At 65.0% G+C, this 56,277-nt stretch carries 52 protein-coding genes (1 of these 52 only partly in view); 24 read left to right on the top strand and 28 right to left on the bottom strand.

Annotation, left to right across the window (positions count from 1 at the left end; genetic code table 11):
- The 3 genes from I7X43_RS00260 to I7X43_RS00250 all read right to left on the bottom strand — a co-directional run.
- On the bottom strand, positions 1-1,808 hold the 5' portion of the coding sequence (locus I7X43_RS00260; protein ID WP_198098886.1) for a YgiQ family radical SAM protein. It extends 511 nt beyond the left edge of the window; only the first 1,808 of its 2,319 coding nucleotides appear in the window; the start codon lies at positions 1,806-1,808; its stop codon lies beyond the left edge, outside the window.
- 89 nt (positions 1,809-1,897) lie between these two features.
- Positions 1,898-2,686, bottom strand: a complete 789-nt coding sequence (locus I7X43_RS00255; protein WP_198098885.1) for a substrate-binding periplasmic protein — start codon at positions 2,684-2,686, stop codon at positions 1,898-1,900.
- A 77-nt stretch (positions 2,687-2,763) separates the two neighbouring features.
- A complete protein-coding gene (locus tag I7X43_RS00250; RefSeq protein ID WP_198098884.1) occupies positions 2,764-3,126 on the bottom strand; it encodes a PilZ domain-containing protein in 363 nt (120 codons plus the stop codon).
- A 115-nt stretch (positions 3,127-3,241) separates the two neighbouring features.
- On the opposite strand from I7X43_RS00250, the gene I7X43_RS00245 reads away from it, so the two are divergent.
- Positions 3,242-3,733 carry a 3'-5' exonuclease gene (locus tag I7X43_RS00245; protein ID WP_198098883.1) on the top strand — a complete coding sequence of 164 codons (492 nt, stop codon included), beginning with the start codon at positions 3,242-3,244 and terminating at the stop codon, positions 3,731-3,733.
- Here I7X43_RS00245 and I7X43_RS16605 read toward each other — a convergent pair.
- Positions 3,706-3,930, bottom strand: coding sequence for a cysteine-rich CWC family protein (locus I7X43_RS16605; protein WP_198098882.1), 225 nt, complete (start codon positions 3,928-3,930; stop codon positions 3,706-3,708). The two genes, I7X43_RS00245 and I7X43_RS16605, sit on opposite strands and share 28 nt — an antisense overlap.
- Positions 3,911-5,431: a malonate--CoA ligase gene (locus tag I7X43_RS00235; protein WP_198098881.1), complete on the bottom strand. Its 1,521-nt coding sequence runs from the start codon at positions 5,429-5,431 to the stop codon at positions 3,911-3,913. The genes I7X43_RS16605 and I7X43_RS00235 overlap by 20 nt, the downstream gene beginning before the upstream one ends.
- A 68-nt stretch (positions 5,432-5,499) precedes the next feature.
- Here I7X43_RS00235 and uvrA point away from each other — a divergent pair, with 68 nt between their 5' ends.
- Positions 5,500-11,076 carry an excinuclease ABC subunit UvrA gene (gene uvrA, locus I7X43_RS00230; RefSeq protein WP_198098880.1) on the top strand — a complete coding sequence of 1,859 codons (5,577 nt, stop codon included), beginning with the start codon at positions 5,500-5,502 and terminating at the stop codon, positions 11,074-11,076.
- A gap of 4 nt (positions 11,077-11,080) precedes the next feature.
- Here uvrA and I7X43_RS00225 read toward each other — a convergent pair whose 3' ends face one another.
- Complete coding sequence (locus I7X43_RS00225) at positions 11,081-11,287, bottom strand: hypothetical protein (RefSeq protein WP_198098879.1); 207 nt, start codon at positions 11,285-11,287, stop codon at positions 11,081-11,083.
- 89 nt (positions 11,288-11,376) lie between these two features.
- Here I7X43_RS00225 and I7X43_RS00220 point away from each other — a divergent pair, with 89 nt between their 5' ends.
- Positions 11,377-12,150 (top strand): hypothetical protein, encoded by a 774-nt coding sequence (locus tag I7X43_RS00220; protein WP_198098878.1) that lies wholly within the window; start codon positions 11,377-11,379, stop codon positions 12,148-12,150.
- A 7-nt stretch (positions 12,151-12,157) separates the two neighbouring features.
- Here I7X43_RS00220 and I7X43_RS00215 read toward each other — a convergent pair whose 3' ends face one another.
- The 8 genes from I7X43_RS00215 to I7X43_RS00180 all read right to left on the bottom strand — a co-directional run bounded on the left by I7X43_RS00215 (position 12,158) and on the right by I7X43_RS00180 (position 18,270).
- Positions 12,158-13,066 (bottom strand): DUF808 domain-containing protein, encoded by a 909-nt coding sequence (locus I7X43_RS00215; protein ID WP_198098877.1) that lies wholly within the window; start codon positions 13,064-13,066, stop codon positions 12,158-12,160.
- Positions 13,067-13,069: 3 nt separating this feature from the next.
- On the bottom strand, positions 13,070-13,594 hold the full coding sequence (locus I7X43_RS00210) for an SRPBCC family protein (protein WP_198098876.1): 525 nt from the start codon (positions 13,592-13,594) through the stop codon (positions 13,070-13,072).
- A gap of 19 nt (positions 13,595-13,613) precedes the next feature.
- Complete coding sequence (gene glmU, locus I7X43_RS00205; RefSeq protein WP_198098875.1) at positions 13,614-14,996, bottom strand: bifunctional UDP-N-acetylglucosamine diphosphorylase/glucosamine-1-phosphate N-acetyltransferase GlmU; 1,383 nt, start codon at positions 14,994-14,996, stop codon at positions 13,614-13,616.
- Between the two features lie 68 nt (positions 14,997-15,064).
- Positions 15,065-15,655, bottom strand: coding sequence for a DUF4136 domain-containing protein (locus I7X43_RS00200; RefSeq protein ID WP_198098874.1), 591 nt, complete (start codon positions 15,653-15,655; stop codon positions 15,065-15,067).
- Between the two features lie 24 nt (positions 15,656-15,679).
- Positions 15,680-16,588, bottom strand: a complete 909-nt coding sequence (gene ttcA / locus I7X43_RS00195) for a tRNA 2-thiocytidine(32) synthetase TtcA (RefSeq protein ID WP_198098873.1) — start codon at positions 16,586-16,588, stop codon at positions 15,680-15,682.
- A 5-nt stretch (positions 16,589-16,593) separates the two neighbouring features.
- Positions 16,594-16,989, bottom strand: a complete 396-nt coding sequence (locus I7X43_RS00190; RefSeq protein WP_198098872.1) for a dihydroneopterin aldolase — start codon at positions 16,987-16,989, stop codon at positions 16,594-16,596.
- 3 nt (positions 16,990-16,992) lie between these two features.
- Positions 16,993-17,760 (bottom strand): SDR family oxidoreductase, encoded by a 768-nt coding sequence (locus I7X43_RS00185; protein ID WP_198098871.1) that lies wholly within the window; start codon positions 17,758-17,760, stop codon positions 16,993-16,995.
- Positions 17,761-17,808: 48 nt separating this feature from the next.
- The gene (locus I7X43_RS00180; protein WP_198098870.1) at positions 17,809-18,270 is read right to left on the bottom strand and encodes a thioredoxin family protein; all 462 of its coding nucleotides are present in this window, start codon (positions 18,268-18,270) and stop codon (positions 17,809-17,811) included.
- A gap of 54 nt (positions 18,271-18,324) precedes the next feature.
- On the opposite strand from I7X43_RS00180, the gene I7X43_RS00175 reads away from it, so the two are divergent.
- Positions 18,325-18,570, top strand: a complete 246-nt coding sequence (locus I7X43_RS00175; RefSeq protein WP_198098869.1) for a DUF1653 domain-containing protein — start codon at positions 18,325-18,327, stop codon at positions 18,568-18,570.
- Here the strand turns inward: I7X43_RS00175 and msrQ are convergent.
- The 6 genes from msrQ to I7X43_RS00145 form a co-directional block, all read right to left on the bottom strand.
- Positions 18,551-19,159: a protein-methionine-sulfoxide reductase heme-binding subunit MsrQ gene (gene msrQ, locus I7X43_RS00170; protein WP_310737497.1), complete on the bottom strand. Its 609-nt coding sequence runs from the start codon at positions 19,157-19,159 to the stop codon at positions 18,551-18,553. The genes I7X43_RS00175 and msrQ overlap by 20 nt on opposite strands.
- Positions 19,150-20,064, bottom strand: coding sequence for a protein-methionine-sulfoxide reductase catalytic subunit MsrP (msrP, locus tag I7X43_RS00165; protein WP_198098868.1), 915 nt, complete (start codon positions 20,062-20,064; stop codon positions 19,150-19,152). Before msrP ends, msrQ begins: the two co-directional genes overlap by 10 nt.
- Before the next feature lie 36 nt (positions 20,065-20,100).
- Complete coding sequence (locus I7X43_RS00160; RefSeq protein ID WP_246480131.1) at positions 20,101-20,871, bottom strand: substrate-binding periplasmic protein; 771 nt, start codon at positions 20,869-20,871, stop codon at positions 20,101-20,103.
- Positions 20,872-20,876: 5 nt separating this feature from the next.
- On the bottom strand, positions 20,877-22,214 hold the full coding sequence (gene ccsB, locus I7X43_RS00155; protein ID WP_198098866.1) for a c-type cytochrome biogenesis protein CcsB: 1,338 nt from the start codon (positions 22,212-22,214) through the stop codon (positions 20,877-20,879).
- On the bottom strand, positions 22,211-24,232 hold the full coding sequence (locus I7X43_RS00150; RefSeq protein ID WP_246480079.1) for a cytochrome c biogenesis protein ResB: 2,022 nt from the start codon (positions 24,230-24,232) through the stop codon (positions 22,211-22,213). The genes ccsB and I7X43_RS00150 overlap by 4 nt, the downstream gene beginning before the upstream one ends.
- Before the next feature lie 70 nt (positions 24,233-24,302).
- The gene (locus I7X43_RS00145) at positions 24,303-24,920 is read right to left on the bottom strand and encodes a c-type cytochrome (RefSeq protein WP_198098865.1); all 618 of its coding nucleotides are present in this window, start codon (positions 24,918-24,920) and stop codon (positions 24,303-24,305) included.
- 115 nt (positions 24,921-25,035) lie between these two features.
- Here I7X43_RS00145 and yihA point away from each other — a divergent pair, with 115 nt between their 5' ends.
- Positions 25,036-25,791 carry a ribosome biogenesis GTP-binding protein YihA/YsxC gene (yihA, locus tag I7X43_RS00140; protein ID WP_198098864.1) on the top strand — a complete coding sequence of 252 codons (756 nt, stop codon included), beginning with the start codon at positions 25,036-25,038 and terminating at the stop codon, positions 25,789-25,791.
- On the opposite strand, the gene I7X43_RS00135 is transcribed toward yihA, so the two are convergent.
- From I7X43_RS00135 to I7X43_RS00115, 5 genes are all read right to left on the bottom strand, one after another.
- Positions 25,771-28,002 (bottom strand): patatin-like phospholipase family protein, encoded by a 2,232-nt coding sequence (locus tag I7X43_RS00135; RefSeq protein ID WP_310737496.1) that lies wholly within the window; start codon positions 28,000-28,002, stop codon positions 25,771-25,773. The two genes, yihA and I7X43_RS00135, sit on opposite strands and share 21 nt — an antisense overlap.
- The gene (locus I7X43_RS00130) at positions 27,999-29,930 is read right to left on the bottom strand and encodes a DUF1631 family protein (RefSeq protein ID WP_198098863.1); all 1,932 of its coding nucleotides are present in this window, start codon (positions 29,928-29,930) and stop codon (positions 27,999-28,001) included. The genes I7X43_RS00135 and I7X43_RS00130 overlap by 4 nt, the downstream gene beginning before the upstream one ends.
- 81 nt (positions 29,931-30,011) lie before the next feature.
- Positions 30,012-31,649 (bottom strand): chaperonin GroEL, encoded by a 1,638-nt coding sequence (gene groL, locus I7X43_RS00125; RefSeq protein ID WP_198098862.1) that lies wholly within the window; start codon positions 31,647-31,649, stop codon positions 30,012-30,014.
- A 40-nt stretch (positions 31,650-31,689) separates the two neighbouring features.
- A complete protein-coding gene (locus I7X43_RS00120; protein ID WP_198098861.1) occupies positions 31,690-31,980 on the bottom strand; it encodes a co-chaperone GroES in 291 nt (96 codons plus the stop codon).
- A gap of 106 nt (positions 31,981-32,086) precedes the next feature.
- Positions 32,087-32,977 carry a LysR family transcriptional regulator gene (locus tag I7X43_RS00115; RefSeq protein ID WP_198098860.1) on the bottom strand — a complete coding sequence of 297 codons (891 nt, stop codon included), beginning with the start codon at positions 32,975-32,977 and terminating at the stop codon, positions 32,087-32,089.
- Between the two features lie 103 nt (positions 32,978-33,080).
- Here I7X43_RS00115 and hppD point away from each other — a divergent pair, with 103 nt between their 5' ends.
- Positions 33,081-34,118, top strand: a complete 1,038-nt coding sequence (hppD, locus tag I7X43_RS00110; protein ID WP_198098859.1) for a 4-hydroxyphenylpyruvate dioxygenase — start codon at positions 33,081-33,083, stop codon at positions 34,116-34,118.
- 11 nt (positions 34,119-34,129) lie between these two features.
- Positions 34,130-34,669, top strand: a complete 540-nt coding sequence (locus tag I7X43_RS00105; protein WP_198098858.1) for a VOC family protein — start codon at positions 34,130-34,132, stop codon at positions 34,667-34,669.
- Positions 34,670-34,742: 73 nt separating this feature from the next.
- On the opposite strand, the gene ychF is transcribed toward I7X43_RS00105, so the two are convergent.
- On the bottom strand, positions 34,743-35,837 hold the full coding sequence (ychF, locus tag I7X43_RS00100) for a redox-regulated ATPase YchF (RefSeq protein ID WP_198098857.1): 1,095 nt from the start codon (positions 35,835-35,837) through the stop codon (positions 34,743-34,745).
- Positions 35,838-35,971: 134 nt separating this feature from the next.
- Between ychF and I7X43_RS00095 the strand changes: the two genes are divergently transcribed.
- From I7X43_RS00095 to I7X43_RS00075, 5 genes are read left to right on the top strand one after another with little or no spacing between them, the layout of a single operon-like run.
- On the top strand, positions 35,972-37,072 hold the full coding sequence (locus tag I7X43_RS00095; RefSeq protein ID WP_198098856.1) for an FAD-dependent monooxygenase: 1,101 nt from the start codon (positions 35,972-35,974) through the stop codon (positions 37,070-37,072).
- A 10-nt stretch (positions 37,073-37,082) separates the two neighbouring features.
- A complete protein-coding gene (locus tag I7X43_RS00090; RefSeq protein WP_198098855.1) occupies positions 37,083-37,808 on the top strand; it encodes a DsbC family protein in 726 nt (241 codons plus the stop codon).
- Entirely contained in the window at positions 37,805-38,254 is a 450-nt protein-coding gene (locus I7X43_RS00085; protein WP_216860035.1) for a DUF3429 domain-containing protein, read from the top strand. The genes I7X43_RS00090 and I7X43_RS00085 overlap by 4 nt, the downstream gene beginning before the upstream one ends.
- A complete protein-coding gene (locus tag I7X43_RS00080) occupies positions 38,224-39,327 on the top strand; it encodes a DUF3108 domain-containing protein (protein WP_198098854.1) in 1,104 nt (367 codons plus the stop codon). The genes I7X43_RS00085 and I7X43_RS00080 overlap by 31 nt, the downstream gene beginning before the upstream one ends.
- A complete protein-coding gene (locus I7X43_RS00075; protein WP_198098853.1) occupies positions 39,324-40,121 on the top strand; it encodes an enoyl-CoA hydratase-related protein in 798 nt (265 codons plus the stop codon). The genes I7X43_RS00080 and I7X43_RS00075 overlap by 4 nt, the downstream gene beginning before the upstream one ends.
- A 58-nt stretch (positions 40,122-40,179) precedes the next feature.
- On the opposite strand, the gene lysS is transcribed toward I7X43_RS00075, so the two are convergent.
- On the bottom strand, positions 40,180-41,691 hold the full coding sequence (gene lysS, locus I7X43_RS00070; protein ID WP_198098852.1) for a lysine--tRNA ligase: 1,512 nt from the start codon (positions 41,689-41,691) through the stop codon (positions 40,180-40,182).
- Positions 41,692-41,851: 160 nt separating this feature from the next.
- Between lysS and I7X43_RS00065 the strand changes: the two genes are divergently transcribed.
- Genes I7X43_RS00065 through I7X43_RS00030 form a run of 8 tightly spaced genes read left to right on the top strand, consistent with a single transcriptional unit; the run spans position 41,852 to position 50,010 of the window.
- Positions 41,852-43,051: a lipopolysaccharide biosynthesis protein gene (locus I7X43_RS00065; protein ID WP_310737495.1), complete on the top strand. Its 1,200-nt coding sequence runs from the start codon at positions 41,852-41,854 to the stop codon at positions 43,049-43,051.
- Positions 43,052-43,059: 8 nt separating this feature from the next.
- Positions 43,060-43,644: an acyltransferase gene (locus tag I7X43_RS00060; RefSeq protein WP_198099756.1), complete on the top strand. Its 585-nt coding sequence runs from the start codon at positions 43,060-43,062 to the stop codon at positions 43,642-43,644.
- Positions 43,641-44,690, top strand: a complete 1,050-nt coding sequence (locus I7X43_RS00055; RefSeq protein ID WP_246480078.1) for a glycosyltransferase — start codon at positions 43,641-43,643, stop codon at positions 44,688-44,690. The genes I7X43_RS00060 and I7X43_RS00055 overlap by 4 nt, the downstream gene beginning before the upstream one ends.
- Positions 44,687-45,700, top strand: a complete 1,014-nt coding sequence (locus tag I7X43_RS00050) for a glycosyltransferase family 2 protein (RefSeq protein ID WP_198098850.1) — start codon at positions 44,687-44,689, stop codon at positions 45,698-45,700. Before I7X43_RS00055 ends, I7X43_RS00050 begins: the two co-directional genes overlap by 4 nt.
- Positions 45,697-46,374 (top strand): methyltransferase domain-containing protein, encoded by a 678-nt coding sequence (locus I7X43_RS00045; RefSeq protein ID WP_198098849.1) that lies wholly within the window; start codon positions 45,697-45,699, stop codon positions 46,372-46,374. Before I7X43_RS00050 ends, I7X43_RS00045 begins: the two co-directional genes overlap by 4 nt.
- Complete coding sequence (locus I7X43_RS00040) at positions 46,371-47,534, top strand: DegT/DnrJ/EryC1/StrS family aminotransferase (RefSeq protein WP_198098848.1); 1,164 nt, start codon at positions 46,371-46,373, stop codon at positions 47,532-47,534. Before I7X43_RS00045 ends, I7X43_RS00040 begins: the two co-directional genes overlap by 4 nt.
- On the top strand, positions 47,534-48,133 hold the full coding sequence (locus I7X43_RS00035; protein WP_198098847.1) for a sugar transferase: 600 nt from the start codon (positions 47,534-47,536) through the stop codon (positions 48,131-48,133). Before I7X43_RS00040 ends, I7X43_RS00035 begins: the two co-directional genes overlap by 1 nt.
- Positions 48,130-50,010: a polysaccharide biosynthesis protein gene (locus tag I7X43_RS00030; RefSeq protein ID WP_198098846.1), complete on the top strand. Its 1,881-nt coding sequence runs from the start codon at positions 48,130-48,132 to the stop codon at positions 50,008-50,010. Before I7X43_RS00035 ends, I7X43_RS00030 begins: the two co-directional genes overlap by 4 nt.
- A gap of 25 nt (positions 50,011-50,035) precedes the next feature.
- Here I7X43_RS00030 and I7X43_RS00025 read toward each other — a convergent pair whose 3' ends face one another.
- Positions 50,036-50,731: a Crp/Fnr family transcriptional regulator gene (locus tag I7X43_RS00025; protein WP_198098845.1), complete on the bottom strand. Its 696-nt coding sequence runs from the start codon at positions 50,729-50,731 to the stop codon at positions 50,036-50,038.
- A 185-nt stretch (positions 50,732-50,916) separates the two neighbouring features.
- Between I7X43_RS00025 and I7X43_RS00020 the strand changes: the two genes are divergently transcribed.
- The 4 genes from I7X43_RS00020 to I7X43_RS00005 all read left to right on the top strand — a co-directional run.
- Complete coding sequence (locus tag I7X43_RS00020) at positions 50,917-52,254, top strand: FecR family protein (protein WP_198098844.1); 1,338 nt, start codon at positions 50,917-50,919, stop codon at positions 52,252-52,254.
- Positions 52,255-52,275: 21 nt separating this feature from the next.
- Positions 52,276-54,333 (top strand): CHASE2 domain-containing protein, encoded by a 2,058-nt coding sequence (locus tag I7X43_RS00015; RefSeq protein ID WP_198098843.1) that lies wholly within the window; start codon positions 52,276-52,278, stop codon positions 54,331-54,333.
- A gap of 143 nt (positions 54,334-54,476) precedes the next feature.
- Positions 54,477-55,817 (top strand): tetratricopeptide repeat protein, encoded by a 1,341-nt coding sequence (locus I7X43_RS00010; RefSeq protein ID WP_198098842.1) that lies wholly within the window; start codon positions 54,477-54,479, stop codon positions 55,815-55,817.
- Positions 55,818-56,055: 238 nt separating this feature from the next.
- On the top strand, positions 56,056-56,277 hold a 222-nt coding region (locus tag I7X43_RS00005; protein WP_198098841.1), incomplete at its 3' end, for a hypothetical protein.

Raw genomic sequence — 56,277 nt, 5'->3', positions numbered from 1 at the left:
ATCAGGTACTGCTTCTTGCCGGCGGCGGCGCTGGCGGCTTCGAACAGCTGCTTGAAGCGGTCATAGGTGCCGATGCCGGGCTTCATCATCTTGCTCAGCGGCCCGTTTTCGGTGTGCTCAGGGGCGATCTTCAGGTAGCCGCCGACATGGTGGGTCACCAGCTCGGTGATGTATTCGGGCGACTCGACCGCGAGGTCGTAGCGCAGGCCGGAGCCGATCAGAATCTTCTTCACCCCCTTGAGGGCGCGCGCCTTGCGGTAGAGCTGGATCAGCGGCCCGTGGTCGGTGTGCAGGTTGGGGCAGATCCCTGGGTACACGCAGCTGGGCTTGCGGCAGGCCGCCTCGATGTCCTTGCTCTTGCAGCCGATGTGCCACATGTTGGCGGTCGGGCCACCGAGGTCGGACACCACGCCGGTGAAGCCCTGCACCTTGTCGCGGATGTCTTCGATCTCGCGCAGCACCGATTCTTCCGAGCGGCTCTGGATGATGCGGCCCTCATGCTCGGTGATCGAGCAGAAGGTGCAGCCGCCGAAGCAGCCGCGCATGATGTTGACCGAAAAGCGGATCATTTCCCAGGCCGGGATCTTGGTCGCGCCGTCATGCCGGCCCTGCTCGTCCGCGTAGCGCGGGTGCGGGCTGCGCGCATAAGGCAGGTCGAACACATGGTCCATCTCGGCGGTGGACAGCGGGATGGGCGGCGGGTTCAGCCACACATCGCGCACCGAGGGGCCATCGCCATGGCGTTGTACCAACGCACGGGCGTTTCCGGGGTTGGTTTCCAGGTGCAGCACGCGGTTGGCGTGGGCGTACAGCACCGGGTCGGCCTTGACTTGCTCAAAGCTGGGCAACCGGATCACGGAGCGCTCGCGCGGCGGGGTGACGGCGCGGGCATCGGTCTTGGCCACCGTGCGGCGCACGATCTGGATCGGTTTTTCCTCGGTCTTGGGCGTGTCGCCGGTGGCACAGGCGGCACCTTGCGAGGTGCCGGTTTCCTCGGTGGTGGCGTAGGGGTTGATCAGCTCGTCCACCTTGCCCGGGACATCAACGCCGCTGGAATCGATCTCGAACCAGCCGGCGAGCGCAGGGTCATCCACCCGACGCATGAAGGCGGTGCCGCGCACGTCGGTGATGGATTCGATGGGCTTGCGCTGGGCCAAGCGGTGGGCGATCTCGATGATGGCGCGCTCGGCATTGCCGTACAGCAGCAGGTCGGCCTTGCTGTCCACCAAGATGGAGCGTCGCACCTTGTCGCTCCAATAGTCGTAATGCGCGATGCGGCGCAGACTGGCCTCGATGCCGCCGATGATCACCGGCACGTCCTTGAAGGCTTCCTTACAGCGCTGCGTGTAGACCAGTGTGGCGCGGTCCGGCCGCTTGCCGGCCTCGCCGCCGGGCGTGTACGCGTCGTCACTGCGGATCTTCCGATCGGCCGTGTAGTGGTTGATCATCGAATCCATGTTCCCGGCCGCGACGCCAAAGAACAGCTTGGGCCGGCCCAAGGCCTTGAAGGCCTCGGCCGAGTTCCAATCGGGTTGGGCAATGATGCCAACGCGAAAGCCCTGGGCCTCCAAGGTGCGGCCGATGACCGCCATGCCAAAGCTCGGATGGTCGACGTAAGCATCGCCGCTGACGATGATGATGTCGCACTCGTCCCAACCGAGCTGGGTCATTTCTTCCCGACTCATGGGCAGGAAGGGCGCCGGACCGAAGCGCTTGGCCCAGTAGGGTCGGTAGCCGGTCAAGGCTTTGTCGGCCTTGGGCGGTTTGACCGTCTGGGCGGTGTGGGCAGGGTCTCGGGCAGCACTCATGGGGGCATCACAGTCGGGGCAACCCCGTATTGTCGCGACGGGGCGCCCTCTGGATGGTCAATGCCCCCCACAAGCCTAGGGGCATCGCCTCATTCAGAACCCTTGGTCAAGGCGCCGGCCTGCGCCTTGAAGGCGGGGTCGTTGCGAACCTTTAGGATGGTGTTCCAAACCGCACGGGCCGTTGGCGCGTGTTTGGCGGTAAAGGTCTTGGAAAACAGGGTGTAGTAGGCCTTTTCCACGATCACCGGCTCGACGCGTTCCAGGCCTTTCAGCGCCGGGTCTTGGGCAATGGAGTTGTCGCCTTCGGCGTTTTGGACGACGCCCGCCTGGTACTTGCCGGAGACCACGCGCTTGAGGACTTCATCGGCCGAGGTGGTGTTGTCCTCGACCTTGGCCCCCAGGTCCTTGAGTTGCGCCACCACAGAGAACCCCTGCTGGGCCCCGATCAGGCCGTTGGCCTGTAGGGCCTTGCCATCCCACTGCAACGCCGCCCCTTTTTGCCGGTAAAAGCTGTAGGACGCCCGGTAGAGGCGGCGGGTGGCATCGACTTCACCGTCCAACTTGATGGGGTAGTCAGCAAATTCCGCTCGCTCCTTGCTGTAGCTGCCACTGATGGCGCCATCCACGGTGCCCGCTTTGACATCGGCCAGGCACTGTTTCCAAGGGGTGGGGACGAGCTTGAATTCAATGCCCATTTGTTTGCCCACTTCCAGCATCAGCAGCTGGGCGTAGCCGGGCTTGGCGCCCATCATGATCCAGGGGATGTTGTCGGCGTTTTCCAAACAAAAGGTCAACGTTGGCGGATGCTGCTGGGCCCAAGCACTGGTGCCCATCAAGAGCGTGGCCAATCCCAATCCGATGCGGCGTTTGATCAACATGGTGTGCTCCTGGGGGCGCAGTTCAAACGGCGCTGCTGGGGGCCCCAGGTCCAACAGGCCATGAATCGTTGCGCGACTTAGAGCGCAACGAGAGACTTCAAATCGCGCTCCAACAACTTGGGGTCACCCACGTTGACCTCCACCAAACGGCGCAAATGGCTGATGGACTCCAAGTCGATGGTGCGGCATTGCAAGCCTGCCGTCCCGTCTTGGACGTGGGCCACCTCGGCCCCCATCTTGAGGGTGATGTCGCCCAAGCGCAGGGCCAGCAAGCACGGCTCGCCGGCTTGGAGTGCCGCGCCTTCCGGCAATTGCACCAATGCGCCTTGTAAGGAGATATCCAGCAGCTGGGCCTCCAGTCGTTCGTCGACGCTGATGACTTGGGCCTGGGTGGCGAAATGCACCCGAGAAAAATGGCGACGTTCGTCGGCGGGCTTCATACCGTGAGCGGTTGATGGCAGAAGACTTGATCATGCGCGCAAAGCGCCCGGGTGACCAGACCAAGGCAGGAAATCCCGCATGCCCGTTAGTTGCGGCTGCACTACATTCAGCAGCATGAGCTCCCCTGCCTTTATCGACCTCGAAGCCAGCGGTTTCGGCCGCGGCAGCTATCCCATCGAAGTGGGTTTTGTGGACGGGGCGGGCCAGCCCTTTTGCACCTTGATCCATCCGGAACCCGATTGGGTGCACTGGGACGATCAAGCGGAGGCTGTGCACGGGATCAGTCGGGCGGTTTTGGCTACCCACGGTCGGTCCGCCGAATGGGTTGCCGCGGCGCTGAACGAGCGGCTGGCGGGCCAAACGGTGTACTGCGACGGCTGGGCGCAGGACTACCCCTGGCTGGCCCGGCTGTATGACGCCGTGGATCTCACCCCCAGCTTCCGCCTGGAAGATTTGCGCACCTTGCTCGACGAGGCCCAAGCGGCGCGCTGGCACGCGACCGTAGATCGGGTGCGCGACGAGCTGTCGCTCGGGCGGCACCGCGCCAGCAGCGACGCCAAAGTGCTGCAGATTGCGGTTCAGCGCGTTCGGGCTGGCTCAGCCTGAGGCGCCTCAAAGGGGGCGCCGCGTTGGAGGGCACTCAAGCAGGCCACGCACAGGCAGTCTGACCAACGCCGCCGCAGTTCCCGCTGCAACTCGGGGCTGAGATCCAAGCCGAAGCAGGCGCAGTCGCCGGTGGTGGCCCCACACACCCGGGGCCGTCCGCAGCGCGGGCAGGGGGCTTCAGCGGTAGAGCTGGGCATGGGTGTCTCGCAAGAGTTTTTTCTGCACCTTGCCCATGGCGTTGCGCGGCAACTCGGCACAGACGAGGATGCGTTTGGGGCACTTGAACCCGGCCAGGCGTTGGCGCATGCGGGCGAGCAGGTCGGCTTCGTCGGGTGCTGCGCCCGCTTGCGGAACCACCAGCGCCGTCACCGCCTCCCCAAAGTCCGGATGGGGCAAGCCGATCACCGCGGACTCCTGCACTCCGGGCAACTCGTTCAGGTGCAGTTCCACCTCGGCAGGGTAGACATTGAAGCCGCCGGTGATGATCAGGTCCTTGGCCCGCCCGACCAGCCACAAATACCCCTCGGCATCCACGCGCCCCATGTCGCCCGTGCGGAAGAACCCGTCAGAGGTGAACTCGGTGGCATTGAGCTCTGGGCGTTTCCAGTAGCCCGAAAACACATTCGGCCCCTGGACTTCGACGCTGCCCACGCCCTCGCTGTCGGGTTCGTGAATGCGCACGCTGACCCCCGGCAGCGCGGGCCCCACGGAGGCCCGGCGGCGTTCGCCGTGTAGCGGGTTGCTGGTCAGCATGCCGGTCTCGCTCATGCCGTAGCGCTCCAAAATCCGTTGGCCGATGTGCTGCTCGAAGGCATCGAAGGTTTCGGCCTGCAGGGGCGCGGAGCCGCTGATGAACAGTCGCATGGTGCCGCAACGGGCCGGTGTAAAGGCGGGGTGGGCCAGCAAACGCGTGTACAGCGTGGGCACGCCCATGAAGACCGTGGCCCCCTCCAAAGCAGAACAAACGGCGGCAGGGTCAAAACGTTGCAGCCAGCGCATGGGGCTGCCGCTGAGCAGGGCGCAATGGCTGGCGACGAACAGGCCATGGACATGGAAGATGGGCAGGGCGTGAATCAGCACGTCCGGCTGGGCGCGCCACCCCCAGAGCTCGACCAAGGTTTGGGCATTGCTGAGCAAATTGCCGTGAGTCAGTAACGCCCCTTTGCTGACCCCCGTGGTGCCGCTGGTGTACAGGATGGCGGCCGCGTCGGCCTCGGTGCGGGGCAGCGGGGTGTGTCGGTCAGGCTGGAACGCCGCCCGGTCCAGCAGCGTGCCCGTGCGCTCGGTGCCGAGGGTGAACACCCAGCCGACCCCCAGCTGAAAGGCCAGGCTGCTGTGGCGCCCGAAGGTTTCAGGCGCGCAGATGAGCACCCGAGGTTCGGCATCGCGCAAAAAATGGGTCAGTTCGGCGGCTTGGTAGGCGGGGTTGAGGGGCACCAGCACCAAACCGCTGCGCAGGCAGGCCAGCCACACCATCAGGGCCTCGACCGACTTTTCCACCTGCAGCGCGACGCGCTCACCGGGCTCAATCCCCAGATCGATGAACAGGTTGGCCAGCATGGCCGATCCTCGGTCCAGGTCACGCCAGGAGTAGGCGGGCTGGTCGTCCTGGTCCCAGACGGTGATGGCGGTCTGATCCCAGTCCGAGGGGAAGCCGGTTCGGAGGGCCGAAAACAAGGAAGCGTCGTGCAGGGTCATGGAAGGCCTTTCAGCAGCAATTCTCGCCAGCCCGCAGAATGTTCGCCCCCCGTCGTGGTGAAGCCTCCATGTCAGCCCCCATTCGAATTCGCGGTGCCCGCCAGCACAACCTCAAGAACCTGGACCTGGAGATCCGCACCGGGGAGTTGACCGTGGTGACTGGGCCCAGTGGTTCAGGCAAGAGCTCGCTGGTGTTCGACACCCTCTATGCCGAGGGCCAGCGCCGCTACGTCGAGACCTTCTCGGCCTACGCGCGCCAGTTCCTGGACCGCATGGACCGCCCGGCGGTGGACAGTGTGGAGGGCGTGCCCCCGGCCATTGCCATCGATCAGACCAACCCGGTGCGCAACAGCCGCAGCACGGTCGGCACCATGACCGAGCTGAACGACCACCTCAAGCTGCTGTTCGCCCGCGCGGCCCGGCTGTTCGACCGCCAGACCGCGCAGGAAGTTCGGGCGGACACACCGGCCACGATTGCTGCCGATCTGCGCGCCCGCGCCGCCGCCGCGGGCGACCCGCGCGTGGCGCTCACGTTTGCCGTGCAGTTGCCAGCCGCGGTGGGTGAGGGTGAGATCGAGCAATGGCTGTCCGCCGCCGGCTTCACCCGCTACCTGAACCGCCGTGAGGCCGACGGTCAAGCCGTTATCGACGTGGTGGCCGACCGCATCCGCCTCTCCAGCGCCGAAGACGTGCGGCTGATGGAGGCCATCGAAACCTGCCTCACCCGCGGCCAGGGCCTGATGGCGGTCCAAAACTTGGATGGACCCGAGGTCTGGCGCTACAGCAGCGGCCTGCATTGCCCGGACAGTGACATCCGCTACCGCCCGCCGCAACCGGCGTTGTTCAGCTTCAACTCCGCCCTGGGCGCCTGCGAGCACTGCCGTGGTTTTGGCCGCGTCATCGGCGTGGACTGGGGCCTGGTGATCCCGGACGAGAAGAAGACCCTGCGCGGTGGCGCCATCAAGCCCTTCCAGACCCCGGCCTGGGCCGAGTGCCAGGACGATCTGATGAAGCATGCCGGCGCCTTCGGCATCCCGCGCGACACCGCCTGGAGCCACCTCAGCCCCGAGCAGCGCCACTGGGTGCTGGAAGGCCAGGAGGACTATAAGGACGGGCAGTGGGGCAAGAAGTGGTACGGGGTGCGGCGCTTCTTCGCGTACCTGGAGACCAAGGCCTACAAGATGCACATCAGGGTGCTGCTGTCCAAGTACCGCAGCTACACCGAATGTCCGCATTGCCGCGGTGCGCGCCTGCAGACCGAATCGCTGTTGTGGCGTCTGGGCGGAAAGCCTGAGGCCGATGCGGTGCTGGCGCCCGCGGCGCGCTTCCTGCCGGTGGGCGTGGGCTGGACGCCGACCCAGCTGGCCGAACTGCCCGGCCTGGCCCTGCCGGACCTGCTGCAGCTGCCGATCGCCCAGGTGCGCGCCTTCTTCGATGCCTACCAGCCGGACTCGGCGCTGCTGGACGAGGCGCTCGGACATCTGCTCGATGAGATCCGCAACCGGCTGAAGTACCTCTGCGATGTCGGACTGCATTACCTGACCCTGGACCGCCAGAGCCGCACGCTCAGCGGCGGCGAGGTGCAGCGCATCAACCTGACGACGGCTCTGGGCACCAGCCTGGTCAACACGCTCTTTGTGCTGGACGAGCCCAGCATCGGCCTGCACCCGCGCGACATGCACCGCATCACCCAGGCCATGCACCGCCTGCGCGATGCCGGCAACACCCTGGTTGTGGTCGAACACGACCCAGCCGTGATGTTTGCCGCCGACCGTGTGCTCGACATGGGCCCCGGCCCCGGCATGCTGGGCGGCCATGTGGTGTTTGACGGCACCCCCGAGGCCCTGCGCGCCGCCAACACCATGACCGGCAACTACCTGGGTGGGCGCCGCCATGTGGGCATGGGCCTGAAGCGCGTGGTGGAGGCCAATACCCCGCGCCTGCTGCTCGAAGGCGCGCGCGAGCACAACCTGCGCTCGCTCTCGGTCGAGATCCCGCTGCAGCGCTTTGTCGTCGTCACGGGCGTGAGCGGCTCGGGCAAATCCACCCTGGTGCAGGACGTGCTGGTGCCGGCGCTGAAGCGCCACTTCGGCGAAAGCACCGACGCCCCCGGCGCGCACGACCGTCTGCTCGGCGCCGACTGGCTGGCCGGCGTGGTGTTCGTCGATCAAAGCCCGATCGGCAAGACCGCCCGCTCCAACCCGGCCTCGGTGGTCGGGGCCTTTGACGAGGTGCGCAAGCGATTTGCCGCCGCTCCGTTGGCGCTGGAGCGTGGCTACGGCGCCGGCCATTTCAGCTTCAACGCCGGCGAAGGCCGCTGCCCCACCTGCGCGGGCACAGGCTTCGAGCATGTGGAGATGCAGTTCCTCAGCGATGTGTACCTGCGCTGCCCGGACTGCAATGGCACGCGCTACCGCACGGAGCTGCTGGAAGTGGTGATCGAGCGATGCAGCCGCAAGCTCAATGTGGCCGAGGTGCTGGAGCTGACCGTGGCCGAGGCCGTGGAACTGTTCAAGGACGACCGCGAGCTGCTGGCCAAGCTGCAGCCCCTGCAGGACGTGGGCCTGGACTACCTGCGCCTGGGCCAGCCGGTGCCCACGCTGAGCGGCGGCGAGGCGCAGCGCCTGAAGCTGGCCTCCCACCTGGCCGACAGCGGCAGCAAGCCGCGCGTGGCCAAGAAGGGCCTGCTGTTCGTGTTCGACGAGCCCACCACCGGCCTGCACTTTGATGACATCGCCAAGCTGATGCGTTCGATGCGCAAGCTGATCAGCGCTGGTCATTCGCTGCTGCTGATCGAGCACAACCTCGACGTCATCCGCGCCGCCGACTGGCTGATCGACCTCGGCCCCGAGGGCGGCAGCGAGGGCGGCCTGCTGGTCTGCCAGGGCACGCCCGAGGACGTGCGCGAGCACGCCAGCAGCCACACCGCCCAGGCCCTGCGCGACTACGCGCTGGCGATGGACGAGCCGGTCAAGGCGGCCGAAGGGTTGCCGCTGCAGACCTTGCTCTTGAATCGAAGAAAAGAGCGCGCGGCGCAGAGCGAGGCGATCCAGATCGTCAACGCCCGCGAGCACAACCTCAAGGGCGTACATGTGGACGTGCCGCGCGGCAAGTTCAACGTCATCACTGGCGTGTCCGGCTCGGGCAAGAGCACGCTGGCCTTTGACATCCTGTTCAACGAGGGCCAGCGCCGCTACCTCGAATCGCTGAACGCCTATGCGCGCAGCATCGTGCAGCCGGCCGGCCGACCCGAGGTGGATGCCGTCTGGGGCATTCCGCCCACCGTCGCCATCGAGCAGCGCTTGAGCCGCGGCGGCCGCAAGAGCACGGTGGCCACCACCACTGAGGTCTGGCACTTCCTGCGCCTGCTGTGGGTCAAGCTGGGCGTGCAGCATTGCGTGCACGACGGTGCCGTGGTGGCGCCGCAGTCGGCCGAGCAGATCCTGGCGCAGATCCAGAGCGAGTACCGCGGCCAGCGCATCGGCCTGCTGGCGCCGCTGGTGATGCACCGCAAGGGCCTGTACACCGACCTGGCCAAGGCTCAGGCCGCCAAGGGCTACACCCATCTGCGCGTGGACGGGCTCTTCATCCCCACCAAGCCCTGGCCGCGCCTGGACCGCTTCAAGGAGCATGTGATCGAGCTGCCCGTGGGCGAGGTGGAGGTGAACCCCGCCAACGAACCCGCGCTGCGCGAGTTGCTGGCCAAGGCCCTGGAAGCGGGCAAGGGCGTGGTGCACCTGCTGCCCTGCTTGACCGGCGCCCAGCCGGTGCGTGTGTTCTCCACCGAGCGCGCCTGCCCGGTCTGTGGCACCAGCTACCCGCAGCTGGACCCGCGCCTGTTCTCCTACAACAGCAAGCAGGGCTGGTGCACGAGTTGCGTGGGCACCGGCTTGGCGCTGGACCGCAGCCAGCGCCAGCTGCTGGACGACTCGCAACTAGGCGACGACGAAAAGGGCCGCGAGCAGCGGCTCTCGCACGAACCGGAGATCGAGGACCTGGGCGATCTGCCCTGCCCGGACTGCGGCGGTGCGCGGCTGAACCCCACGGCGCGGGCGGTGCGCTTTGCCGACGCGCCGATTGCCGACATCGCGCAGCTGAGTGTGGACGACTGCCTGGCCTGGGTGGACAGCCTGGCCCTGGCGGGCCGCGCACACGAGATCGGCCGCGATGTGCTGAGCGAGATCCGCGCCCGCCTGGCCTTTTTGCAGCAGGTGGGCCTGGGCTACCTCACCCTGGACCGCGCCGCTCCTACGCTGAGTGGCGGCGAGGCCCAGCGCATCCGCCTGGCCGCGCAGCTCGGCTCGCACCTTCAGGGCGTTTGCTATGTGCTGGACGAACCCACCATCGGCCTGCACCCGCGCGACAACCGCATCCTGCTCGACGCCCTGCAGACCCTGGCCAGCCGCGGCAACACCTTGGTCGTCGTCGAGCATGACGAAGACACGATCCGCCGCGCCGAACACCTGATCGACATCGGCCCCGGCGCCGGCCAACGCGGCGGGCGCGTGGTGGCGCAGGGCACGGCAGCCGATTTGGCCGCAGCGCCGGAGTCGACCACCGGCCGTTGCCTGGCCGAACCGATGCGCCACCCGCTGCGCCCGCGCCGGCCCGTGAACGCCGAGACACCGCACGTGACGGTGCGCGGCGCCACGCTGCACAACCTGCAGCAGCTCGATGCCAGCCTGCCGCTGGGCCGTCTGGTGGGTGTCACCGGGGTCAGCGGTTCGGGCAAGAGCACGCTGGCGCGCGAGGTGCTGCTGGCCAATCTGGCCGCCGCCGTGCCGCTGCGCAAGGCCCCTTCGAAGTGGTCGGGCTGCGCGGCGATCGAGGGCCATGAGGCGATCGAGCGCGTGCTCGAAGTCGACCAGACCCCGATCGGCAAGACCCCGCGCTCCTGCCCGGCCACCTACATCGGCTTCTGGGACGCGATCCGCAAGCTGTTTGCCGAAACGCTTGAAGCCAAGGGCCGCGGCTTCCAGGCCGGGCGCTTCAGCTTCAACACCGGCCCCGGCCGCTGCCCGGCCTGCGAAGGGCAGGGCATGCGAACGGTGGAGATGAGCTTTCTGCCCGATGTGAAGTTGACCTGCGACGTCTGTGCCGGCCAGCGCTTCAACCCCGAAACCCTGGCGGTGCGCTGGCGTGGGAAAAGCATCGGCGAGGTTTTGGAGCTGCCGGTGGACGAGGCGGTCGAGTTCTTCGCCGCCATGCCGGCGATCCACCACCCCCTCAAACTGTTGCAGGACGTGGGCCTGGGCTACCTGACGCTCGGCCAGCCCTCGCCCACGCTGAGCGGCGGCGAGGCCCAGCGCATCAAGCTGGTTAGCGAGCTGGTGAAGGTGCGCGAGGACGTGCGCCGCCAGAAGCAGCCGCACACCCTCTATGTGCTGGACGAACCCACGGTCGGCTTGCACATGGCCGATGTGGCGCGCCTGATTGCGGTGCTGCACCGCCTGGTGGACGGCGGCCATTCGGTGTGGGTCATTGAGCATGACCTGGACCTGATGGCCGAGGCCGACTGGGTCATCGACCTGGGGCCCGAGGGCGGCAAGGGCGGCGGCCGCCTGGTGGCGGCGGGCACGCCCGAGCATTTGGTGGCGGTCGGCACCCACACCGGGCAGGCACTGGCGGGGGTTTTGAGCCGCTGAGCGATCAGTGCAGCGTGCGCTTGTCGCGCCGCTTGCGAAAGTCAGGGCGGGCCACATTGCCGTCCCACTCGACCTCTTGGCGTTCGGGCCGGGCAGTCGGTGCGGGGCGACGCGGCTTGGCGCGGCGGCGCATCAACCAGTTCTTTAGCTGATACAGCGCAATGCCAACACAGGCCGTCAGGCCGATCGCGGCCAGGATTTGGGAGACCATGCCAGGGGATTGGGGAAGAAAGGGCGCCATGCTAGCCCGCAGCACGGCTGACTTTTGACTGCATCCGGAGCACCGCGCAAGATGCATCCATGAAACATTGGACGACCAAGTTGGGCGGGTTGGCGTTGCTGGGGTTGGGCGCGTGCGGGGGTGGCGGCGAGTTGCCACCCCCCGCTCCCCCAGCTTCTGTGCCGACCCCTGCGGGCACTGCGCCGGCTGCAATCCTGTTTTTGGGCAACAGCCACACCCATGTGAACAACGTGCCAGAACTGGTGCGCGAGTTGTTTCAGCAAGGAGGAGGGGCCGTTGCCGTGCAGGCAGCGCCGGACTATCTCTTCTTGGATGAACGGCTCAGCGATGGGCGATCCGTCGCACTCTTGGCGTCGGCGGGCTGGACCCATGTGGTGCTGCAGGCACAAAAGCTCAGCAGCTCTTGGCAGTTCATCTACCCCACCGCAGAAGCGCAAGAGTGGGTTCGACGCGTGAAGGAGCGTCAAGCCTTGCCCGTGCTGTTCCCAGAATGGCCGCGTGCAGGCCAAGACGAAGCGGGGCGCATCTACGCCGTGTACGAGTCGATTGCCAAGGCCAGCCCGGCCTGTTTGGCCCCCGTGCCTCAAGCCTTTGATCGTGTCCGGTCTGCTTGGCCTGAACTGCCGCTGTACGCCGCGGATGGCAATCACAGCAGCCCGGCCGGGGCGTTGTTGGCGGCGTTTGTGCTGTACGCCAGCGCCAGCGGAAAGCCGCTGGAGGCCGGGCCGCCCTTGCTGAGCTCCCCCGTGGACGCCGCCTCCCAGGCCTTGCTGCGGGAGCAGGCCCGGGCGAGCCTGGCGGCGGGGCCGTCTGCCCGGGCGTACTGCCCCTGAGCGGCGATCAGGCGCGCTGGGGCAGCCAGCGGCTCACGCCATTCCAGACCAGCAGGCAGATCGCCCCGGCAGCCACGCCCACGCCCAGGTTTAGGCCCATTTCCATCAAGGCGCCGGTGAAGCCGCCCTGGGCTAGGTCTTCGGCGATGTGGTGCAGGGCGGGGATGCCGTGCACCAGGATGCCGCCGCCGACCAGGAACATGGCCGCCGTGCCCACAATGGCCAAGAGCTTCATCAGCTGGGGCGCCGCCGCCAGCAGCCCGCGACCCAAGAGATTCAGCGGGCCGCTGGCGTGGCGCTGGGCCAAATAAAGGCCGGCATCGTCCATCTTCACGATGGCCCCGACCAGGCCATACACCCCCACCGTCATGGCGATGGCGATGCCCGTCAGCACTCCGAGCTGGGTGCCCAGTGGTTTGCCAGCGACGATGCCCAGAGCGATGACGATGATTTCAGCCGAGAGGATGAAGTCGGTGCGGATGGCGCCCTTGATCTTGTCGGCCTCGAACTGCACCAGGTCCACCTCGGGCTGGAGCAGGGCGTCCATCACCTCCTTTTCGTGCGCCGCTTCTTCCTCGCGATGGGCGATCTTGTGCCAGAGTTTTTCCACCCCTTCAAAGCAGAGATAGGCGCCGCCCAGCATCAGCAGGGGAAGCACCAACCAGGGGGCGAAGGCGGAAATCAGCAGCGCGGCCGGCACGAGGATGGCTTTGTTGACAAAGCTGCCCTTGGCCACCGCCCAGACCACGGGGATCTCGCGTTCGGCGCGCACACCGGCCACTTGCTGCGCGTTCAGCGCCAAGTCATCGCCCAGCACGCCGCTGGTTTTCTTGGCGGCGACCTTGGTCAGGATGGCGACATCGTCCAGAACGGTGGCGATGTCGTCGAGAAGGGCGAGAAGACTGCCTGCGGCCATGGGTTAAGGGTTTTCGCTGAGTTGTTTAAGGTTGGCGAGGCCGGCTTCAAAGTCCGGCCCCACCATGCGATCCATGAAGAACGCCAGCCAGCGGCTGATGAGGTTGTCCATGCGGCCCTCCATGCTCCAGGTGACCCGTGTGCCCCCTTCGGCGGGCTCTAGCGTCAGTGCGCCGGCACTGGGGGCGAAGCTTTCAATTTGGAGTTCGTAGGCCACCTTGCGCTCGGGTTCGACCGCGGTGAGTTTCATCTTGCCATTGCCTTGGCTGGCGCTGAGCCAACTCCAGGCGGCGCCCGCCCCTTTGGCCGGGCCGCTGTTGGTGACCTTCATTTGCGGATCATTTCGGTACCACACGCCCCAGCGCGCCCATCCCGGGCTGGAATCCAGGTGTTGATAGATCGCCCCTGCGGGGGCCTGAATCACCACCGAGCGGCTCACCGCGTAGTCGGGGGACAACATCAGGGCGCCGCCCAAGACCACACCCACCAGGGCCGTGGTCACGCTCAACACCATCGTCAGCAATCTCATGGCCACTCCTTTAAAAGGGTCAGGGTTTGATCTTGGTCGGTCGGGCCCAATCGGGGATCACCGTTTGGCGGGCCCTCGCCACGGCCAGATGGCCCGGGGGCACATTCTTGCTGATGGTGCTGCCCCCGCCGATGGTCGCCCCCTGACCCAGGGTGACCGGGGCCACCAAGACACAGTTCGATCCAACGTGAACATCGGCCTCAATGACGGTGCGGTGCTTGTTGGCGCCGTCGTAATTGGCGGTAATCGCCCCCGCCCCGTAATTCACCCGTTCGCCCACGGTGGCATCGCCCAGGTAGGCCAAGTGGTTGGCCTTGGCGCCCGCGGCCAGGGTGGAATTTTTGACCTCAACAAAGTTGCCAATGTGCACGTCCCGGCCCAATTTGGCCCCGGGACGCAGACGGGCAAAGGGGCCGATCAGCGCGCCTTCCCCCACCTCAACGCCGGTCGTCTCGCCGTCAATGTGCGTGAAGGGGTGCAGCACGGCCCCGGCGGCGATGCGTGCATTTTTGATGACGCAGTAGGCGCCGATGCGCACCCCTTCGCCCAGTTCGACCCGGCCTTCAAAAACGCAGCCCACATCAATCTCGACGTCGGTCGCCGGGACAAGTTCACCGCGCAAGTCGAAACGGGCCGGATCGGCCAGGCGCACACCGCCCCGCATGAGCGCCTCGGCTTGCTCGCGCTGAAAACGCCGCTCCAGATCCGCCAGCTGCAGCGGGTCATTCACGCCCAGCACTTCGGTCTCGCTGCCGGCCCGTGTGGCCACCACTTCGACCCCTTCCGCCACGGCCATGGCCACGATGTCAGTTAGGTAGTACTCGCCCTGGGCGTTATCGTTCCGCAGTTGACTCAACCAGCGCACCAGCAGCGCGGTGGGGGCGGCCATCATGCCGGTGTACCCCTCGCGGATGGCCCGTTCCTCAGGGCTGGCATCTTTGTGCTCCCGGATACCCTGTACACGGCCTTGCGGATCACGCAGGATACGACCGTATCCGGAGGGGTCCAGCAAGTCGACCGTCAACAGGGCAAGGCGTTGGCCCGCACAGGCCGTAGCCAGGGCCTCGGCCGTTTTCCGCTGGACCAACGGGGTGTCCCCGTTCAGGATCAGGGTGGTGGGTGCGTCTGTGGCCAGCACAGGAACGGCCTGCTGCACAGCATGACCGGTCCCGAGTTGGGGCATCTGGCGCACGTAGCGCAAGCCCTGGCCCTGGCAGGTTCCCTCGACGGCCTCCGCCCCGTGGCCCGTGATGACGATGCGGGTTGAGGCGGGCAGGGGCGCCAGGGTATCCAGAACGTGCTGAACCAGTGCTTTGCCCGCCAAGCGGTGCAACACCTTGGGCAGGGCCGACTTCATGCGCGTCCCCTTGCCCGCGGCCATCACCACCACATTCATTGCCATTGCGGCCTCCCCGGTTCCTGAAGGGGCGCGATTATTTCAGCCGCAGAGCACCCAGCGACGGCGACCGCTCAGGGCAGCTGAATGCGCACCACGTGCGGTTGGGGCTGGGCTTTGGGGAAATCGGCCAAAGCCGCCTGAAACAGGGCTGCCATCAGCGCGTCGCCGCCTTGGGTGCTGCCATCGCTGCTGGCACGGGCTTCATAGAGCGGCTGGCCACTCACCCGGTCACGCAGCAGGACCCCCACTTCACGCTCGTAGCGTCGATCGACAAATAAGGGGTGCGCCCGCGGGGGCATGCCAAAGCGCCAGTGGTACAGCGGGGCGTTCCACCGGTACCAGAGCGGATCGTCCCAGGGGCTGAGGGCCACGGCGCTGATGCGCACGCCCAGTGCCACGATTACATCCGGGGGCGTGCCGGCAGGCGCGGGTTTGAACCCCGCCTTCTCCAGCGCGGGTGCCGCCAGCGTCTCCCATTCCGCCGCCCGGCTCAGGGGATCTTGTTGACTGGGCAAGCGCTCAAAGGCATAGGTGCCGGCCTTTTTGTCGGCCGGCCACGCGCCAAAGCTTCGAACGTCGACAGCGAGCGTTTTGAGGGCGGCGCAGCCCCCCAGCAAGGCCAGGGCACTCAAACTTAACAGGGTGCGACGGTGCGGGCTCATGACAGTTCTCCTGATGAAAGGGGATCAGGCTTTAACGGGGCTGCGGGCCCACTGGATGACCGCTTCTTCGGCGGGAGGCGGCGGGGCGCAGGCCTCGTCATCCTCATCAAAGGCGATGTCGCCCCCAGCATACGGGGCACCGGTGGGTTTGATGGTGGTGAAGGGGAACAACGCGGTGTCCATCATGTGGCTGGGCACGATGTGGGCCATGGCGCGCAGCATGTTGTCCAAGCGGCCCGGGTGTTTCTTTTCCCAGCCCTGCAGCATCTCTTTGATGGCGGCCCGCTGTAGGTTCTCTTGGCTGCCGCAAAGGTTGCAGGGAATGATGGGGAACTGGCGATGCTCGGCCCAGCGCACCAGATCTTCTTCGGCCACGTAGGCCAGCGGGCGGATCACGGTGTTGCGCCCGTCATCGCTGACGAGCTTGGGGGGCATGCCCTTCATCGTGCCGCCGTGGAACATGTTGAGCATCAGCGTGGTGACGATGTCGTCGCGGTGGTGGCCCAAGGCAATCTTGGTGGCGCCGAGCTCTTGGGCGACCCGGTAGAGGATGCCGCGGCGCAGGCGCGAGCACAGGCTGCAAGTAGTCTTGCCCTCGGGGATCAGCTTCTTGACGATGCTGTAGGTGTCCTGCTCTTCGATGTGGAAGGGGACGCCGACTGCCTTCAGATAGGTCGGCAGCACGTGCTCGGGGAAGCCGGGCTGCTTTTGATCCAGGTTGACGGCCACCAGGTCGAACGAAATCGGCGCGCGAGCCTGGAGGTTGCGCAGGATGTCCAGCAGCGCGTAGCTGTCCTTGCCGCCGGAGAGGCAGACCATGACCTTGTCGCCGTCTTCAATCATGTTGAAGTCGCCAATGGCCTCGCCCACCTGGCGGTGTAGGCGCTTGCTGAGCTTGTTCAGCTCGTGGGTGGCTTTGTCTTTGTTACTCATGGAATTCAGTTCGGCTTGATGCCGAAGACCTCAACGCCGACCGCGTCGCAATCGGGGTAGACATCGGGCTTTTCCGTGCTCACGCGCGCGGCGCGAACCTTGGGGTGGGTCAACATGCGCGCCAGCACGGCATCGCAAAGGGTTTCCTGCAAGTGAATGTGCCCGCCCGACACGTATTCGGCGATGGTGCGGCGCATGAAGTCGTAGTCCACCACCTCGTCCAGTTCGTCCGCCTGGGGCGTGGTTTCGGCCAGGGGCACGTAGAGGTCCACATTGATCAGCACCCGCTGCTCGCCGCGTTTTTCAAAGTCGTGCACGCCGATGTTGATCCACACCTCGTAATTGCGCAAAAAGAGGCGCCGGCAGTTCAGCAGGCTGGGGTGGTCGAGGGCGGAGGCCATAAATCAGTCTCTCTTCACGAGGTAGTAAACGTCGCGTGGCTGCGCGGCGAGGTGTTGACCGCCATCGACTAGCAGGGTGGTGCCCGTGACCGCCTTCGCGCCCAGCAAATAGTGCACCGCCTGCGCGAAATCGTCAGGCGTGCTGCTGCGTCCCAATGGCGTCAGCGCATGGGCGGCCAGGAACTCCGCTTCCGTCATGGGTCCGCTGGGCAAGGTGACGCCCAGGGCCACGCCCACAACCCGCACGCGGGGCGCGAGTGCCTGCGCCAGCACGGGCGTGGCGGCTTCCAAGGCCGCCTTGCTGAGCGTGTAGCTGAGATGGTCCGGGTTGGGGTTCCAGAGCTTTTGATCCAGCACGTTGACCACACAGCCGGCGTGCCTTGCGGTCTCGCAATGGCGGTGCAGCGCACGCGCCAGGGTCAGGGCGGCGGCGGTGTTGGCGCGCAGATGGCGCTCCAGGTTGGCGTAGCTCAGGGTGGCGATGTCGTCGTGGCTGAACAGCGAGGCGCTGTTGACGACGGCATCGAGGTGCCCCAGCGCCTCAACGGCCGCCGGCACCAGCCTTTCAACGGCCGCTTCGTCCTCCAAATCGGCCGGTAGCGCCACGGCGCGGGCTCCCAGGGCCGCCAATTCGGCGCTGAGCGAATCGGCATCGGCGTCCGGTGCGGCCCGGTGGTGAGCGGCCACGTCATAGCCCTGCCGGGCCAGGTGCAGGGCCAAATGGCGGCCCAGGCGACGGGCCGCGCCGGTAATGAGAACGGTTGGACGCATGGCGGACGAGGAAAACCCGGAATTATCCCGGGCCTGGGCACCCCGACGTCAGCGTTTGGCCTTGGCTTGCTGCGCTGCGCTGTGGAAATAGTCGTGGATGCCGGCTTCACTCATGCGCCGGGCATTGGAGAGTTCGCCCCCCACCGAGGCCAGGACCACTTCGCCCTTGGCGTTGAGCACCACGGCAGCTGGGATGCCCTTTTTGGTGGGTTGGCCATACTGTTTGGAGAGCTCCTGGTGCTTGGTGAAGCGGCCCACATCCACCTTCACCAGCACGAATTCGCGCTGAATCAATCCGGCCGTGGGCTCTTGCTGAAAGGCGCGGTCCAGGGCCACGCAGTCCCCGCACCAATTGGCCCCGAAAACCACCAGCACCGGTTTGGACTGTTTTTGCGCTTGAACGAGCGCCTGTGCCACGTCGGCGGCACCATCGGCGGCTTCGTCATAAGGTTGGGCCGTAGCGGCGACGCTGCAAACGATCAGGATGAGGGCAAGCCACCAAGCTTTCATGGAACTCTCCAAAAGGTCGATCTTGCCACTGGCGCTGTGGCGATACTGGAGGTCATGGACACCGACCTGCCCGCCTTGCCCGAGACCCCCCTGGGCCGTTATCGCCACTACAAAGGCGGCGAATACGAAGTCATCGGCTGCGCACGCCACAGCGAAACCCAGGAGCCCCTGGTCGTGTACCGGCCGCTCTACAACGCCAGCGGCCTTTGGGTGCGCCCCCATGCCATGTTCTTTGGCACCTTGGCGGTTGGGGGGCAGGTTCGTCGCCGGTTCGAGCGGGTTAGCCCGGACGTTTCTTGAATCGGCGCCAGACCCGCCAACCCAATGCCAGAGCGAACAGGGCGCTGTAGAAGAACGGGTCCGCAAAGTTTTGCTTGCCTGCGCGCATCCACCAGAAATGCAAACAGGCTGCGAACGGGATGAGGTAAACCACCCGATGCAAGGTCTGCCAGCGCTTCCCCCCCAACCGGCGCACCGCGGCGTTGAACGACGTGGCCGCCAACGGCAGCAGCAAGCCAAAACTCAGCATGCCCACCAGGATGAAGGGCCGTTTGGCGATGTCGCCGACGATGTCGAGCAGGTCCAGTCCCATGTCCAGCCAGGCATAGGCCAGCAAGTGCAAGGTCGCGTACACAAAGGTCCACACCCCAAGCAAGCGTCGAAAACGCAGCAAGGCCGGTTGATGAAACTGAACCCGCAAGGGGGTGATGGCCAACGTTAACACCAAGCCCCTTATCGTCCAATCGCCCAGGCCGCGAATCAGGGCTTCGGCCGGGTTGGCCCCCAGTCGATGGGTGAAGGCGGCCGTCACCAACCACATCAAGGGCGCCACGCAAATCAGATGCGCGATGGGCTTGGCCGTGCGGTGGGTCAGCGCGTTCAGAACCACCGCTTCAGGTCCAGGCCGGTGTAGAGCTGCCCCACTTGCTCCGCATAACCGTTGAACATCAGGGTGGGGCGTCGCTTCGAAAACAGGCCATCTTCACCAATGCGGCGTTCGCTGGCTTGGCTCCAGCGGGGGTGGTTCACTTGCGGGTTGACGTTGCTGAAGAAACCGTACTCACGCGGCGCTGACGTGTTCCAGCTGGTGGCCGGTTGCCGTTCGGTCAAACGGATGCGCACCAAGCTCTTGGCTGACTTGAATCCGTACTTCCAAGGCACCACCAAGCGCAGGGGCGCGCCGTTCTGTTTGGGCAGCAGCTCGCCGTACATCCCAAAGCTCAGCAGCGTCAACGGGTGTAGCGCCTCATCCAGTCTCAACCCTTCGCGGTAGGGCCAGTCCAGCACACCGGAGCGCAGGCCAGGCATTTGCTCGCGGTCCGCCAAGGTGGTGAACTCGACGAACTTGGCTTTGCCGGTGGGCTCGACCTTCTTGAGCAGCGCGGAAAGGGAATAGCCGATCCAAGGGATGACCATGCTCCACCCTTCAACGCAGCGCAGGCGGTAGATGCGCTCTTCCATGGGGGCCAGTTTCAGGAGGTCTTCGATGCCGAAGGTCTGCGGTTTCAGGCACTCGCCATCGACCTGAACAGTCCAAGGGCGGGTGCGCAGACGCTGGGCCTCGCGTGCGGGTTCGTCCTTGTCGAGTCCGAACTCATAGAAGTTGTTGTAGGTGCTGGCGTCACTGAAGGCGGTCGGCTTTTCCATGCTGACCGCACCGAGGACGTTGCTGCGCTCGGCCGCCAGTCGGGTGGCGGAAGCCGCGGCCGCGGTGGGCAAGGTCAGGGCCCCCAGGATGAAATGCCGCCGCTCAAAAAGCGCACGCGGCGTGACTTCCGTCGTCAAGATCTTCATGCCAGCCTCCGACCAACCGCTGCGGTGCGGCCGACTTTAAGGTTTTGCCATTAACCCTGCAGGGCAACCGATGGGGACCTGGAGCAATTGGCGGTACTCCGGGCTGGCGCGCAACTGGGCCAAGCCTCGGTTGAAGTCCAGCCGCAAGGAGTCGCTGGCGGGTTTGCCCTTTGGAAACAGGACGTGCGTGGTGAAGTTGTCCGTCATGCGCTTTGGGTGAGCGATCAACTCGGCCTGCTGCTCGGGGTTCAAGTGGCGGCTCGCCAAGTCGCAGGCCACACGACGCTCAGTGGGAAACACCTGAATGCGGTCCAGCAACAGCATCTTGAGGCCCGCCAAATCATTCGGAGGGCTCCCGGACTTGATCTGCCCTGAGCGCGCCAGGGCCCAGATTTCCGGGGTGTAGGTGTAGTCGCGAACCAAACCGATGCGGTACGGGCGCAGGTCGGCCGCCGTGCGCCAGCTGAAGTCTTTCAAGCTGCGGCGATAAACGAAAACCCAGTCTTCGGTGAGCAGGTTGTCGCTCAGCAGGAAGTTTTCGCGACGCTCCGGCGTGGCGCCCCAGTGTGCGCTGGCGTCCCATTGACCGCCTTGCGTTTCGAGCTGGGCTCGTGACCAGGGCATGAAGTGGAACTCCACCGCGTGTCCGCCCAACTCGAAGGCGCGCCGCACGATGGCCAGCGCCAAGCCTTGGTCAGAGCGCTCGGCCGTCGCGTAGGGCGGCAACTCACCCGTCGCGATGCGCAGGGGAGCGGCGCGCGCAACCAACAGCGCGCTGATCCCCAGCAGGAGCGCGGCGCGCCACATCGAGGTCACAGCTCGCCGTAGCTGTGCAACCCACTGAGGAACATGTTGACCCCCAGGAAGGCGAACGTCGTGATCAGCAGACCCACCAGCGCCCACCAGGCGCCCATGGCGCCGCGCAGGCCCTTGATCAGGCGCATGTGCAACCACGCGGCGTAGTTCAGCCAAACAATGAGTGCCCATGTCTCTTTCGGGTCCCAACTCCAGTAGCCGCCCCAGGCCTCGGCGGCCCAAAACGCGCCCAGGATGGTGGCGATGGTGAAGAAGGCAAAGCCTAGCGCGATGGCCCGGTACATCAGCTCATCCAGAATGGGGAGCGCGGGGAGTCGTTCTGTCACGCGCTGACGCAGGGCGACGCACAGCCCCAAAAACACGCCGATGCCCCCAAACTTGCGGGCCCAACCCTGCAGGCCGGTGACCGTCCCCTCTGCCAAACCGCCGAACTGCGCTGCTGCCAGCAATACCCCGACCAGGGTCAAGGGCAACACCACCAAGCCCCACCACAGGGATCGCGGCTCCGCGGTCTTGAGCAAGTAGGCCAGGGCCACCATCGCCGCCAATGCAAAACCGCCATACCCCACAAAATTGGCGGGCACGTGGATCTTCATCCACCAGCTCTGCAACGCGGGGACCAGCGGTTGAATTTCGTGGGCGCTGCGCGACGCGGCGTACCACAGCAAAAAAGCCACCGAGGCTGAAACCACCAGCATCACCCAGGCGCCCAACGCCCGGGTCTGGAAGCGTGCTTCGTAATAGAGGTAGACGAGGGTTGTGAGCCAGGCAAAGAGCACGAACACTTCGTACAGATTGCTCACGGGGATGTGGCCAATGTCCGGTGCGATTTGATGACTTTCAAACCATCGAACCATCGTCCCGATCAAGGCCAGGGTCACTGCCGCCCAGGCCAGCTTGGTTCCGAAACTCTCCAACATGGTCGCCTGACGTCGCCACGCCAGAGCGGCCCAATAGGACAGGGTGGAAAGGAAGGTGAGGCAAGCCATCCAGAGGATGGCGCTTTGGCTGGCCAGGACATATTTCAGCCAAAACACCTGGTTGGCGGCGGTGAGGTCCGCGCCAAACCCGTCCGTCTTTCGACCATACAGGGCCAGCGCCAGCAGGGTGCCGGCGCCGACCACCGCGGTCAGGGTGCGCAGCGGCTGCCAGAACCAGCCCAAGGCGATCAGCGCGGGCGCGCTGAGCAGCAAGATGGCCTGCTCGTAAGCGTCCATCGAACCCGAGTAGCGCCAAAAGGCCCAGGCGAGTCCAGTGAGTGTGAGGGCTGCGAAGGCCCAGTCGCTGGCGGGCCGGGCGCTACCGGGCGGCAAGGAAAAGACGGAAGCGTTCATGGCTGGATGAGGGTCTTCAATCGTTCAAATTCGGCATCGGTGTCACTTCCCTGGCGCGGGCTGCTGTAGGCCAATTGCACCTGGGTGCCCGCTGCAGAAGGTTCCAGCCACACCCAGAGGCGGCGCTCTCGCAAATACAGCATGGCAAACACGCCCAGCATCAGCAACACCGCGCCGAGGTAGACCAGCTTTTGTCCCGGAGCGCGGGTGACTTGGAAGACCGAGGCTTGACGCTGATTGAACCCTTGCAGGGTGTAGAGCGTCGATCCGGGATAAAAAACGCTGTCGGACAGCGACAGCAGGGCCTGCGTCAAAAAGGCTTGGCGGGCTTCGTCTTCCGCCGGGGTGCTCACCCCTGCAGCTTGGCGACTTTGCAGGTCCAGCTCGGTCAGCGCGCCGGTCAACACGCGCAACATCACAGTGGAAACGCGCTCGCGCTCTGCTTCCGGCACGGTTTTTTCAATGAATTGCGACAGGGCGGGTAGGCCACCGGGCGGGCCGTCGGTCACCGGTTCTGCGGCAGCGAGCAAGGCCAGGGCTTTCGCTGCTGTCGCTGCCAGCTGCGGCCGCAGGTCCTCCCGTTGACTGGCCGCTTGGGCGTAGGCCGCAGCTGCGGATTGACGTGCGGCCGGATCGTGCAGCGCGCGGCGTAAGCGCAGCCAACCTTGCAAGCTCCCCGCTTCATCGGCGGGAATGCGCAAATATTGGAACTCTGCGTTGGCGGACTCGCGCACGCCCGTCAGGAACACCCACTGGCCGCTCATCTCCACCGGCTGCATGTAATGGTGATATTCCTTGGCCTGCCCGGCCGCGTCGCGCACCCGGTACGTGATGGAGGGGCCGATGTTGCGCAAGGTCTTGCGGTTCGGATCTTTGGCTGCGGAGCCCCCGGACAGGCCCGACTTGGGTGTGCTGGCGGCCTCGCTTGCTCCTTTGACCTGCGCAAAATCTTCGACGTTGATGGTGCGCAGTTCGGTCACTTCAAGCCGCTCTTGGCCCGGACGCACCACGGCGGTGCCCACGGTTGCTTCAAGGGACTCGACGGGCCCAGCGGCCGTCAAGGGCTCGGCGCGAAGCTCCACCTGGGAGCCGCCATCATCAAAACTGCTTTGGTAGATCGCAATGCCGTTGTGGATGAGGGGCTTGTTGACTTCGATCCGCGCTTCTTTGGCTCCGTGGCTGTCGCGCAGGATGACGTCGCTGGCAAAGCGCTTGGGCATGCCGGTTTCGTAGTGCTCCACGACGAAACGTTTGAGCTCCAATTCGAAAGGTAGCTTTTGAAGCACCAGCCCTCCGGGCAGCGGCAGCACGGCCGAGTCGTTTCGCTGCCCTTCGGGAACAAAGAGGTTGCCACGAAAGCTGGGGTTGCGATCATCGAGCCGATGCCGGTCGGGCTCGGTCACCGAGCCACTGCCGGTGAAGAGTTCCTTGCCCTGTAGTTTCATGGCCAAGCGGACGATCAAATCCCCATCCAGCAACCCCCCCACACAAACCAGCACGATGGCGCTGTGCGCCGCCAGGTAGCCCAGCTTGTGCACCCGCCCCTTGCGAGAAGCCAGCAAGTGGCCCTGGGCCCGCTCATCGGCTTGACAGCTCCAGCCCTGGAGCGCCAGGCGCTCGGCCAGGGCTTTGCGCGTGGCACTCAACTCGCCAGGCCATTGCACGGCGACGTGGTGATGGTGAGCCTTTAAGGACTCGGCGCGCACCTTGAGTTTGGCGTCCTGCCAATCGCGGATGATCTTGGGGGTGTGCCGCAGGATGCACAGGCTGGTGGACAGCACCAAAAAAGCCAAGATCAACAGGAACCAAGGCGCGCTGTAGACCGTGAACAGGTCCAACTGCCCGAAAGCCTCGGCCCAGAACGGCCCAAAAGCGTTGATGTAGTTGTTCAGGGGCTCGCGCTGGCGCAGTACCGTGCCGATGACCGAGGCAATGCAGAGCACCGACAGCAAGGTGATGGCAAAACGCATGGAGGCGAGCAGTTCAAACCACTCGCGTCGGGAAGACTTGGACAACATGGTGCCGATTGTCGCGGGCGAAAAAAAGGCCAGCACAGGGCTGGCCTTTCGAGATCACTGATTTTTTGACTTAGTGCAGACCGGCCATGTAGTCGGCCACGGCCTTGATTTCTGCGTCGTTCATCTTGGCGGCGATCGCACTCATTTGAAGGTTCTGACGTGCACCACTGCGGAAGGCCACCAATTGGGCTTCCGCGTAGTCGGCATGCTGACCGCCCACGCGCGGGTACTGCACCGGCAGGCCCGCGCCGTTCGGGCTGTGGCACCCGGCACAGGCCGGCACGCCCTTGGCGGCGATGCCACCGCGGTAAATCGCCTGCCCCAGGTTCACCGTGTCCTTGTTTTTCGCGGCACCCGGTTTCGCTGACTTGCTCGCGTAAAACGCAGCTACGTTGCGCATGTCGTCTTCGCTCAGCGTACCGGCAAACCCCTGCATGACGGCGCTCTTGCGTTTACCGCTCTTGAAATCCGCCAGTTGCTTGGCCAAATACTCCGCATGCTGACCCGCAAGGATGGGGTTGGCCGGTGTGCCCCGCGTGCCATCGGCCGTGTGGCAGGCCGCGCAAACTTGGGTGGAAAGGGCTTGGCCCTTGGCCAGATCAGCCTTGGCTGGGGCGGCAGGTGCCGAGCTGGCATGGGCGGCGGTCGCGATCAGCAGCGTGGCAAGGAGGCTCAGCGTCTTCATCATTGGGGGCGCTTTCTAGGGTTCAGAGCGTCTTGATCGGCCCGATCACGTGCGCCTTCAAAAAGGCGGTACGCGGTTTGACCGGGCGCAAAAGGCGGCGAATCTTACACTTGACGCCATGACCGTTCCCCATTTGCCGCCGCCCCAGCCCGCCGACATGGCGCTGGACGTCACTGACAAGACCGTTTTGGGCTGGGCCCATACGGCCCGATTCTTTACTACTGCGGCCCAATTGCATCAGGTGCCGGAAACCGGCTTGCCTGAGGTGGCCTTCGTGGGGCGCTCGAATGCCGGTAAGAGCACGGCGATCAATACCTTGGCGCAGCACAAGCGATTGGCGTTCGCGTCCAAGACACCGGGGCGCACCCAGCACATTAATCTGTTTCACGTCGGCCCCAAGGAGGTGCCCAATCAAATTTGGGCTGACTTGCCGGGCTACGGCTACGCCGCCGTGAATCGGGATGCCAAGAGCCGCTGGCAAAAGGTGATGGCGGACTATTTGCAGCAGCGCGAGCCGTTGCGGGGTGTGGTGCAAATGGTCGACAGCCGCCACGGCCTGACCGACCTGGATCGACAACTCATCGACTTTGTCGCCGAGCGGGTTTACGCGGGTGAAGTGAAGTTGCTGGTGCTTTTGACCAAGGCGGACAAGCTCAGTCGCAAGGAGCAGGCGGCGATCCTGGAGCAAACGCAGGAGTTGCTCGGCAGTTACGTGCTCACGGAGCAGGCCGATATTGGCGTGGCCCTCTTTTCTGCGCTCAAGGGCCAGGGCGTGGCGGACGCGGCGCGCTGCCTGTATGAATGGGCGCAGGAGCCGCTGCCGGCGTTGCCGTCCGCGGATGAGGCACCGGACTCAGGGTCGTCCGAGGAATAAGTACACGGCGTTACTGCCTGTGTCGGTTCGTCCCAACGCGAGGTATAGCGGGCCGATGGCGGTGTCAGCCCCCACATAAACCGACCCGGCCCACCGCAGGGCAGACCAGCGTGCCGCTCGGGGCTGGATCCACACATTGCCCGCCTCCAGCGAGCCACCGAGGAACAAGCCGCGTGACAGCACTGGGGCGTCCAAAAGGCGGTGATACACCCCGGCGCGGAACAAGGCCAGCGCATTGCCCGTGATCTGATCGGCCTGCATCCCCGAGAGTTGCTGAAATCCGCCCAGGGCGTACGGCCCGCCCGGCACGTCGGGCAGGACCTGGGTTCGCGCCAGCTTGCCATAGAGGTTGAGCGTGGTGTCGCCCCAACTCAGCACGCGAAGCCCCTCGGCTTCCAGCCGATACGCACGCCCGTCCAAGCCCGTCTGACGGCCGTGGATGCCGGTGACGACCGTGCGCCACCCACTGCGGGGGAAGTTGACCTCGTCCAGTTGATCGACCTGCACCTGCGCGCGGAGCCCGAACAAGCGTTGCACCTGATTCAGGCGATCCAGCGGCAGGGGCACGGTGTTGATGTCCGAGTGCCAGCGTGCCGCCTCCTGCCACAACCCGAGCCGGAATTCGCCCAAACGGCCCCAGGGCTGACCCAGGTCCAGCGCCGCAGTCAGGGTGCGGCGGCGCAGCAGCGCGGTTGTTTGCCCCGCGGTGTCGAACAAGGCGGTTCGTTTGAGCTGGGCTTCACCCCAGGCCGAGACAAACCAGTCGCTGCGGGTGCCCGCCTGGGCGGCCAGGGGTTGATACCACTCGCTGAACAGCCGAGGAGCGCGCCCGATGGTGAGCTGGTTGCGCCACTCGCCACCCAGGCTATTGAGCCAGTGCCGGTTGTGGCTCAAGCGAAGGTTGAAACTCCCCAGGCCCCGGTCATCCGTCGAGAGGTCCAGCCCCAACTTCAAGTAGTTGGGCCCCCAGGGCTTGTCCTCCAGGTCAAAGACCAGCACTTCGCCCGCCGGACTGGCTTCCAGATGAAAGTCCACCCGCGCGTAGTCGCCACTGGCGGCCAACAAGCGGGTGTCGCGAACGGCTTTGCGCACATCGAAGGGGTCGCCCGGTTTGCTGTCCAAGACGGCCAGCCACCGCTCTGGACGGGTGCTCTGACTGCCGTCCATCCGCAAAGCGGCCAAGACGGGCGGCGCGGGCTCCCCTTGCAACTGGCGCTCCGTGCGCCACCGGGCGTACTGCGCTGCCGACAGCGACAGCGGCCGCAATTCGGCCACCAAGGCCTCGGCGCTGGCTTCGCCGATGCGAATGAACTCGCTCGCCCGCTCAAAATCGGCCGCCGTCAGGCTGCCCAGCCCAGGGTTGATGAGTACGTCCTCGTCCCAAAGCGAAGCCAAGCTGCGCTTGACGTTTTGCTCGGTCAGGATGTTGATCATTTGGGTGGTCAGCCCCAAGAGACTGCCCAGCGCTTCCCGCCCCGACAACGGGGTTCCCACGTTCACGGCGATCACCCGCTCGGCCCCCAGTCGCCGGGCCACATCGACCGGCAGGTTGTTGACCAGGCCGCCATCACCCAGCAGGCGGTCATTGCGCTCAATGGGGGAGAAGACGCCCGGCACGCTCATGGAGGCGCGCAGGGCCGTGGCCAAGTCGCCCTGGTCCATGACCAAGGCCTCGCCCGATTCCATGTCCGTCGCCACGGCCCGGAAGGGGATGGGGAGAGCATCAAACGAGGGCAGGTCGCGGGTCGGCAATGTCAGCCGCCGCAGCAGCACTTCCAGCCCGCGGCTGGACACCGTGCCTTGGGGGGCGCGAAGTTCGCCTTCCCGAAGCCCCAGCTCCAGGGCGGCTGAAAACGCATAGTCCTCTTCTTTGCGCCGCTGTGACAGGTGCTGACGGTCCACCCGATTGGCAAAGACTTGCTCCCAGTCCAAGGCTTTGAGTTCGCGCTCCAGCGCGCTGGCGCTCATGCCGCTGGCGTACAGCCCGCCAATGATGGCGCCCATGGAAGTGCCGGCGATCACGTCGACCGGGATGCGTTCGCGCTCCAGAACCTTCAGCACACCGATGTGGGTCAATCCCCGTGCCCCACCGCCCGACAGCACCAGGCCGACTTTGGGACGGTTCGCAGGTGCTTCAGCGGCCAGGGCGGACCCGCTCGTGGCCAAGACGAAGGCGCCCAGCAGGGCGCGGGCCCAATGACCGCGGATCACGCGTCGAGTTGCTGAATGAGCTTGGCGACCGCGCGATCGACCACGCCCTCTTGCTCAAGGTACATCACCAAACCGGCTTTGTAGAGCTGTGCCACGGCACCGGCCGTGAGCGAATGCCGCTCGTGTCCGTCCTGGTCGATGAATGCAAAGAACTCACGGTCCTCACTGATCCAGACCAGTTGGGTGGTGACCCAGTGGGTCTCCAGAAACATGTGGAACCAGCCGCCCACTTCCAGTTGGCGCATCCACTGGCCCACGGCCACTTCACCCGTGTCCCCCGCGTCAGGCAGGGGCATGGGCTGCGTTGGAAGTTCGGAGCGGTCGACCTCGGCATGCGCCCAAACCGAGGCGAATTGGCTCTCGCGTTCGTCCAGCAGCCGCCGCACGTCGCCCTCGGCTCCGGCTTCGCCGCTGCTGGAGGGGCGGAACGGGGCCGGCTCCCGGCGCGCGGCCTCGGATACCCCGCCCCGCATGGCGCGCATGTGCTGTCGTTGCAGGCCTTCCAAAATGGCCTGACGCTTGGCGTCGGAGAGGGGGATGGTGGCCAGTCCGCGGGTGATGCGCCCAATCAGCTCGGGCAGGCGCTGTTGCAGCGCCGTGCGGGCTTCGTCCACATGCAAGGGCGCCAAGCTCTCCACCAGGTCGTCGACCAATTGAACACTGTCTTGAACCGCATGGGAGTCTTCGCCATGGCTCACCATGGCCTGAACAATGACATCCAACCAGATGCCGAGCAGGAATTCGCGCACCGACGGGCTGATGCGGGCAGCGTACAACTGGGCCTCCAGTTGCTCGCGCACCATGTTGGCCCACTGCGCCCGTCGCCCTTCGCGCTCCAGCGCGGCGATCGCGGCGCTGGAGGCTGTGCTTCGCTCTCGGGCCTGGCGTGCGATGAAGGCATCCATCAAGCGCTGCAGGCTCTCGAATTGCTGTCGGTTCAGCATCGGCGCATCGGCCAGCAACTGCCCTTGTTGATCCAGGAACTGCAGGTAGTCGCCCAAGCGCGGGTCATGGGGGTCTTGGAAGGCCCGGCCATAAGCAGCCACGGCATTCAGCAGCCGCCACGTTGGGTGGTCTTGTTGTCGCAGTAACTGGTCATCCAGCTGGGCCATGCGCAAGACCACAGGCTTGAGTCGTTCGAGCTGAGCCTTGACGGGCTGCAGCAGCAAGGGGTCGGCCATCATCTGGTCGTAGATCTTGTTGACCAAGTCCGACCCCGGGGTTGCGACTCGCCGGACCCGAAACTGATCGGGCTGTTCCAGCTCGGTACGCCGCCGCAGTTCCTCCAGTCCGCCGGCGGCGCCACCGTGGGGTCGCAACTGGTTGTGCTGGAAGTCCACCGCCATGACCAGGGGCGTTAGGTTGTTGCGGCGCAGTTCGTCGGCGAGTGCTTGGTAGATGGGGACCAAGCCGTCGGACATGCCAGGGGCGATGGCGTGCATCAGCGCGTAATGACCATCGGCACGCAGATCGGTACCGGCCAATGCGTCCGTCAGCGCCCGAGCAAACAGGGCTGGACGCAGCAAATTGGGTTCGCGAGGGGGCCGTGCCTGACCGCGGGCGAGCCCATTGAAGAAGTTGGTGAGCTGGAAGAGTTCGGTGCGGCAAGCCTCGCTGACGGTCTCGACCACCAGGGCGATGCCCACGTCCCGCAGGGCGTTGGCTTCGTCGACGAGGGCCAATTGATCCAGGCCGATGTTGCGTTTGGGCGCCAGCGGGTCCTGTCCGTTGCGCACTTGGGCCAGCATCGGGCGAACGCTGGTGTCGAACTCAAACTGAAAGCGACTGCGCCGCCGCATCCAGGCCTCTTGAAGGGCGGGGTGCTCGCGGACCGCCTGCTGGATGGAGTCCTGCAGATTGCGGGTGAAGTCCGGCAGCAAAGCCAGCACACGGTCGACCAAGGCGACCAGCAAAGGATTGGCGCTCATGCCCCCGATTATGGGAAGCAATTGAAAAAGAAAAAGGCCCACCAATGGGTGGGCCTTGGATTCAGGGGGATCCCTGAGGGCTTACATGTCCATGCCGCCCATGCCGCCCATGCCGCCCGGAGCGGGCATCGGGGTTTCGTCCTTCGGGGCTTCGGCGACCATGCACTCGGTGGTCAGCATCAGCGAGGCCACGGAGGCGGCGTTTTGCAGCGCGGTACGGGTCACCTTGGTCGGGTCCAGGATGCCCATCTCGATCATGTCGCCGTAGGTGTCGTTGGCTGCATTGAAGCCGTAGTTGCCGTTACCAGCCAGCACAGCGTTCACCACGACCGAGGCTTCGCCACCGGCGTTGTAAACGATCTCGCGCAGCGGGGCTTCGATGGCCTTCAGGATCAGGCGGACGCCAGCGTCTTGGTCGGCGTTGTCACCTTGGATCGAGCCGGCTGCTTGACGGGCGCGCAGCAGGGCCACGCCGCCGCCGGCGACGATGCCTTCTTCAACGGCGGCACGGGTGGCGTGCAGCGCGTCTTCCACGCGAGCCTTCTTCTCCTTCATCTCAACCTCGGTGGCGGCACCGACTTTGATGACGGCCACGCCGCCAGCCAGCTTGGCCACGCGCTCTTGCAACTTCTCGCGGTCGTAGTCGCTGGTGGCTTCTTCGATCTGGATGCGGATCTGCTTGACGCGCGCTTCGATGTCGTCGGCCTTGCCGGCGCCGTCGATGATGGTGGTGTTTTCCTTGGCCACTTCGACGCGCTTGGCTTGGCCCAGGTCGGCCAGGGTCACCTTCTCGAGGCTCAGGCCCACTTCTTCGGCGATGACCTTGCCACCGGTCAGGATGGCGATGTCTTCCAGCATGGCCTTGCGACGGTCGCCAAAGCCCGGGGCCTTGACGGCAACAACCTTCAGGATGCCGCGGATGGTGTTGACCACCAGAGTGGCCAGCGCTTCGCCGTCGACTTCTTCGGCGACGATCAGCAGCGGACGGCCAGCCTTGGCCACGGCTTCCAGCGTGGGCAGCAGGTCACGAATGTTGCTGATCTTCTTGTCGTGCAGCAGCACGAACGGGTTGTCGAGGATGGCGACCTGCTTCTCAGGGTTGTTGATGAAGTAGGGCGACAGGTAGCCGCGGTCGAACTGCATGCCTTCCACGACGTCCAACTCGTTGTTCAGGCTCTTGCCGTCTTCAACCGTGATCACGCCTTCCTTGCCGACTTTGTCCATGGCGTCGGCAATGATTTGGCCGATCGAATGGTCGCTGTTGGCGGAAATGGCACCCACTTGAGCGATTTCTTTGCTGGTCGTGGTGGCCTTGCTGGCCTTCTTCAGTTGCTCGACCAGGGCGGCAACCGCCTTGTCGATGCCGCGCTTGAGGTCCATCGGGTTCATGCCGGCGGCCACGTACTTCATGCCTTCGCGCACGATGGCTTGGGCCAACACGGTGGCGGTGGTGGTGCCGTCACCGGCGTTGTCGCTGGTCTTGGAAGCGACTTCCTTGACCATTTGCGCGCCCATGTTCTGCAGCTTGTCCTTCAGCTCGATTTCCTTGGCGACCGACACACCGTCCTTGGTGACGGTGGGCGCGCCGAACGAGCGCTCCAGCACCACATTGCGGCCCTTGGGGCCCAGCGTGACCTTGACCGCGTTGGCCAGGATGTTCACGCCTTCAACCATGCGCGCGCGGGCTTCGCCGCCGAACACTACGTCTTTTGCTGCCATTTCTTTATCTCCGAATTCGATTCAGTTGGGTGAGCGTGGATTACTTTTCCACCACGGCGAACAGGTCGTCTTCTTTCATGACGAGCAGTTCCTCACCGTCTACCTTCACGGTCTGGCCGCTGTATTTGCCAAACAGCACGCGGTCGCCGACCTTGGTGTTCATGGCGATGAAGTCGCCCTTGTCATTGCGCTTGCCCGGACCGACGGCCAGCACTTCACCCTGGTCGGGCTTCTCGGCGGCGTTGTCGGGGATGATGATGCCCAGGGCGGTCTTGGTTTCGTTTTCCAGACGTTTGACGATCACGCGATCGTGCAGGGGACGCAGCTTCATGGGTTCTCCTCTAGGAAAAAACAGGCGGCGTCAGGGCGCCGCAATTTGTTAGCACTCACAAGTTTTGAGTGCTAATAACGCCAGTATAGGGGCGCGGTGCCAGGTTTCAAGGGGGGGAGGTTGGGGTGGTTTGCGCCAAAAGACTCGCCAGCCGTTGTCCGGCGCGGCCCAAGGGGCGGTCCAGGCGATGTACCAGCCAGGGGGTGAAGCGGTAGCGCGATCCCCCTTCGTAGGGCAGTTCCGCCAATTCGCCGCGATCCAGCCACTTGTCGACCAGATACCGCGGCATCCAGCCAAAGCCCATGCGCATCAGCAGGGCCTCTCGCTTCGCAATGAAGCCCGACAGATAAAAGACGCGATCTCCGCCGAACATGTGCCGATCGGGGCCGGTTTCACTGGAATCGTGCACACTGAGCTCGACGTGCGCGTGCAGATCGGAGAGCCGCGCGGGCCGCCCCAGCGTCATCAGCGGGTGCTCGGGCGCCACGCACAGAATGCACTCCACCTCCGGCAAGGCTTGGGCAAAACACTGGGCGTTGGGGCTGTATTCCTTGGTGATCATCAGGTCCGCCCCGTCCTTGTCAAAGCGGTACTGCACCCCACGCAGAAATTCGATCTTCAGCTGGATGCGGGTGGGAACCCCTTCGTCGGTCAGGGTCTTGAGGGCTTGAAGGCTGTCCGCTAGCGGCAGGATGCCATCCACCACCAAGAGCAATCGAGCCTCCCACCCGCTGGACAGCTGCTGCGCGAGGTTTTCAAGTTGGCGGGCTTGCAGGAGGAGGCGTCGACCTTCATGCAGGATCGCCTCGCCCTCCGCGGTCAGCCGCAATCGGTACCCGCTGCGGTCCAGCAAAGGCAGGCGCAGTTGGGTTTCCAGCTTCTTGATTTGGTAGCTGATGGCGGAGCCCACCTTGTGCTGGTCTTGGGCGGCCAGGGCCACGCTGCCGGTGCGCACCACGGCTTCCAGTGCCAAAAGCGCGTCAAGATCGATTTTCATGATCTAAATTTTAGAAAAAGAGTTGCAAAGAAATTCGCTTTTATTGAATTTCACTTCTGCGAAGAATGCGGCTCGTTGTTCTTTTCTTTTTTGGATGGAGTCGATGAGCAATCCCAACCCCTGCGGCCTGCGCGGCATTGAATTCACCGAGTTCTGTGGCCCCGATCTGGGCTATCTGGAGTCGCTGTTTTGGGCCTTCGGCTTCTCCAAAGTGCGTCGCCACGCGCAGAAGGACATCACCTACTTCCGCCAGAACGACATCCATTTCCTGCTGAATGGTGAGCGGGAAGGGCATTCAGCAGCCTTTGCCAAAGCCCATGGCCCCTCCATCAGTGCCATGGCTTGGCGGTGCGACAACGGCCAGGAGGCGGTGAAAGCGGCCGTGGCCCGTGGCGCGGTGGAGGTGCCGGCTGATCAAAAAGACCACCCGTACCCTGCGGTGTGGGGCATCGGCGGCAGCGTCATTTATTTCATCGACGTGGTGCAAGCTGGGCAGCCCACGATCTACGACCGCGATTTCGTGGCGCTGGAGAAGCCCCTGGTGCAAGCGCACAAGGGTTTCACGGTGGTGGATCACTTGACCAACAACGTCCCGCCCGGCGAGCAGGACAAGTGGGCATCGTTCTACAAGGACATCTTTGGCTTCACCGAGGTGCGCTACTTCGACATCAAGGGCGTCAAGACGGGGCTGACCAGCTTTGCTTTGCGTTCGCCCGATGGCAGCTTCTGCATCCCGATCAACCAGCCCAAGGACGACAAGGACCAGATCGCCGAGTACCTGCGCGAATACAAGGGCCCGGGCGTTCAGCATTTGGCGTTCGCCACGACCGACATCCTGGCCTCGCTGGATGCGCTGCAAGGCAGCCCCATTGACACGCTCGAAATCGACGACGAGTACTACGACGAAGTGTTCAACCGCGTACCGGGTGTGCGCGAAGACCACGCCCGCATCCGCGCCCACCAAGTGTTGGTGGACGGCGATGAAAGCGGCTACCTGCTGCAGATCTTCACCAAGAACATCATCGGCCCCATCTTCATCGAGATCATTCAGCGGCAGAACAACCTCGGGTTTGGCGAGGGCAACTTCGGCGCGCTGTTCCGGTCGCTGGAAAAAGACCAAGAGCGCCGAGGCGTGATCTAAGGAGCCCCACCATGTTGCAAGGCATCCATCACGTCGCCTACCGTTGCCGGGACGCCAAGGAAACGGTCGAGTTTTACAAGCAGGCGCTCGACATGGACCTGATCCTCGCCATTTCCGAGGATCACGTGCCCAGCACCAAGGCGCCGGACCCGTACATGCACATCTTCCTCGATGCCGGTCGGGGCAATGTGCTGGCGTTTTTCGAGCTGCCCAACAGCCCGGCCATGGGCCGCGACACCAACACGCCCGAATGGGTTCAGCACCTGGCTTTTGAGGTCAAGGACATGGACGCCCTGCGCGCGGCCAAGGCCCGACTGGAGGCCATGGGCCTGGACGTGCTCGGCCCCACCAATCACGCGATTTTCCAGTCGATCTATTTCTTCGATCCGAATGGGCACCGCATCGAACTGGCTGCCAACACCCAACAACCGGGCGACATCGACCGTTTGCGCGAAGTGGCCATTCCCATGATTGAAGAATGGAGCCGGACGAAGCGGGCCGTCCACCACGCTGCTTGGCTGCACGAGCGGGAGTTTTCTGAGGTGAACTGAGCGCGAGTCCGCCGACAGCGCCCAAGCAAAAGGGCCACCGGAGGGTGGCCCTTTTTTTTGTAAGAGGTTGGGGTTAGACATTGAACAGGAAGTTCATCACGTCGCCATCTTTGACGATGTACTCCTTGCCCTCGGCGCGCATCTTGCCGGCGTCTTTGGCGCCTTGCTCGCCCTTGTAGGTGATGAAATCGTCAAAAGCGATGGTTTGAGCGCGGATGAAGCCGCGCTCGAAGTCGGTGTGGATCACGCCGGCGGCCTGCGGGGCCGTGTCGCCCTTGTGGATGGTCCAGGCACGCACCTCTTTCACGCCCGCGGTGAAGTAGGTTTGCAGGCCCAGCAGGCTGAAGCCGGCGCGGATCAGGCGGTTCAAACCGGGTTCGGTCTGGCCCATTTCCGCCAGGAACATGGCCTTGTCTTCGTCGCTCATCTCCGATAGCTCGCTCTCGGTTTTGGCACAGATCGCCACCACCGGCCCGTTCTGGGCGGCTGCGTACTCCTTCAGGCGGTCCAGGAACGGGTTGTTCTCAAAACCAGACTCGCTGACGTTGCCCACAAACATGGCGGGCTTGGCGGTGATCAGGCACAGGGGCTTCAGAACGGCCAACTCTTCCTTGCTGAAGTCGATGGAACGCACCGGTTTGCCCTGGTTCAGCGCCTCTTCGCACTTTTTCAACACGTCAACCAGGCGTTGGGCGTCTTTGTCGCCCCCGGCCCGCGCCACTTTGCTGTAGCGCACTAGGCTCTTTTCAACGGTGGACAGGTCGGCCAGGCAGAGCTCGGTCTGGATGACTTCAATGTCCGAGATGGGGTCCACCTTGCCGTTGACGTGGATGACGTTGTCGTCTTCGAAGCAGCGCACCACGTTGACGATGGCGTCTGTTTCCCGAATGTGGCTGAGGAACTGGTTGCCCAAGCCTTCACCCTTGCTGGCGCCGGCCACCAGGCCTGCAATGTCGACAAACTCCACGATGGCGGGGACCACGCGTTCGGGTTTGACGATGGCCGCCAGTGCATCCATGCGTGGGTCCGGCAACTCCACGATGCCCACGTTGGGTTCAATCGTGCAGAACGGGTAGTTCTCGGCCGCGATGCCCGCTTTGGTCAGGGCGTTGAAAAGGGTGGACTTGCCCACATTGGGCAGACCCACGATGCCGCACTTCAGGCTCATCGGGATTCCTTGGATCGGTGGAGAGCCCCCGGGCGGGGGCCATCGGTCAGCCCAGAATTGGGCAAAGCGCGCGATTTTAAAAGGGTATGCGGGAAATCACGGCGTTAGTGAAGGTGCCTTCCTAGAATGAGGGGATGCAACACGATGTGCTGATTCGCGGAGACGGCTGTGTCGGACGGGCGCTGGCTTTGGCGCTGTCTCGCCAGGGGCTGCGCGTGGCCTTGCGCGGCCGACCGGAACGGTCCTCGGGGCCGGACCTGCGGGCCTATGCGCTCAACACGGCATCCAAGCGACTGCTGAGTGATTTGAAGGTTTGGGACGCGCTGTCCCCGGACGCACGAACGCCCGTGCGGGACATGAAAGTGCAGGGTGACCAGGCGGGGGCGCACATTGGCTTTTCGGCCTCGCAAAGCGAAGTCGAAGCCCTGACCTGGATCGTTGATGCGGCGGAGTTGGAGGCGCAGTTGGAGACGGCCCTTCGTTTTGCACCGCATGTTGAGCGGGTGTTGGACGACGTGCCGCATGCCCTGCTGGCGCTCTGCGAGGGCCGCGAGGCCGGAAGTCGGGCGGCGTTGGGGGTGTCGACGCGGGCGCATCGCTATGGCCACTCGGCGGTGGCCGCCCGCTTGGTTTCTGATCGACCGCACCACGGTGTGGCGTGGCAGTGGTTTCGTGATGGCGAGGTGCTGGCTTTGTTGCCGCTGGATCGCCCGCAGGCGGGCCATGGATGGGCTTTGGTGTGGTCCCAGCCCGCGGAGCGGGCCACGCGTTGGCTGGATGCATCGCCGACAGATTTTGAAGCCGCTTTACAGGCCCACAGCCAGGGACTGGCCGGGGAGTTGAAGCTCGCCAGCGAGCGCAAGGCTTGGCCTCTGCAGTGGTTGCAGGCCGACCGGGTGTCTGGGCCGGGTTTTGTCCTGTTGGGCGATTGCGCTCACCAAGTCCATCCGCTGTCGGGGCAAGGTCTGAACTTGGGGCTGGGGGATGTGGCCACACTCGCGGAGGTCTTGGCGGCGCGCGAGGCGTGGCGCCCCCTGGGCGACGAGCGGCTGCTGCGACGTTACGACCGCAAACGCGTCTGGCCCACGCGTTTGATGGGGGGTGGGGCGGATGCCCTGTGGGCTGGGTTTGCGCACGATTCGCCCTGGGTGGCCTCGCTGCGCAATCACGGATTGAATTGGGTCGATCAAATGCCCCCACTGAAACGCTGGTTGGCCCAGCGGGCGATGGGTTGAGGAGTTGGCAATGAAGTGGTGGTTCAAGGCCCTGATGGGCGTGATGGTGGCGGTGTCGGGCGCGGCGCAGGCCAACGAGGCCGTGATTCGCAAGGCCTTGGCCGAGCGCTTGCCCTCGCATTTCCCGGCCATCGATGAGGTGCGCCCCAGCGTCATTCCAGGTCTCTTTGAAGTGCGGTTCGGCAACGAGATTCGGTACACCGATGCCAAGGGCGAGTACCTGTTCGAGGGGGACCTGATCGACCTCAAAACCCGCAAAAGCCTCACCCAGGAGCGGGTTGAAAAGCTGACCGCGGTGGCTTTCGACTCCCTCCCTTTCAAAGACGCCTTGGTGTGGAAGCGCGGCAATGGCAAGCAACGCATTGCGGTGTTTGCCGACCCCAACTGTGGGTACTGCAAGCGCTTTGAGCGCACCCTGCAGGACCTCAAAGACGTGACGGTCTACACCTTCCTGATTCCGATCTTGGGCGCCGATTCGCGCGACAAGAGTCGAAACATTTGGTGCGCCAAGAACAATGTGGATTCCTGGCTGGGCTGGATGTTGAACAACAAGAACCCGGAGCGGGTGATGGCCAGCTGCGATGAAGGCGCCATTGAGCGCAACCTTGCCTTTGCCCGGCGCCATGCCATTCACGGAACGCCAGCGGTCATCTTCGAGGATGGCACCCGAACCCCCGGGGCGCTGCCCCTTGAGGCGCTGGTGGAGCGCATCACCAAAGCAGAGAAGCGATCTTGAGCCCGACTACTTCGGTTTTTCCGCCACCGCCCGTGGCGGTCCGCTTGGCCTATGCCGGCCTCACCCCGTTTGTACTGGGCGCGCTGTTGGCGTGGCTGCTGCCGCCGGGGCCCGATGAGCACACCTTTGCCATGCTCGGACTGTCGGCTTACGCGGGGGTGGTGTTGGCGTTCTTGGGGGCCGTTTACTGGGGGCAGGCCTTGGCGGCTCGCAGCGCGCAAGCCTTCCCGTATGTATGGGCGGTCGTGCCAGCCATCTTGGGCGCCACGGTTCAACTGATGCCGCCCTACGCCGGCTTGGTTTTACAGGGGCTCGGCTTGATCGGTTGCTATGTAGTGGATCGGCAGCATTACCCCCGGTGGGGCGCGCAAGCTTGGCTGACCCTGCGATTCCGCTGCACCTTGATCGCGAGCTTGTGCTGCTTCTTGGCGGCGGCGGCCAACTGAAGTCGTCCCGAGCTCGGCGCCTGGCGTTTGCCGGTTTGCTGCTGCTGGTGCTGGCCGGCCATCAGGTGCTGGGCCAATGGTTTCACCGGTGGTTGGCGGAGCGCGTTCCGGCCGAGTCCGTGCCCGCGCGCTTGGCGGTGCAGCTGACACGGCCGGCGGTGCTGCAGCCCGTCGCCCCCCCAAAAAAACCGTCGCCGGAACGGCGTTGGGGTCAGCTGAGCAGCCCGCCGCCACCGCACGCGTCAGTCGCCCAAATGGGCGGGGTCGAGGCCCCCGTGCCGGTGGTGGACCCAGCCGCCATTGCGCCCCCGCCTTCGCTGACGGAGGGGCCGGATGACCCCAGCGCGGAGCCCGGCCCCGAGTGGCCGCTCTCGACCCGGTTGCGCTATGCGCTCACCGGGAACTACCGGGGTCCAGTGCACGGTGATGCGGAGGTCGAGTGGCTGCGCCAGGGACACCGCTATCAAGTTCGATTGCGTGTTTCGGTCGGTCCCGAAATCGCTCCTTTTGTGACCCGTTTGATGGTGAGTGAAGGGGAGCTGGGGCCGGATGGCGTGCGTCCGCGGCGCTACGACGAGGAAACGCGCCAGCTTTTTCGAACCCGGCAGTCGACCCTGCGTTTTGTGGACGGCCTGATCGAGTTCACCTCAAGCGGCGCCCGACGTGAACAGGCTCCAGCGGGGGTGCAGGACACGGCCAGCCAGTTTGTGCAGCTGACTTGGTTGATGCTCACCGGCCGCTTGGCATTGGAGCCGGGGACTCAGGTGGAGCTGCCGTTGGCGCTACCGCGTCGGCTCTACGCCTGGCGTTATGAGGTGATGGGCCAGGAGACCTTGGAGACGCCCGTCGGGGCCTTACCTGCTTGGGAGTTGCGCCCTCATGTCGATGACGCGCGCGGCACCTTGCGCGCCACCGTGTGGCTGGCCGCCGGCTTGCAGTTTCTGCCGGCGCGCATTCGCATTGTTCAAGACGACGACACCTGGGTGGACCTGCGGCTGTCTGAACATCCCCAACAAGAGCGTGCGCCGGCCCGCGACAATTCGCCCCCATCGCAAGGAGACCCTGCTTCATGAACACGAACTACGAGTGCATCCTGGTTGAAACCCGCGGCGAGGGGCCGCGAAAGACCGGCGTGATCCGCCTGAATCGGCCCAAGGCTTTGAACGCCCTGAGCGACCCGCTGATGGACGAGCTGGGGCTTGCCCTGAAGGCCTTTGACGCAGATCCCGGCATTGGCTGCATCGTGCTGACGGGCAACGAAAAAGCCTTCGCAGCGGGGGCGGACATCCCCACGCTCTTGCAGCACGACTTCATGTCGGCGTTCAATAGCCAGCTCATCAGCAAGAACTGGGAGCACATCCTTCAGGTGCGCAAGCCGGTGCTGGGTGCCGTGCAGGGCTTCTGCCTGGGCGGGGGCTGCGAGCTGGCCATGATGTGCGATGTGCTCTACGCCGCCGACACGGCCAAGTTTGGCCAGCCTGAAATCAAGCTGGGGGTGATCCCGGGCGGCGGCGGCACGCAGCGCCTGCCGCGCTGGGTGGGCAAGAGCAAAGCCATGGACATGCTGCTGACCGGCCGCTTTATGGACGCTGCGGAGGCCGAACGCTCCGGCCTCGTGGCCCGCGTGCTGCCAGCCGATCAGCTGATGGACGAAGTCTTCCAAGCGGCCGAAACCATCAACGGCTATTCAGCCCCGGTGGTGGCCTTGATGAAGCAGCTCACCAACCAAGCCTTTGAAGTGCCGCTGACCGAAGGCGTGAAGATTGAGCGCGGCATGTTCCACGCCGTGTTCGGTACGCACGACCAGCGCGAGGGCATGAACGCTTTCTTGGAGAAGCGCCCGGCCAATTGGAAGCATGGCAATTGACGCGAATGGCTCAATAAAAACGGGGCCCGCGGGCCCCGTTTTGCTTTGAAAAGCTGGATCAGCTCTCGCGGCGAAGCGCGGGGAAGAGGATCACGTCACGGATAGCGGGCGAATCCGTCAGCAGCATCACAAAGCGATCGATGCCGATGCCGCAGCCGCCGGTCGGAGGCATGCCGTATTCCAGCGCCCGGATGAAGTCGGCGTCGAAGTGCATGGCCTCGTCGTCGCCGTCGTCCTTGGCGTCCACCTGGGCGTGGAAGCGCGCGGCTTGGTCTTCGGCGTCATTGAGCTCGGAGAAGCCGTTGGCCACTTCGCGGCCGGTCATGTAGAGCTCAAAGCGCTCCGTGATGCCGGGGTTCTCGTCGTTGGCGCGGGCCAGCGGCGAGACCTCGATGGGGTGGTTCATGATGAAGGTCGGCTGCCACAGCTTGTCCTCCACCGTGGCCTCGAAGAGGCTGTACTGCAGCACCGCCAGATTGGCGTTCTTGGGCACGGCCTCACCCGCCGCCTGAATGCGCGCGGCCAGCACCTCTGGGTCGTCGACCTCGGCTTCGTTGATGCCGGCATGGGCCAGCAGGGCGTCCCGAATCGTCAAACGCGCGAAGGGCTGGCTCAGGTCCACTTCCTGGCCGTTGTACTGCAGCTTGGCCGTTCCGGCCGCGGCCCGGGCCACGTGGCGCAACAACTCCTCGGTGAAGTCCATCTGGTCCACATGCGTCCAGTAGGCCGCATAGAACTCCATCATCGTGAACTCGGGGTTGTGGCGAACGCTCAGCCCCTCGTTGCGGAAGTTGCGGTTGATCTCAAACACGCGCTCAAACCCGCCCACGATCAGGCGCTTCAGATACAGCTCGGGCGCGATGCGCAGGAACATTTCTTGATCGAGCGCGTTGTGGTGCGTCACGAAGGGCTTGGCGTTGGCGCCCCCGGGAATCGGGTGGAGCATGGGCGTCTCCACCTCCAGGAAACCGTGCTCCACCATGAAGCTGCGCAGGGCGGAAACGGCCTTGGAGCGCAGCGCGAAGCGGTCGCGTGCGGCCTCGTCCATGATCAGGTCCACATAGCGCTGGCGGTACTTCATTTCCTGGTCGGCCACGCCGTGGAACTTGTCCGGCAGTGGGCGCAGGCTCTTGGTCAGCATCACCAGCTGCGTGACCTTGACGGAGAGCTCACCGGTCTTGGTGCGGAACACGGTGCCGCGGGCGCCCACGATGTCGCCCAGGTCCCAGTGCTTGAAGTCGGCGTAAGCGGACTCGCCAATGGCGTCGCGCTGGATGTAAAGCTGGATGCGGCCGGTGGCGTCTTGAATCGTCGCAAAGCTCGCCTTGCCCATGATGCGCTTGAGCATCATCCGGCCAGCAATGCTGACCTCGACGGCCTGGGGCTCCAAGTCCTCGTTGGGAATGTCGCCGTAGCGCTGGGCCAGGGGCAGGGCGCGGTGCTCGGGTTTGAAGTCGTTCGGAAAGACCACGCCACCGGACTGCTGGGCGGCTGCGCGACGCTCGGCCAGTTTGGCGCGGCGCTCGGCGATCAGTTGGTTCTCGTCGGCGTGCGGCGCGGTGGCTTCCATGGGGTCCTTCCGGAGGGCAAAACGGGCGATTTTAGAGGGCGGCTTTCTAGAATGCCGGGTTTTCCCGTTGGCCCTTCTCGAGTGGGGCGTCCATTTCCATGCGCCCAACTGTCCTTAACCATCGATGTGCGTGCCCGCATTGGGCTGGGGGGCTCCGTTCGTGAGCACCCTGCTGCGCGGTGCCGGGTTGGTGGGACTGGGCAATGGAGTGGCCCACGCGCTGCCCTTGCTGCTGGGGCCCTGGTTGACTCGCCTGTTCACCCCTGTCGAATACGCGGCCTTCAGTTTGACCTGGGCGGCGGCCACCAACGTGGCGGTGGTGGCTTGTGGACGCTATGAATATGCGTTGCCCCTGGCGAGGGGCGCGACGCGGGCGCGGGCCTTGGTGGCGCTGTGTGCTTGGGTGCTCACGGGGGTAGTGCTCCTGTGTGGGGTCTGGGTGCCGGTGCTTCGCCCCTTGGAGCCCACCCTGACCCTGTTGCCGGTGCTGGTTCTGGCACTGGGCGGGGTTCAGTTGCTCAGCATGGTGGCCACGCGGGCCCAGCGATTTGGTGCGTTGGCACTGGCAAGGGTGCTGCAGTGGGGGGGCGCTCCGGCGCTGCAGGTGGGCGCCGGGCTCTTGCAACTGGGCGTCTGGGGCTTGGTGCTGGCGCCTGCGTTTGCAGCGGTGGCGGCCTGCGCGTGCCTGTGGCTCTTGCTGCGGGCGGGTCAGGGAGCCTGGCGGGACGTGCGACCCACCCACTTGTGGGCAGTCGCGCGGCGTTACAGGGACTTCCCGCTACTCAACACCCCCCATGCCTTTGCCTCGGCCGCGCAAGACACGCTGGCGCTGCTCTTGATCACCGCCTGGGCGGGAGACGTTGCCACCGGCATTTGGGCCCTGGCGCTGCGCTATTTGAAGGCGCCAGCCACTTTGGTGGGCAGTGCCGTGTCTGCGGCGCTGTACCCGGCCCTCACCCATGCCCCCAACTTTGAGGCGGCACGGGCGCAGCTGCAGCGCACGGTGCGCACGCTCTTTTTGATGGCGTTGCCGCTGGGTGCCGCGGTGATGCTGCTCGGCCCCGAGGGCTTTGCTTGGGCCTTTGGCGAGCCCTGGCGAGCGGGCGGCGAAGTGGCGCGGGCCCTCACGCCTTACTTGGTGCTGCACTTCGTGGCCTCGCCCCTGGCGGTGGTCACGATGGCCTGGCAAGCCCAAGCCTGGGCGCTGCGCTTGGCGCTGGTGGGGCAGGGGCTGTTCCTGGGCGGACTTGCCGCCGGGCTGGCGTTGGGCGGTTTGGTTGGCGCAGCGTGGGGTGTCTCACTCACCATGACGGGATACTTCGCTTTTTACCTGGGGGCGCTGTGGCGCTGGAAGCGATGATGGGCGGCCTGCGCGCTGCGCTCAATGCCGGGCGGCGGTGGCTGTGGCGAGTGCTTTTCTTTCGCATGGTGTTCGGGGAGCGAGATCCGGCCAGCGGCGCGCTGCGCCCGCACAGCCGTATCGCGGCCAGTACCTGCATTGAAGGCGAGGCGGGGCTGTCCTTGGGGGATCACGTCTTCATCGGCCAGTTCAATTTCCTGGAAGCCAGCGGGGGGCTTGTGCTGGGCGAGGGCGTCCAGATCACCAATTTCTGCAGCCTGGTGACCCACAGCAGCCAGCAGGCCCAGCGTCTGCTCGGGCGGGCCTATGTGGGCTGGAGCGGGGAGAAGCCGGGGTTCAAACGGGCACCCATTGAGATCGGACCTTACGTGTTCATCGGCCCCCATGCGCTGATCGAAGCGGGTTCACGTCTGGGCAAAGGCGTGCTGGTGTGCGCCTATGCGCAGGTGCGCGGCGAGGTGCCGGATTTCGCCATCGTCGCGGGCCAGCCGGCCCAGGTGGTGGGCGATGTCCGGGCGGGGGACGCCCGGTGGCTGGCGGCGCACCCCGAGTGCCGGTCGCATTACGAAGCCTGGGCTGGGAGGCTGACTTGAAGCACCTGTGCCTGCTCGGCGACGCCAACCATGTGCACCTGCGCCGCTGGGCCGCTGAAATGGTGGCGCGGGGGTGGCGGGTGTCGGTGGTGACGGCACGCCCCGAGTCCCAAGCCGGGGTGACGCAATGCGTGCTGCAGCCAGTGTTCAAGCCCTGGGATTGGCTCTTCCGCGTCAAAGACGCGCGACGTGCCGTGGAGATGCTGAAGCCCGATTTGATCCACGCCCATTACGTCACCTCCTACGGGTATTTGGGCGCGCGTGTGGCGGACCGCCGGCCGTTGCTGATCACGGCCTGGGGCAGCGATTTGCTGGTCACACCCCGCGAGAGTTGGCTCAAGCGCTGGCTGACGGCCTGGAGCCTGCGCCGGGCGCGGGCGGTGACCGGGGATTCGGCGGACTTGGTGGCTGTGGCGCGCGAGTTGGCGCCCCAGGTGCCCGCGCATGAAGTTCACTGGGGCGTGGACTTGAGCCGCTTCGCCCCCGTGTCCTGGGGGCAGAAGCCCGGGTTTGAGGCGGTGAGCCTGCGCTCCTGGGCGCCCAACTACCGCATTGACCTCATCCTGCGGGCGCTGGCGCGGGTGCGGCAGCAGCACCCCGGCGCGCACCTGCACTTGCTGGGCGGAGGGCCCGACGAAGCGGCCCTGCGCGCCCTGGCCCAGGAATTGGGGGTGGAGTCGGCCGCTACCTTTCACGGCCGGCTGGACGATGCGGGTATGGCGGCCGTCATGGCGCGCTGCAAGCTGTCCATCAGCGTGCCCCGCAGCGACGCCACGTCGGTCTCGCTGCTGGAGGGCATGGCTTGCGGACTGGCGGTTCTGGCGAGCGATTTGCCTGCCAATCGACAATGGCTACCCCCAGAATGCTGTGTTCCGGTGGATGATGAGGCGCTGCTCGCGCAGCGGTGGTCCGCTTGGGCCGCAGAAGAGGCGCCAGCCGCAGCGCAGGGCCAGGCGAATGCCGAGCGCATGGTGCGCGAGGGCGCGCGTTCGGTGCAAATGGATCGGGTGGATGCGCTTTATCGCGCGGTATTGAATCAAGCATGAGTTCGTGGGTTTCGGTCATCGTCCCCTGTCGCAACGAGCGAGCGCACATCGAGGCGTTCTGTGCGTCGCTATTCGCCCAGCAGCTGCCCGCCGGGTGGTCGCTGGAGGCGGTGATTGCGGACGGTCAGAGTGACGACGGCACCGCCCAGTGGCTCGCCGAGCACGCGGGCGAGCGTCTCAAGGTGATTGATAACCCGGGGCGCATCGTCTCCACGGGCTTGAACCACGCGCTTTCCATCGCGCGCGGCGAGGTGATCGTGCGCATGGATGTCCACAGCGTGTACGCCCCGGACTATGTGGCCGAGTGCATTGCCGCGCTGGCGCGAACGGGCGCTGACAACGTGGGGGGCGCTTGGTGCGCCCAAGGCCAGGGGGCCCTGCAGCGGGCCATTGGCGCGGTGTTTCAGTCGCGCTGGCTCAGCGGTGGAGCGCGCTCGCGGGTGCTGGACTTCGAGGGCGAAGTGGACACGGTCTACCTGGGGGCGTGGCCGCGGGCCAGCTTCGAGCGATTTGGCGCCTTTGATGAAAACCTCGTTCGCAATCAGGACGACGAACACAACCTGCGCATCAAGAAAGCGGGCGGCCGGGTGTGGCAAAGCGCGCGCATTCGCTCACACTACACCCCGCGCGCCGCCTTGTCCGCTTTGGCCCGGCAGTACCTGCAGTACGGTTACTGGAAGGCGTTTGTGATGCGCAAACACGGGCAGGCCGCCAGCGCGCGCCATGTGCTGCCTGCGCTGGGGCTGACCGCCGTCCTGGGGGCTGTCTTGGTGTTGCCCTGGTGGCCCGGTGTCTTGCCCGCGCTGTTGGCCCCCTATGCGCTGTGGGTGCTGGGGGCTTCCGCCGCGGCGGGTCGGGAAGACTGGGCCGTGCGCCTGCGCATGCCGGCAGTGATCCTCACCTACCACGGGGCCTATGCACTGGGGACGATTGTCGGCGCTTGGGATGTGCTGCGGGGATTGCCGCCCGAATCGGCACGCAACAGCCGGTTCGCCCAACTGACGCGATGAGCCTGGATGCGATTGAAGCCGCGTATGCCCGCCGCTCGGCGGAGGATCCGCGCTACCACCCTTTGAACCCCGCCCAAGCCCAGGCCATTGCCCAGCGGGATGCGGCACTTCAGCGCCTGCTGCGCCGCGAGGGCTGGGGCGACACGGCCTGCTTGCGCGCCGCGGAATTGGGGTGTGGCACGGGGGGCAATCTGCTGGGCTTGCTGCGCTGGGGGTTTCGCCCGGAGCACCTCACGGCGGTGGAATTGCAGGCCGCGCGCGCGCATCAGGCGCGCCAGGTGTTGCCGTCGACCTTGCAACTCTTTGACGGCGATGCGCGCACAGCGGCCGTGCCAACAGGCAGCCAAGACCTGGTTTTGGCTTTTACGGTGTTCAGTTCGGTGCTGAGCGATGCCTTGCAGCAAGACTTGGCCGACACGCTGTGGCGCTGGTTGCGCCCCGGGGGCGCGGCCATCGTGTACGACTTCACCGTGGACAATCCGCGCAACCCGGATGTGCGGGGCGTGCCTTTATCGCGCCTGCGGACGCTGTTCCCGCGGGCGAGCGTCCGCTCCCTGCGGCTGACGCTGGCACCGCCCTTGGCCCGCCGTCTACCCGAAGGGCTGCTTCCACTCTTGGCCGCACTGCCGCTGCTGTGCACCCACCGTTTGACTCACCTTCGCAAGCCGCTGTGAACGCTCCTCAATTCCTGCCCTTTGCCCTGCCCGACATCGGCGACGATGAAATCGCTGAAGTGGTGGACAGCCTTAAAAGCGGATGGGTCACCACGGGCCCCAAGGCCAAGCGGTTTGAGGAGGAGTTTGGCGCCTTCTTGGGGGATTCCTCGTTGCACTGCATCGCGGTCAACAGTGCCACGGCGGGCTTGCACTTGGCGCTCGAAGCCCTGGGGCTGGGCCCGGGCGATGAGGTCATCACCACCACCCACACCTTTACGGCCACGGCGGAGGTGGTGCGCTACCTTGGGGCCGATGTTCGCTTGGTGGACATTGACCCGGCCACGCTCAACCTGGACCTGGATCAGGTGGAAGCGGCCATTACCCCCCGAACCCGCGCCATCATTCCCGTGCACTACGCGGGTCTGGCGGTGGACATGCTCCGCCTCTTGGACATTGCCCGCCGCCACGGCCTCAAGGTGGTGGAGGATGCGGCGCACGCTCTGCCCACCACGTTGGAGCGCGAACTCATTGGCACGCTGGGCAGCGACGCGACGGTGTTCAGCTTCTACGCCAACAAGACCATGACGACGGGCGAGGGCGGCATGCTGGTGACGCGCAACGCCGCACTGGCTGCGCGGGCCAAGGTGATGCGGCTGCACGGCATGAGCCGTGATGCCTTTGATCGGTTCACGGCCAAGGTGCCCAGCTGGTACTACGAAATCGTCGCGCCTGGCTACAAGTACAACCTGACGGACATTGCCGCTGCGCTGGGACTGCACCAACTCAAGCGGCTGCCCGCCTTCCAAAAACGGCGGGAGGAGCTGGCGGCCCAGTATTTCCAAGGCTTGGCCGACTTGCCGTTGATCTTGCCGCCCCAGGCACCGGCAGGCGACACCCATGCGTGGCACCTGTTTGTGCTGCGCTTGACCGATGACGCCCCAGTCGACCGAAACACCTTCATTGAGCGTCTATACGCCCAGGGCATTGGCTGCAGCGTGCACTATGTGCCGCTGCACTTGCACCCGTACTGGCGCGATCGCTACCACCTCACCCCCGAGCAGTTTCCGCACTCGCAGAAGGCCTATGAGCGCATGGTCAGCATTCCGCTGTACACCGCCATGAAGGACAGCGACGCCCAGCGCGTCATGGCGGCCATTCGCCAAGCGCTGGAGGCCTGATGGCCAAGCGGCTGTTTGACGCGGTGTTGAGCGGCTGCGGCCTGGTGGTGCTCTTGCCGCTGCTGCTGCTGATTGCGGTCTGGATCAAGCTGGACTCGCCCGGGCCTGTCTTTTTCCGCCAGGAGCGGGTGGGGCGGGCGGGGCGCTCGTTTTGGATTCACAAATTCCGCACCATGCGTCACGCCGCCGGGGGCTTGCCGCTCACGGTGGGCACGGACGACCGCGTTACGCGCGCCGGTGTTTTTTTGCGCCGGCATAAATTGGACGAACTGCCGCAGTTGATCGATGTGCTCGTGGGCGATATGAGCTTGGTGGGGCCGCGCCCCGAGGTGCCACGCTATGTCGCCCACTATCCAGCGGCGCTGAAGGCGCAAGCCCTGGCCGTTCGACCGGGTATCACCGACCCGGTCTCTTTGGCCCATTTGGATGAAGCGGCGCTGCTGGCGCAGGCCCAAGACCCGGAGCGGGAATACATCGAGCGCATCCTGCCCGCCAAAGTCCAGGCGGCCGTCGCTTATGCGCAGCGCGCGAGCTTGGCTTCGGATTGCGCTGTCTTGGTTCGAACTCTTCGTACGCTCTTGCAGCGCCCCTCGCCATGAATGCCAGTTTGCGCGCCTGGGGCGCGGTGGACCGCTTGCTCAACCGCCTGCGCAAAGGGCGCGAAGGCTTGGCCTTGCTGGTCGACTTGGGTGGGGTGGCCGTGGCCTGGCAAGCCACCTATCTCTTTCGGCTGGGCTTTGATCGTTGGCTCAGCGCGCGCCCGGACTACGACCCCTGGGTCTTGGCGGGCTTGCTGGGCGTTTGGGCGGTGGTGTTCCGCGTGTTGCGCATTCCGCGGGCCCTGTGGCGGTTTTCCGGCTTCGGCGAAGTCAAACGCCTGACCGTGGCCTGTGTGCTGGCCGGTGTGCTCACGGCCGCGGGCGTGCGCGCCTTGGGTTTGGATGCCATTCCCCGTGCGGTGCTGGCGCTGCACCCGGTGTTGGCGCTGATGGGGCTGGTGCTGTTGCGGATTGGCTATCGCATGCTCTATGAGCACATGCGCGCCCGTTTGCACCGGGGGGCGGGGGAAGTTCGGCAACTGCTCATCTTGGGGGCCGGCGAGGCCGCCAGCCGCCTGGTGGCTGGCCTGCGGGATCAAGACTGTTTGCTGCATGGCTTGCTCGACGACGAGCCAACCAAACGCGGACGCCGAGTGGCCGGGGTTCCGGTGCTGGGCGGTTTGGACGAACTGCCCCTCTGGGTCGACCGGCTGCCGCTGACTCACCTGGTGTTGGCCATTCCCTCCTTGCGCGGCACCGCCCGCCAGCGGGTGCTGGAGTTGGCCGCGGCCACCGGGCTGCCCGTGCTCACCGTGCCCAGCCTGGAGGAGTTGCAGGAGGGCGTCCCCCCGGAGCGCGTGCGGGATATCAAGCCCGAAGACTTGCTGGGCCGTGCGCCCGTGGAATTGGACGAGGCCGGCATCGGCGAACTCATTCGGGGGCAAACCGTGCTGGTCACGGGCGCGGGTGGGTCCATTGGCAGCGAGTTGTGCCGCCAGGTGGCGCGCTACCAACCCGCCCGTTTGGTCCTCTATGAGCTGAGTGAATTCAATCTGTACAGCTTGGACCAGGAATTGCAGGAGCGTTTCCCCAATCTCGCGCTCACGCGACTGATGGGGGATGTCAAGGACTACGACCACCTCTTGGCTAGCTTATTCGAGTGGCAACCCAGCCTTGTGCTGCATGCTGCGGCCTTTAAACATGTCCCCTTGATGGAGGAGCAGGCCAATGCGGTGGCCTGCCTGCGCAACAACACCCTGGGCACCTTTCAGGCCGCGCGGGCGGCCGCTGAGGCCGGGGTGGCGCGGTTCGTGTTGATCAGCACGGACAAAGCGGTGAACCCCACGAACATCATGGGGGCGACCAAACGGGCTGCCGAGCGCGTGATCTCGGCCCTGGCCCAGGAGCACCCCCGCACCCGATTCATGGCGGTTCGATTTGGCAATGTGCTGGGCTCCAGCGGCAGTGTCATCCCCAAATTCAAGGCGCAAATCGCCAAGGGGGGGCCGGTGACGGTGACCCACCCGAACATCATTCGCTACTTCATGACCATTCCGGAAGCTGCACGCTTGGTGCTTCAGGCCGCAGCCATTGGCGATACCGGTCAGGTGTTGGTGCTGGACATGGGCGAGCCGGTGAAGATTGTTGATTTGGCGCGCGACATGATTCGCCTCAGCGGGCATTCTCTCGAGGACATCGCCATCGAGTTCACGGGGCTGCGTCCTGGCGAAAAGCTGTTTGAAGAATTGCTGGCCGACAACGACACCACGCTGGCCACGCGCTGCCGCAGTGTGCGGATCGCGCGGTTGGGCGGGGTAGAGCCCGCCGAGGTCCGGGCTTGGTTGCGCGACCTGGACTTGTCGCCCGAGGCGGGCGTGGAGGCCATCGCCGCCCAGTTGGGCCAGTTTGTGCCCGAGTACCGTCGCAACGCCAGCTAGGCGTTAAGCCGCTTTCCAGCGGGGGTCACTTTGTCGGGCTGACCTTCCCGTCGGCAGCTTCTTGCAATGTGTCCGGCTGATGCACCACCAGAGCGTTCCCGTCTCGGGCCAGCACCTTCAGCCCTTGCAGGAACTGCAGGGTTCTTGTCACGGTCTCCCGGCTGGTGTTGACCATGATCGCAATTTCCTGGTGGGTGGGCGGCAACGCAATGACCACTTGGCCCTGGCCATTCTTTTGCGTCAGCAGGGCGAGCTGCGCACAAACACGCTGGAATGAGCTGGGCAGCGCCAACACCGCCCGCTGACGCGAGGCGCGTCGCAAGCGCTGGGCCAAGCGCAATGAAATCGCCTCCGCCGCAGCAGGGCTGGAGAACATCAACTGCCGCGCTCGATCCGGGTCGACGAAAAAGACCCGCGACGGCGCGACCGCGATCACGTATTCCGGCGCCGATTGGCGGTCAATCAGGGGTAATTCGCCGAAAAAGTCGCCTTCTTCGATGAAATCCAGCCCGACCTCGCGCCCATCCAGCGTAAAGTCCACAGTCTGCAGGCGGCCCTCAATGAGAAAGCCCAAGCCCAGGGCGCTTTCTCCCCGCTTGACCACCACTTCGCGCCGCTCCACCCGACGCTCGCTGAGGGTCTGGGCCAGGGTCGTCAGTTGGGCGACCGGCAGGCTGTCAAAGAGGCGCAGACCCTGCAGGATCGGAATCAGAATGGGCATCGCAGCATGCTGATCTTAAAAAAGCGGCGCGGATGTGATGCAGGGCACACAAAAAGAGGGTGGTTTGGAGGCAAGATCCTCAGTCCACACTGGCGGAACGAGTCTCTTGGGTTTCTCAGGCGTGGATTCGGGCTCTCTTGGAGGGCTCAATACGCGTGGTGTGGAACCCGCGCAGGAGTTTGGTGATGATACTGACACGAATTCAACACAGCCTTTGGCGCGCTGCGGGTCTGGCCTTGATGGGGCTGACGGCCGTGGGGGCTCATGCCCAGCAAGTCGGTCAGGTCAGCCTGCTCATTGGGGCCGCCAAAGTCATTCGCGCGGATGGTTCGCGCACGGACTTGCGTCAGGGGGATGCCGTTACCGTGGGTGACCGCATCGAAACCGCGGCCAACGGCCACGTTCACCTGCGGTTCTTGGACCACGGCGCCGCCAGCGTTCGTCCGGACAGCGTGCTCGAAGTGCAGTCCTATCGCTACGACCCGGACAAGCCCTCGTCGAACGAAGTCCGACTCAAATTGCACCAAGGCGTGGCGCGTTCCATTTCCGGTGCCGCGACGGAAAACGACAAGAACCGCTTTCGTCTGAATACACCCTTGGCTGCCATTGGCGTGAGGGGTACGGATTTCATCGTGCAGGTGTTGCCGGAACATGTGCGCGCCACCGTGGCCACCGGGGCCATCGTGATGGCGCCGTTTGGGGCGCAGTGCCGAGCGGATGCGCTGGGTCCCTGCGGGGGGCGGGCTGGACAGTTGCTCAGCGCCGACATGGGCCGCATGATGTTGGAGCTGCGGTCCGGGGAAGTGGGCGCTCGCATCGTGCCGGCCGTGGATGCGGTTATGGCGTCGGTGCCGCAGCAGGCGGAAGTCCGCAAGGCGGTGCAGATGGCGGCCATTGCCGCGGCGCAAGCCGATTCCCGCTCGACGGCAACCGACCGTGCGGCTGCGGCCGTGCTGGCCATCGCGCCTGTCGGTCCCACCGACGCTCGCGTATTGAACACGCCGCCGAGCCGCGACTCGGAACTCGCCTGGGGGCGTTGGTTCAGCTTCTATTCTGGCTTCGACAACATGAGCATCCCTTACTGGGCGGCCTCTGAAGGCCGGCACATTACTGTGGGCGATGGCAACTCAGGGTTGTTCCGCAAAGGGGATCCCTCAGCAGCGGAAGCGGTTTTTCGCAATCCGGGCGTGGATCGTGTTGATTTCCGGCTGACGCGGGCGCAAGCCAGTTTCGAATCGGGCAGTCACATGGAAGCCGCCGCAGTGGAAGGGGGGACCTTGAGTCTGGATTTCCTCCACCGCAGATTTGCGACAGCGCTGGCACTTTCGTCGCTCACTGGGGGTTCGGCTGAATTGCGACTGGGTGGCGCCATTCGAAGTGACGGCACCTTTGCGGTGGCAGAGGATGGTCAACGGGTGGCCGGTGCGGTATCGACCAGTTTGCAAGAGGCAGGCTATCTCTTTGAGAAGCAAGTCGGTAATGGTGTTTTCCGCGGCCGGACGCTTTGGGGTCGCGGCAAGTAAGCCGCCCGGGACTGATGGCTCATGAACCGCCTCCGGCTGTCGATTGACCGTCCCTGGCGCGCTCGGGTGGGCGCGCTGGTGCTGGTCGCGTTGCTGATTCTGATGCTGCCCTGGGCGGCGGCGGTATGGCTACAGGCGGCGCAAGACTTTGTGGGGGATTGGAGCTGGCGTGTTGCTGCCACCCCTCGGGAGGCAGAGCGCCGCGTTGTTGTGGTGGACATCGACGAAGATAGTTTGCGTCAGGTTGGTCCGTGGCCCTGGTCCCGCGAAACTCTCGCGCAACTGTCAACCCGCCTGAACGATGCTGGCGCTGCGTTGCAGGTTTACGACATGGTGTTCCCTGAGGCACGCGAGGGGGACGAGGCGCTGCGCACCGCATGGTCCAAGAGTGCCGTGGTGGTGGGGCAAATTTTCTCGCTCGACCCTCGTTCGCAACCGCGACAAGGGGTGATCAGTGCCGCATCGACCTTGGGCGCTTGCCATGAGCGTGGGTTTGGCTCTGAGGCCGTTGCCCAAGGTTGGGTGGCCAATTCGCCTTCAATTTTGCCGCCACAGGCTGCTGTGGGCCACTTGACGCCCCGCCTTGGCCTTGATGGGGTCATCCGGCGTGTTCCGGCTTGGATATGCCATGAGGGGCAACGTTACCCATCGCTAGCCCTGGCTGCGTTGACCCGGCTGCTCGCGCCTTCTGCTCCCAGCGGGCGGGTAGAGTGGCAATTGCGCACAGCATCGGGTGCGTTCTCCCCGGGGCAGCCGCCGCGGTGGTTGCAGTCGACACAAGCGCCGGGATTTATCCTGCCTGTCGATGAGTACGGCGACATGCTGGTGCCGTACCGCTTGGCGCGCGAAAGTGTGACGTCTGTATCTGCTGGTTCGGTTTTGGCCGGTCGGGCCGATATCAACCTGTTTCGTGGCGCCATCGTGGTTGTCGGGGCCACAGCCTTTGGGCTGACGGACACGGTTTCTACGCCGCTGTCTTCGGTCGCCTCGGGGGTTGAGGTGCATGTCCAGAGCCTTGTCGGCATCCTGGATCATCAGGTTCCCTATCGGCCCCAGGCAGCCCTTGCGGCTCTCGGCGGCACCATGGCGGTGACCGCTTTACTGCTCCTGGCATTGGTTCGGCGCAAACGCCTTTCGGCGCGCACCTTGCCGCTGACGGGCGTCCTCTTGGGCGTCGTGTGGGCGGTCGGCGGCGTTTCCCTGCTGCCTGGGCTGTCGTGGGATTTGCCTTGGGCGCAAGCGGCACTTTATTCCGTAGTCGCTGCGGTGGTTTTGGCTGCGCTGGAACACAGTTTTGCCAAAGGTCAGCGCGAGCGCCTGTCGGCGCACCTCAGTGCCTACCTGCCCGAACCTGTCGCTGCGCAACTGGTGCGGTTGGAGCCCACCGGGCAGTTGGATGCCCGTCGCCGTGAGATCACCGTCTGGGTCGCCAATCTGCGCAACTTCGACGCTTTTGCGATCCACTCTCCGCCTGAAGAGGTGGCGGCAACCCTGCATGCCTACACCTGCTTGGCTGTTCAGGCGGTGGAGGCCAATGGGGGCGTGGTGGAGCAAGTTGCCGGTGACCGAATCGTGGCGGTCTGGAATGCTTATGCCGATGACGCCCAGCATCCTGTGCGCGCCTTGGCGGCCGCCAAAGCGCTGATTGTCAGCACCCGCGACTTGCTTTCACCCAAGGCTTGGGGGCCGGAGGCCTCCACACTCCAACCCCTGGGCTTGGGGATCGGCATGGAGTCCGGCGATGCTATCGTCGGGTCTTTCGGGCCCGCCAAACGGCGAGCGCATGCTGCGCTCGGTGAACCGGTTGGGGTCGCTGCCCGATTGCAAGGCATGACCACCGACCTGTCTCTACCCATCCTGATCGGCCCCCGTTTGGCGGCGGCTTTGCCTCAGGCTGCTTTGGAGACGCAGGGCGAATATCTCATTGAAGGCCAGCGCCGCTCCATGGAAGTGTTCGCCCCGGCGGACTGGGCCCAGTGGTTGCCGCCCGAAACCGTTTGGCCAGCCAGCAGCCTTCAGGATGCGCAAGGCACCGACGGCCTTGAAACCTGGTCAAGCGAACTCCCCCGGCCCACGTGACCCGAAATCCCTCGATGCGCCGGTCAAGCCGCCTGTGGGGCGGTTTTTCGTTTGGCGCCCTCGTGATGGGGCTCTTGGGGGCCCTCCCCGTGCAAGCGCAGAGCCTGTCATCCTGCACAAGCTTGGCCCGCACACCCTGGCCATTGACCCCAGTGGGTCGGGCAGACTTGTTGCAGCGATTGAGCGCCCAGCGGGAGGCCTGCATTGAAAACGCCCCGTTTTTGGCATTGCTTGGCGCGCTTTGGTTGGAGCAGGGCGATCCGGGTCAAGCCTTGGTTTGGTTGGAGCGTGCCTTGCTGCTGGAGCCGCGGGCCCAGGGTGCCCGCTTAGACCATGCCCTGGCCTTGGCTCGGATGGGCGAGTTGGACGCCGCGCAGACTCTATACATAGAGTGGCAGCACAAAGCCGATGTTCCGCCCGTCGTGCTGCACCGGCTGCGAGCCGCCATTCAGGGCGGCGCAGCTCCCGTGGTGGCGTCGGCGCCGCCCGAACCGGTCTCGCTTGGCTGGCGCTTTTCGCCTTCGGTTTCCGTGTCCCGTGGGTATGAGGACAACCTGGATCGCTCGCCCACTCTTAGTGAAATTCGCTTGACCCCGCCCGAAGGGCCGATCACCCTGCCGCTCGCCGTTCCCATTGCGCCCAGAAAAGGCCAAACTTGGTTGACTGAAGCGGCCCTCCAGGCCCATCGCAGCACTGGGGCGGACACCCTGTGGCAAACCGGGCTTCTGATCAGTTGGCGCCAGGTTTCGCAGCAATCGGCTGATGACCAGCGCTCCGTCCAATTTGCGCTGGGGCGCTGGCACCAAGTTGGTGCGAGTCAAAGTTCCGCCTCCGAGTGGATCCCGAGTTGGCTCCTTAGTGCCTGGCGCATCCAAAATCAAATCAGCTTGGGTACGGTTCAGGGTAGTGCGGCGGCCAATCACCACCAAGCTCGCTATTTAATTGCGGCTGAGTCCGATTGGAATTGGGGTCCAGGTCAGTGTGTCCGCCGCCTGGAAGGGGAGTGGACTCACCAGCGCTACACCGGAGAGGCCCTGCTCAGCAGCAACACCCCAGCGCTGACCCTGGCAGCCGACTGCCGGCGTGTAAACGGGCAAGTCTGGACCTGGGGTGCGCATGTACGCTGGGGGCAAGACCAGCCATTGTCGGCAGAACGCCCAGGTGGAAGACAGTCCCAATGGTCAGCTGGCTTGCGTATGGCGCTTGAGTTGGGGGGGCGTTGGGGGCTGGAGGCGGCTTTGCGCAGCGCGCGGCTCACAGACGATGAAGGCTTTAGCCCCTTGCTTGAGGGCGGCGCGCCCCGCCGCCAGACCCAATGGTTGGCTACCTGGGAGGCCCGCTACCGCCTGTCACCGCCCCAGTCGGGCTCAGGCTCCAGGTGGGAGGCCTGGGTGCAATGGCAGCACCTGCGCCAGGGTAGCAACATTGAGTTGTTTCGCTACAACGCCAACACCGCCTATGCGGGTTTGCGCTGGCGCCCCTGATCCCGGGCCCCGTCAGAGGGCATGCTAGAGTCCGAGGTGACGCACCGGGCATGGGTGGGAGTGCGCCTATGCGAGACACAACCACCTGTGTGTCAGTGTGTTGTGGGGTTTTAACAAGGCTCGGTTCATGTGATGACCATCACATGCGCCGCGCGGCGAGCGAACCACACTACGCACGTCCATTGGGATAGCTGCTGCCGTGCTCGGTGGCTTTTTAACTGAACGAAGAGGATCGTTTATGGCAATCAATTTCGGTACCGACACCCTGGGTCGTGACATCGCTCGTTTGTATAAGGCGCTGTACGACGCGGCGCCCGGCGTGAATGGCCTGGAAGCCTTGCGCGACCAATCCAAGGTTGCGGTGGGTGTTGGTAGTACCGCTGCGCAGAATGTGTCGTTTTATTTGAACGATGCGTTCAAGACGCTGAGCAATGCTGACTGGGCGGAGCTGATCGTCACC

Origin of the sequence: Inhella gelatinilytica (assembly GCF_016093295.1) — a bacterium.
Lineage (GTDB): Bacteria > Pseudomonadota > Gammaproteobacteria > Burkholderiales > Burkholderiaceae_C > Inhella > Inhella gelatinilytica.
This window is presented reverse-complemented; position numbering and strand designations above follow the sequence as displayed.

What these genes read in the sequence shown, in the direction of transcription:
- I7X43_RS00255 (WP_198098885.1), bottom strand. Translation starts at nt 2,686, where the DNA reads ATGTTGATCAAACGCCGCATCGGATTGGGATTGGCCACGCTCTTGATG.
- yihA (WP_198098864.1), top strand. Translation starts at nt 25,036, where the DNA reads ATGACCGTTCCCCATTTGCCGCCGCCCCAGCCCGCCGACATGGCGCTG.
- I7X43_RS00095 (WP_198098856.1), top strand. Translation starts at nt 35,972, where the DNA reads ATGCAACACGATGTGCTGATTCGCGGAGACGGCTGTGTCGGACGGGCG.
- I7X43_RS00190 (WP_198098872.1), bottom strand. Translation starts at nt 16,989, where the DNA reads ATGGCCTCCGCCCTCGACCACCCCAGCCTGCTGAACTGCCGGCGCCTC.
- glmU (WP_198098875.1), bottom strand. Translation starts at nt 14,996, where the DNA reads ATGGCAATGAATGTGGTGGTGATGGCCGCGGGCAAGGGGACGCGCATG.
- I7X43_RS00210 (WP_198098876.1), bottom strand. Translation starts at nt 13,594, where the DNA reads ATGAGATTGCTGACGATGGTGTTGAGCGTGACCACGGCCCTGGTGGGT.
- lysS (WP_198098852.1), bottom strand. Translation starts at nt 41,691, where the DNA reads ATGGAAGCCACCGCGCCGCACGCCGACGAGAACCAACTGATCGCCGAG.
- I7X43_RS00225 (WP_198098879.1), bottom strand. Translation starts at nt 11,287, where the DNA reads ATGGTCTCCCAAATCCTGGCCGCGATCGGCCTGACGGCCTGTGTTGGC.
- groL (WP_198098862.1), bottom strand. Translation starts at nt 31,649, where the DNA reads ATGGCAGCAAAAGACGTAGTGTTCGGCGGCGAAGCCCGCGCGCGCATG.
- I7X43_RS00130 (WP_198098863.1), bottom strand. Translation starts at nt 29,930, where the DNA reads ATGAGCGCCAATCCTTTGCTGGTCGCCTTGGTCGACCGTGTGCTGGCT.
- I7X43_RS00075 (WP_198098853.1), top strand. Translation starts at nt 39,324, where the DNA reads ATGAACACGAACTACGAGTGCATCCTGGTTGAAACCCGCGGCGAGGGG.
- uvrA (WP_198098880.1), top strand. Translation starts at nt 5,500, where the DNA reads ATGTCAGCCCCCATTCGAATTCGCGGTGCCCGCCAGCACAACCTCAAG.
- I7X43_RS00215 (WP_198098877.1), bottom strand. Translation starts at nt 13,066, where the DNA reads ATGGCCGCAGGCAGTCTTCTCGCCCTTCTCGACGACATCGCCACCGTT.
- I7X43_RS00035 (WP_198098847.1), top strand. Translation starts at nt 47,534, where the DNA reads ATGGCCAAGCGGCTGTTTGACGCGGTGTTGAGCGGCTGCGGCCTGGTG.
- I7X43_RS00185 (WP_198098871.1), bottom strand. Translation starts at nt 17,760, where the DNA reads ATGCGTCCAACCGTTCTCATTACCGGCGCGGCCCGTCGCCTGGGCCGC.
- I7X43_RS00105 (WP_198098858.1), top strand. Translation starts at nt 34,130, where the DNA reads ATGTTGCAAGGCATCCATCACGTCGCCTACCGTTGCCGGGACGCCAAG.
- I7X43_RS00160 (WP_246480131.1), bottom strand. Translation starts at nt 20,871, where the DNA reads ATGTGGCGCGCCGCGCTCCTGCTGGGGATCAGCGCGCTGTTGGTTGCG.
- I7X43_RS00250 (WP_198098884.1), bottom strand. Translation starts at nt 3,126, where the DNA reads ATGAAGCCCGCCGACGAACGTCGCCATTTTTCTCGGGTGCATTTCGCC.
- ychF (WP_198098857.1), bottom strand. Translation starts at nt 35,837, where the DNA reads ATGAGCCTGAAGTGCGGCATCGTGGGTCTGCCCAATGTGGGCAAGTCC.
- I7X43_RS00020 (WP_198098844.1), top strand. Translation starts at nt 50,917, where the DNA reads ATGATACTGACACGAATTCAACACAGCCTTTGGCGCGCTGCGGGTCTG.
- ttcA (WP_198098873.1), bottom strand. Translation starts at nt 16,588, where the DNA reads ATGAGTAACAAAGACAAAGCCACCCACGAGCTGAACAAGCTCAGCAAG.
- I7X43_RS00145 (WP_198098865.1), bottom strand. Translation starts at nt 24,920, where the DNA reads ATGATGAAGACGCTGAGCCTCCTTGCCACGCTGCTGATCGCGACCGCC.
- I7X43_RS00090 (WP_198098855.1), top strand. Translation starts at nt 37,083, where the DNA reads ATGAAGTGGTGGTTCAAGGCCCTGATGGGCGTGATGGTGGCGGTGTCG.
- I7X43_RS00120 (WP_198098861.1), bottom strand. Translation starts at nt 31,980, where the DNA reads ATGAAGCTGCGTCCCCTGCACGATCGCGTGATCGTCAAACGTCTGGAA.
- msrP (WP_198098868.1), bottom strand. Translation starts at nt 20,064, where the DNA reads ATGAAGATCTTGACGACGGAAGTCACGCCGCGTGCGCTTTTTGAGCGG.
- I7X43_RS00245 (WP_198098883.1), top strand. Translation starts at nt 3,242, where the DNA reads ATGAGCTCCCCTGCCTTTATCGACCTCGAAGCCAGCGGTTTCGGCCGC.
- I7X43_RS00150 (WP_246480079.1), bottom strand. Translation starts at nt 24,232, where the DNA reads ATGTTGTCCAAGTCTTCCCGACGCGAGTGGTTTGAACTGCTCGCCTCC.
- ccsB (WP_198098866.1), bottom strand. Translation starts at nt 22,214, where the DNA reads ATGAACGCTTCCGTCTTTTCCTTGCCGCCCGGTAGCGCCCGGCCCGCC.
- hppD (WP_198098859.1), top strand. Translation starts at nt 33,081, where the DNA reads ATGAGCAATCCCAACCCCTGCGGCCTGCGCGGCATTGAATTCACCGAG.
- I7X43_RS00175 (WP_198098869.1), top strand. Translation starts at nt 18,325, where the DNA reads ATGGACACCGACCTGCCCGCCTTGCCCGAGACCCCCCTGGGCCGTTAT.
- I7X43_RS00235 (WP_198098881.1), bottom strand. Translation starts at nt 5,431, where the DNA reads ATGACCCTGCACGACGCTTCCTTGTTTTCGGCCCTCCGAACCGGCTTC.
- I7X43_RS00115 (WP_198098860.1), bottom strand. Translation starts at nt 32,977, where the DNA reads ATGAAAATCGATCTTGACGCGCTTTTGGCACTGGAAGCCGTGGTGCGC.
- I7X43_RS00200 (WP_198098874.1), bottom strand. Translation starts at nt 15,655, where the DNA reads ATGAGCCCGCACCGTCGCACCCTGTTAAGTTTGAGTGCCCTGGCCTTG.
- I7X43_RS00015 (WP_198098843.1), top strand. Translation starts at nt 52,276, where the DNA reads ATGAACCGCCTCCGGCTGTCGATTGACCGTCCCTGGCGCGCTCGGGTG.
- I7X43_RS16605 (WP_198098882.1), bottom strand. Translation starts at nt 3,930, where the DNA reads ATGCCCAGCTCTACCGCTGAAGCCCCCTGCCCGCGCTGCGGACGGCCC.
- I7X43_RS00045 (WP_198098849.1), top strand. Translation starts at nt 45,697, where the DNA reads ATGAGCCTGGATGCGATTGAAGCCGCGTATGCCCGCCGCTCGGCGGAG.
- I7X43_RS00180 (WP_198098870.1), bottom strand. Translation starts at nt 18,270, where the DNA reads ATGAAAGCTTGGTGGCTTGCCCTCATCCTGATCGTTTGCAGCGTCGCC.
- I7X43_RS00050 (WP_198098850.1), top strand. Translation starts at nt 44,687, where the DNA reads ATGAGTTCGTGGGTTTCGGTCATCGTCCCCTGTCGCAACGAGCGAGCG.
- I7X43_RS00030 (WP_198098846.1), top strand. Translation starts at nt 48,130, where the DNA reads ATGAATGCCAGTTTGCGCGCCTGGGGCGCGGTGGACCGCTTGCTCAAC.
- I7X43_RS00220 (WP_198098878.1), top strand. Translation starts at nt 11,377, where the DNA reads ATGAAACATTGGACGACCAAGTTGGGCGGGTTGGCGTTGCTGGGGTTG.
- I7X43_RS00025 (WP_198098845.1), bottom strand. Translation starts at nt 50,731, where the DNA reads ATGCCCATTCTGATTCCGATCCTGCAGGGTCTGCGCCTCTTTGACAGC.